Origin of the sequence: Algoriphagus vanfongensis DSM 17529 (genome assembly GCF_000429465.1) — a bacterium.
Classification (GTDB): domain Bacteria; phylum Bacteroidota; class Bacteroidia; order Cytophagales; family Cyclobacteriaceae; genus Algoriphagus; species Algoriphagus vanfongensis.
Window position 1 is genome coordinate 173,014 of sequence record NZ_AUBX01000009.1, and the last position, 57,671, is coordinate 230,684.

The following is a 57,671-nucleotide window of genomic DNA, read 5'->3' on the forward strand; positions in this document are numbered from 1 at the left end:
GAAGGTGAATTCGGGGAACAGGAAATACAAACCCGTCTATGTATCTTTCCATCATGTCTTTTTTTAAGTCTGTTTTAATTTTTCAGCTGTTATACGGTGATTAAATATACAAACTCAGTTTCGTGTATTTCTCCAATATTCCCAATCCAAACTTTCAAATTTCTAGGGGATGCTCTACAAAAAAGGCCTTCCCTGTCTAGGGAAAGCCTGATTCGCTGGTTGATTGATTGGTTATTTTTTGCCGTAATAGCTGTCATGGAAGTGATAGCGTGACTCTACTTCCGATTTGATTTCTTGAGGAGCTACATCGATGTTGAGATAGGGAGGATGAGAATCGCTTCCTTTCATCGCTGTCCATTTTACTAAGTTTTCTCCATTAGGATTGCCAGTTTTGATGAAGTTGGCAAAGTAGTTTTGCATGATTTCAGACACTTTGAAATCCTCCGCCGTCCAAGCATAATCATGAACTAAGTGAAGATTGCCCATGGCATATTCGATTTCGCATGCATGAGGTGCGCCTAGTGGTTTAGGTGCTTCCTGTCCATTTCTTTCCATCGTACCTCCAGCGAGTCCGGGCATCAGGTTTTGATCCTTCAGTGGAGGCCTGGTTTTGGAATATAGGTAGCGATATACGGGTTGATCAGAGTTTTTGGCATGAAGGTCCAGCCATTTCCAGGTTGAATACACGATAAATCTATCAGCGGCAAGATTGGTAGCTGCCCATTCAATCTCCTCGGGACTTTCATGCGGGTGAGCATCCAGTACCTCTTGCCATCTTTGTGGATAGGTTTCTTTTACTTTTTCTTCGAAAGCTTCTTTCGTGAAAGGTTTCCCCTGCATAAATGCTGCTCCGGGAATCTCTGCCGAATTCCAACCTGCCAATAAAGGGACCTGCGCCTGTTCTTTTGCTGCAAAGATCTCAGGTAAGGTTTTGGGAAGGAAATAGCCATCGATAGTCACGGGAAAACCAAATCGACCGGATTCTTGATAGATCTCATAAACCTCTCTGCTGGAAAGCGCTCTAAGCTCTGTCAAAGATGGATAACCTGCTTTTTCTGCAAATTCCTTTCCCACTGCTTCAGCTTCTTCCAAAGCCATCGGAGCTAAAGTCGGGTGAATCCCGGCCCCGCTTTCACCAATTGCTCCTGCGATCAAATCCTTGGAAAGGGGAGAGGCCATCTGATAACTGACAGAGATGGAACCCGCAGATTCTCCTGCGATGGTTACTTTTTTAGGATTTCCACCGAAAGCCTCAATATTGTCCTGAACCCATTTCAGGGCTAGATTTTGGTCCAAAAGCCCATAGTTTCCAGAGCCATTGTACTCACTTTCTTCGCTCAATTCGGGATGGGAAAAGAAACCAAAAATCCCCAATCTATAGTTGACTGTCACGACGACAATTCCTTTTTGGGCCATGCTTTCTCCGTCGTAGCGTGGTTCGGAACCGTCACCCGCCACAAATCCACCTCCATAGAAGTAGACCAATACGGGTAGGTTTTCGGTATTTCTTTTGGCCGGTGTCCAGACGTTCAGGTAAAGGCAATCTTCACTAATGCCATCAGATCTGAAATTCATATCACCGAATACAGGAGCTTGCATAGCTCTCGGACCAAAACTCTTCGTTTCCTTTAGACCGCTCCAGTTTTTGGCTGGCAGGGGAGCCTTCCATCTCAATTCTCCCACGGGAGCTTGTCCATACGGAATACCAAAGTATTTTTGCACCCCAGTCTTCGTGTCATAATATCCCTCTATCATGCCATTCTTGATTTGGGTCTGAACCTCAAAAGAATTGATGGCCTGAGCCAAAGAACCATTTTCAAAGGAGGAAATTAGAAGTATGAAGACAACTAAAGCTACTGAAGATTTCATATTTTGGGATTATTGTTTCAGGTGGAAACAATAGTAATTGCTATTCCCCTGAAATCCTATTTAATTGAAGAAAAATTGATAAAAATGCCCAAGCCCGATCCAGCTCTCTATCTCCCGCACATTGCTTATGATTCTGCCATTTTTGGTTTTTCAGGTGAAAAGCTGAAAATCCTATTGATGGAGTATCACAACACAGGTTGGTTTGCTTTGCCAGGTGGATTTGTCAAAACTGAGGAAACGCTGGACGAAGCTGTATCCCGTGGTCTCAAAGAGAGAACTGGACTGGAGGAAATCTATTTGGAGCAGTTTCACACGTTTGGTTCGCTGGAAAGGTGGAAGCCGGAAACGATGAAGACGATTCTAAAAGAGCAAAATGTGCAGGTTGATGCAGATTTTTGGTTGCTCGATCGGTTTATTTCCATCGGTTATTATGCCTTGATAGATTATGAAAAGGTGGAGCCTGCCAAGGATTTGCTATCCGATTCTATTGGCTGGTACAATGTCGAGGAAATACCAGAATTACTCTTTGATCACAATCACATCGTAGTCAAAGCCTTGGAACATCTCCGGACGCACTTGGATCAGAAATTACTCTCTTTTAATCTTTTGCCGGAGCGATTTACGATGAAAGAACTCCAGAATGTCTATGAGGCTATTTTGGGTGAAAATCTCAATAGGGCTAATTTTCAAAGGAAAATGCTCAGTTTGGGGATTTTGGAGAGACATGAAAAGCTATTCTCCGGAGGTTCGCACAAGGCTCCATATCTCTATAGTTTCAAAAAGTCAGGGATAGATTAAAAGTCATCTATCCCTATTTGTTTATTTTTTCTCTACCGGAACAGCATTCATAGGCTGGGTGAGAATACTGAGGATAGTTGTGATTCCCTCTTTATAATTGCCCAATCTGATGTTTTCATTGGGGCTGTGTTGGTTATTGTCAGCATTTACTGTAGGGATGGTCACAGCTGGTATACCGAGAGCATCTACAAACGGAGAAATCGGAATGCTTCCTCCAGAAATTCTGATCTGAATTGGATCTTGCTCAAAGGCTCTTTTCATCGCACTTCTCAACCAATCACCAATAGGAGAGTCCATGGGGGTACGGAAGGCTTGGTAAGAAATAGAATAATCCATTTTGACAATTTTCGGGAAACGCATCCTCTCTTCATCACTTGGGTCATGATCTACTATTTCGAACCCCTGTGATCGGATATGTTTTTTGATGAGATCAAACAATCTCTCAGGGTCAGACTCAGGGACCAATCTCATATCAAGTTCAGCCAATGCAGTTGCTGGTACGATCGTCCGTGCTTCAGCTCCCACCCAGGCAGATTGCATCCCTCGGATATTGAGAGAGGGATATTGAATACTTTCTTGGTAGGAATTTCCAACTTGATCTGTTCTCCCCAAGCCTAGGCGGCTTTGAATAGCTTTCTCATCATCCGGGACAGATCGCAGGATTTCCAATTCCTCGTCGGTAAGTGTAATCCCATCATAGAAACCTGAGATGATCACCATTCCGTCTTCATCTTTCATACTGGCAAGGAGCTGAGAAAGTAGCAATGCGGGATTGGGGGCATAGTTACCGTAGTGCCCGCTATGCTGGGGAGCCTTCGGACCATAGGTGGTCAATGTCATTCTAGAGATCCCCCTAGCTCCATAGCTAAGCGTAGGAAGGTTGGAGGTATGCCTCGGTCCATCCATGATCAGCATCAGGTCTGCTTGGAGCTTTTCTTGATGCTGAGCTACTGCTGTGGGTAAAAGTGGCGATCCTTTCTCTTCCTGAAAATCCAAGATGATTTTTATGTTATAGTCAGGGGATAGGTTTGCCGATGTCATGGCGTCCCATCCTGTCAGAAACATTGCAAAAGGTCCTTTGTCATCTGACGTGGATCTAGCGAATATTCTCCAATCTGGATCATAATTTTCTATCAAAGTGGAAATGGGCAATGAATCCCATGTTCCATTTTCAGCGGGTGATTTGAGGGATGGAATATATGGATCGGCCTGTTGCCATTTACTGGGATCCACAGCTTGACCATCTATGTGAAAATAGAAAAGTGCAGTCTTGCTGGCACCCGGTTGCTTTTTCTCGGCTAACAGCAAGGGAATCCCTCCCGTTTTCAGTCTTTCTGATTGCCAGCTTCTCTTAGCAAATTGATCTTCACACCATTGGATATTGATCTCAATCTGCTCTGGGTAAGTAGCGTCATTGGGCATAGACACGATTTCGGTCAGGAGATCAAGTCCATGGAGCCAGCTTTGATCGGTCAGTTGATCCAGCTGCTGTCTGCTTGGACTTTGCGCAAAGCCGAAAATTGGGAATAGGATGGTGGCAACTAGTATTGTTTTTTTCATTTGAGCGGATTAGGAAGTAATAATAGGTTTGAATTTAAAGCTCCTCATCAGGGATGGCCATTGTATGATTAGCTAAGAGTTGGCTGTTGCCGTCTTTCCAGACGTAGGTTCTCATAAAATGATACGTGGTAGGGCTTGGGCCTCTGTCTACTACAGTGATACCTGTCACTATTGCGGTGCTTCCAGATAAAATGACCGTAACTTCTCGAGATTCTCTTGACCGTGTAATAGAATTGGGGTTTGGGTTTTTATTTTGAAGGGCTTTTTGAGCTCGCTCTACTACCGTCGTCTTTGAGTCTGTCATGGAGTTGTGATTGTGAATCCATATAAAATCTTCTGCCAATAGTTGTTCTAAAAAGTCAGGGTTTGGATGCAGATTGGCCTCTTCCCAGGCCAAATCGAGTTGTCTGAGTGATTCTTTATCCCAAGTTTGCCCTGAGACCTTAAATGAAAAACAGGAAAAAGCGATGAAACACAGAATGTAGAAAGTATTCTTCATACAAGAGTTTTTTTCTTAAGTTCTAAAATTTCCCTGACTTTCGGTTGACTATTATTCAATAGCTCTTGGATTAATTGGTGCTGGTGTTATCGCTCCCCTTTTCAGTTCTAGGGATATCCTGCTCATTCAGGAGCTTGTTTGGGTCCGTACCTAGATTGAGGAGGTATTCGGAAATGGTTTCCGCATCGGGAGAAGTTTTAATAGGGTCGGGGTCACTACGCGAATTACAGGCCCTGAAAACATGAAGTGACAGAAAGCAGAAAAATGCTTGAAATGAAATAAGTCTTTTCATGGCGTATAGATTTTTGGTTATAGATCTATAGGCGACAAAAAGACTTGAAAGTGGTAATGAGAATTAAAACTTTTTGATTTTCTGAGATTTATATTGTCATCCGAAACACGTAGGATCTATAAATGAATTTCTGTCTATCCCGAAAGAATAGTATCAAGATGCTTACAAGCACCTACTATTTCAATTTGACCAGAGGGTAGTTGAGGCCATTGACTTCATTGCGAACCACTACATATTTGTCCAAACTCCGAAAGAGCTCAGTCAGATTTCTATAGCCATAAGATCGGGGATCAAAACTGGGATCTATTTTTCTCAAGGAGGCGCCGATTTTGGCGATATGGATTTCTTCTTCTTCATCAGAGGAGATTTCAAAAGCTCGGTCGATCAAGCGTAGATCCACTTGAGGCTGAGAACTCTTTTTGGGCGTTTCTGCTGGCAATACATTTTTCCTAGTAGAGCTTTTTTCAGGTTTTTTCTCCTCTTCCTCTTCTCCTAGATTTTCCGCAAATGTGAATATTTCGCATGATTGAACAAACGCCTGTGGGGTAATCCTACGGCCGATTCCCATCACAAACATTCCTTCTTCCCGTATTCTTTTGGCAAGTCCTGTGTAATCAGAATCCGAAGAAACAATGCAGAATCCATCTACCGAACTACTATGAAGAATATCCATAGCATCGATGATCAGGCTGCTGTCGGTAGAGTTTTTGCCAGTCGTATAAGCAAATTTTTGAATAGGATTAAAAGAATATTGATTGATGACATCTTTCCAGCTATTCATCTGGGGAGTGGTCCAGTCTCCATAAATTCTCCGAATGGTAGCTTTGCCGTATTTGGATACTTCTTCTAGGATTTCTTTGATCAGTTTGGCTTGCGCATTGTCTCCGTCAATCAAAACGGCAATGTTGAATTTTTTTTCTTGCATAAAAATGGGTGAGTTAAAAATTGATCTCTGCTCAGTATAAGCTTTCTCGCCTCCAAAAGGTTCGATGATTTGACAAAAGAAAAGGGCCAAACAGCCCTTTCTTCATATCATTTGATGGTTTTACTTTAGTTCTTCTTTGAAGAATGCGATAGTCCTATCCCAAGCCAAATTGGCTGCTGCTTCATCATATCGTGGCGTAGTATTGTTGTGAAAACCATGATTGACATCTGGATACATGTACATTTGATAGGCTACTCCATTGGCTTTCAAGACGGCTTCATAGTCAGGCCAGCCGGCATTGACTCGCTCATCCAGACCGGCATATTGGACCATCAGAGGAGCTTTGATCTGTGCGGCTTCTTCAGCGGAGGGTTGTCCTCCATAAAATGGGACCGAAGCTCCTAAATCTGGAAGTTTGACAGCCATCATATTGGAGATCCATCCTCCGAAACAAAATCCTACAACGCCGACATTTCCGTCGCAGTCAGGATGATTTTTAAGATAATGATAAGCAGCTATAAAATCCTCTAGCATCTCATCCCGATCTCTTTCCCGCTGCATTTCCCGCCCTTTATCATCATTGCCAGGATAGCCTCCCAGTGGCCATAGCGCATCTGGAGCGATGGAGATGAATCCCGCAACGGCACACCTTCTACCTACATCTTCGATGTATGGATTCAGGCCTCGGTTTTCGTGTACCACCACTATTCCAGGAGATTTGCCTCCTCCGGCAGGTTTGGATAAGAGTCCTCGGATTTCGCCGCCTCCTTTAGGTGAGTCATAAAACACATAGTCGGAACTTTGCATCCGCTCATCCTCTGGCAAAATAGTGGCAGTGGTCACATAGTCTGGCATCATGGTACTCATCAGGGTAGTGAGCGTGATGCCACCGACCGCATAAGCTGAAAGTTTCTCCATAAATACCCTTCGCTCCAGCTTATTGTGAGCATAGTAATCATACAGATCAAAAACCTCCTGAGGGATGTCTTTTTTATCTAATTTTTTCATGGGTTTAGTGATTGGTTGATTAGGGAATTTGATGAAAAATATACAAAATCCCATAGGATTAATGCCAAACCTATGAAAAGGATAGATTAATGGTAGTTTTCTACTGGCTTCTGAATTTTAGCTGGAGTCCCATGAGAAAATTCCTGAGAATCTGATCTTTACACTCCCGGTATTGGTGCTGGTCTGGTTTTCTGAAAAATGCGCTCAATTCATGTTTGCTGATGCGAAATTGCCTGAGTGCAAAAACATCCAACATGTCCGAGTCTTTCATCTCCAATGCTATTTTGAGTTTTCTCAAGACCTGATTGTTGTTGAGAGATTTCTCAGCAGGAGGGACTTGATTATCCTTCTTGCCTCTCTTGAGTATGATCAGACCATTAAGGAATGAAGCAAGCTCCTTGTCTACGAGTTTTTTGAATTCCGGATCTTCCTCGTTTTTTAGCCAGTTGCTGACCAGTTCCCGATTGACCTCCATTCCTCCTTCTTGAAAAAGATTGATCATTTCGAAATCATTGAAATCAAATGTGTAGCGGAGGGTTTTTAGGATGTCATTCGTGTTCATAGGAGTACAAAGGTACAAGGATTTTTAGGGGATCATTGCCGTATTTGCAGGGACTTGTAGCTGGTGAGCGGTTTTTATTCCTCTTTTTTAAGATCTTTGGGCAGCCATACCCCATGACCGTGACCAAAGTTCTCCTCATCACACCTCCATTTACACAGCTCAATACGCCTTATCCGGCGACAGCATACTTGAAAGGATTTCTAAATACGCTGGAAATTCCATCCTATCAAGCCGATTTGGGTTTGGAGTTGATATTGAAAATTTTCTCAAAACCCGGATTGGAAATCATTTTCAATACAGTAGGCGAGCAGATGGAGGATTTGTCTGAAAATGCTGCCAGAATTTACCGCTTGCGAAGGAATTATTTGCAGACGATCACCACGGTCATAGACTTTCTTCAGGACAAGAATCCAACTCTTGCCTACCGTATAGCTGAAGGTGACTATTTGCCGCAGGCTTCTAGATTTGATCAGCAAGATGATATGGAATGGGCTTTTGGCAGCTTGGGGATTAGAGACAAAGCGCGCTACCTGTCTACCTTGTATCTAGAGGATATCGGAGATTTGATTAGCGAAGCAGTGGATCCCAATTTTGGATTTAGTCGCTATGCAGAGCAACTTTCCATCTCTGCCAAGGTATTTGATGACTTATATGAGAAATTGCAAGAGCCAACTGGGCTTTTGGATCAATGGCTTTGTGAATTGCTAGAGGGTAAAATCAACTCTGCCCAGCCGCAAGTTGTGGCTTTTTCAGTGCCTTTTCCCGGCAATCTCTACGGCGCTCTCAAGTGCAGCCAATACCTCAAACAAGCACATCCTTCCTTGACTATCGTCATGGGAGGCGGCTATCCCAATACAGAATTGCGATCTCTGAAAGATCCTCGGGTGTTTGATTTCGTGGATTACATCACGTTGGATGATGGCGAAGCTCCATTCAAAGTTTTGCTCAGCCATCTGCAGGGACAAGCCGACAAGTCAGCGCTCAAACGAACTTTTTACAGAGAATCAGGAAAAGTAGTCTGGCAAAACAACTCTAGAGAACGGGACATAGCTCAGCGAGATACTGGGACACCGGATTATAGAGATTTGCGCTTGTTTGATTACTTATCTGTGATCGAAGTGGCTAATCCCATGCATCGACTTTGGAGTGATGGCCGCTGGAACAAACTTACCTTGGCGCATGGATGCTACTGGGGAAAATGTACTTTTTGTGATATCTCATTGGATTACATCCAGCGCTATGAGCCGATCAATGCCTCGATACTTTGTGATCGAATAGAGGAGATCATGAGCCAAACGGGGCAAAATGGATTTCATTTTGTCGATGAGGCTGCACCTCCTGCTTTGATGCGCGATTTGGCTATTGAGATTTTGAGAAGAGGACTATCAGTCACTTGGTGGACGAATATTCGGTTTGAAGCCAGTTTCACTGCTGACCTTTGCAGATTGCTCCGAGCATCAGGTTGTATAGCTGTCTCGGGAGGACTGGAGGTCGCTTCTGACCGTCTTTTGGATTTGATTCAAAAAGGAGTCACTGTCGCTCAGGTAGCTCAAGTGTGCAATCATTTTACCCAATCGGGAATCATGGTTCATGCTTATTTGATGTATGGTTTTCCCACCCAAACTGCCCAAGAATCAATTGATTCTCTGGAGATGGTCCGACAGCTATTCGAGACAGGCGTGCTGCAGTCTGGATTTTGGCACCGCTTTGCGATGACGGCTCATAGCCCGGTAGGTTTGCAGCCTTCCAAATTTGGTGTTTCAATTGCCGATCCAAGTTTGGGGAGTTTTGCAAATAATGAACTTAGTCATTTGGATCCTACTGGTGCCAACCATGATTTATTTGGTGAAGGGCTTCGCAAATCTCTCTTCAATTACATGCATGGCGTGGGCTTTGAAATTCCTGTTCAGAACTGGTTTGAAAGTAAACTTCCAGCCACATCAATCCCTGCAGATTACATTCAACAAAAGCTGAATGAAGAGTCCGGAGAGACTTACAAAGATTCCCGCAGGATACTTTGGATAGGGGAGCTACCTGAGCTTATCGAACTCGACGAAGACAACGTAGATTTGGTTTTTTCGGGGAAAAAAGAAGATTTCGCAATGGAATTACCAGCTGAGTTTGCAGCTTGGATCTATGAATTGCTGGAGCAGGTAAGCTATCATCAGCCTCTACAGCGACTGAAAAATAGTAAGCAGGCGTATGAAGAGGAATTTGGTGATTTTGAAGAATTGACCCAATCTGAAGTCTGGGAGATTTTGTGCGAACAGGGTTTGCTGATTTTTTAATTGGAACTGCTTCTCATTGATTTTGAAGCAATAATATTGTTATTTTCATGGGAAATAAGCGATTTCCATGGACGAACAATTAATCGGCAAAGTCTCAAAAGACAAGACATCGAGAGAAAGGCAGACTTTTTATCGGGTGACTTTCAACAACAATTCCCAGCTGCTAAAAATCGCTGACAACAAAGCCAACATTATCATCAGTATCAATGCTTTGGTGATTTCTTCCATGGCGGCTTTGATCGGGTATGGGTCTATCTCCAATCAGCTGGACAGCGCCAGTTTGATTGAGCATATCCCTCTTTTGCTGTTTGTTGTTTTCTCCTTGGCATCCACCATTTTCGCAATTCAGGCAGCCAAGCCAAAAATAGTGGGGAAACCGGGGCAAAGTTTGGATAATCCCTCCTTGATATTTTTCGGGTCCGTGTCTTACCTCCAAAAAGATCAATACATAGGATTGCTTAAAAAAACGATGGATTCAAGGGATGAAATAATGGAGCAAATGTCCACATCTCTGTATTATCAAAGCTTGGTATTAAATCAAAAATATAGACTCCTACGCTATGCCTATATGGCTTTTATGGCCGGATTTATTATCGGAGCGGTTACTTTTTTGCTCAAGCTGGTAGCTTAAAAAAAGCTGTCCCGAAAAGGTTATGCTTTTTCGGGACAGCCACTATGTTTTAATAGGTGAATTTGACAAAAACTCTTTTTCCAATTTTTTGATCATCAGGAGCAATGGTCATATTGGAGCTTTCAAATCTGGCATCAGCCATCATTTTTACCATAGGTTCTGGATAGCTAGGCTCTTGTAGTGATACATTATATACGCGAATATTACGAATTCCCAAGGTCTCAGCGATGAGGCTGGCTTGAGATTGTGCGTTTTTCAAAGCTTCAGTCAAGAGGGTGTTTTCCAGAGAAAGTCTCGTGGCCTCGGAGACCCTGAATTGCAGATTGAAACTCATATCTCCAGCTTCTTGAATAGCTTCTGATATTTTCTGCAAATCTTCATTTTTACTGTTGGTGATGACTTGAAGTGACTGTCGTGCCACATAGCCACTGTCCCGAGAGACTCCACTTCTGTAGATTCTGTTGAGATCTACAGAGTAATTGTCCGCTACAAGTTTGTAATCCTTGATTTTGGCTTTTTTTAGTTTATCTGCCAAGAGCTCTGTTTTGGTATTGAGCATTTTGGTGGCTTCGGCGACCTTCATTGCTTTTTCTTCTAGCTGAATATAAAATACAGCTTCATTGGGTGCTATGGACCGCTCTGCATAGCCATGTACTTCGATGAGTGGTACTTGCTGGACTTGCTGCGCCTGTAGTGCGACTACGAAGCCCATACTGAGGATGAATGTCAAAATAGCTTTCATATATCTATTGGTTTTTAGTGATTATACAGATTCAAAACGCAGTCCAAAAACAGAACGCTACCTGTAATTAAAGCCCTTTTTTATGGTTTTAAGGAATTTTAGGAAATCCTCTAATAAAGCTAATCAAATCTTTTTTCGCTTCAACCGGAGGCTATTTGCCACCACCGAAACGGAACTGAATGCCATCGCTGCGCCAGCTATCATCGGGTCCAGCAGGAATCCATTGATGGGATAGAGGAGGCCTGCAGCGAGCGGGATTCCGATCAGGTTGTAGATAAAAGCCCAAAAGAGATTTTGCTTGATCCCATTGACTGTCAGCTTGGAGAGTTGGATTGCCTGAGGGATTTTTTCAAGATCGGACGTGATCAAAGTGATCTTTGCCACATCCATTGCAATATCAGATCCATGTCCCATAGCGATGCTTACATCGGCTTGCGCCAGAGCTTCGGAATCATTGATGCCGTCTCCGACCATGGCTACGATCTTGCCTTCTTTCTGGAGTTTTTTGACAAAGTCGGATTTATCAGAAGGCATGACTTCCGCTTGGTAATTTTTGATCCCAACTTCTCTAGCCACAGATTGGGCAGTAGTTCGATTGTCTCCGGTGAGCATGTAGACCTCGATGCCCATCTTGTGGAGGTGGGAGATAGCCGATGCGGAACTTTCCTTGATCTGATCCTGAATACCGATGACTGCTAGGAGATCCTTTCTGCTGCCAAAGTAGACCACTGTCTGGGCTTCCGATTCCCATTCCTTGGCAAGTTCTTGACAGTTTGTTGGTATTTCTGTCTGAAAATCTTCGGCAAGCTTGCGATTACCAATGAAAAACTCTTCTCCTTCGAAACTAGCTTTGACACCTTGACCGGTAATGCTTTCTATCTGTTCGATCGCCTGTGCTTGTACCTTTTGGCCTTTTAGATGCGCCACCACTGCCAAAGCCAAAGGATGCTCTGATTGGTTTTCCATGGACAGGAGGATGGAAGCAAAACGTTCTTGAAGAGAGTCCTGAGACCATTTGATGGCTTTTACAGTTGGTTTTCCTTGAGTGATGGTACCTGTTTTATCTAAAATGACCGCATTTACTCGATGTCCCAATTCCAGACTTTCGGCATCCCGGATCAAAATATTGTTTTCAGCACCTTTTCCCATTCCTACCATGATAGCAGTCGGAGTAGCCAGACCCAAAGCACAAGGACATGCAATGACCAGTACCGCTATGGAGGTAAGTAGGGCATGGGTAAAAGCATTTTCGCCTCCCAAACTGATCCAGGCAATGAAAGTGACAAGCGCAATACCAATGACAGTTGGTACAAAAACAGATGCGATTTTGTCCACCAATTTCTGAACAGGTGCCTTGCTACCTTGGGCCTCCTGGACACGCTGGATGATCTGGGACAGCAGAGTGTCTTTTCCTACTTTTTCTGCGATGAACTGGAAACTTCCTTTTTGATTGATCGTCCCTGCAAATAGCATGTCTCCAGGTTTTTTCTCCACTGGAATAGGTTCTCCACTGATCATACTTTCGTCGACATAGGAGCTCCCCTGAGTCAATTTTCCATCGACCGGTATTTTTTCTCCAGGTTTCACGAGAATCTGATCACCTAGCTGGACCTGATCGATGGAGATTGTTTTTTCACCATCTTTCCCAAGTATCGTCAGTGTTTTTGCCTGTAGACCGATTAATTTCTTGAGTGCCGAACTGGTATTGGATTTGGCTTTTTCCTCCAGCATTTTTCCAAAAGAAATGAAGGTGATGATGACGGTGGCGGCTTCATAGTAGACATGAGGTTCCAGTCCTTTGGAAAGCCAAAATTCCGGGAAGAGGGTATTGAACAAACTGAATAAAAACGCAATGCCGGTACTCAAAGCAACCAAAGTATCCATGTTGGCCTTGCCGTGTTTGGCTTGCTTCCAAGCGTGGATATAAAAGTCCTTTCCGAAATAGAAAAGTACAGGAATCGTCAGCGTCAAGGAGATCCATTTTCCAGGTTCCCAATGCATAAAAAACATCCCGATGACAAATATGGGGAGAGTTAATATTGCGGCTCCAATCGTTTTGCGTTTGGTAGCTTCATATTTTTTATATTGCTCATCCTCAATAGTTTCATTGATGTCTTTCGAATCTATGATCAAGCCATATCCGATATCGGTCAGGGCTTGATTGAGTACATCAGGACTGGTGGATGAATCATATTCGATTTGGACTGTATTCGTGGCGAAATTGACTGAAGCTGCGTGAACTCCATCCGTATGAGAGAGAATAGTTTCGACACTGGAAGCGCAGCCTGCACAAGTCATCCCGGTGACAGGAAAAGTCCGGTTTTCAACTGGTTCATTTTTCATACCCAAATCTCCCTATTTTCTGGACGGAAAATCTTATAGAATTCCAGATGATCTTTGTAAGATTTTGACGGGAGGGGATTAGATCTCGTCCAGAGATTTTCGACTCGGATGCGATAGTTTTTTAAATTCACTCGGAGTCATTCCTGTTTCTTTTTTGAATTGGGAAGAAAGATAGGCGACGCTGCTGTATCCCATCTGATGGGATATTTCGGACAGGTTCAATTCACCATAGGAGAGGAGTTCTTTGATTTTTTCCACTCGTTGCTTGGTGATGAATCTTTCTATCGTGATCCCTTCTACTGTTGAAAACAAGCGACTCAGGTAGGAATAGTCGTGCTGGATGTTTTCGGAGATAATCTGTGAAAAATTAGAGTTTCTCTCTCGGTCAAGTTGCTGAATCTCCTGAATGATCAAGGCTTTGATCTGAGCGATATATCCAGCGCTTTTGTCCTCCAAAAGTTCAAATCCCGCAGCTTTTAAATCGGAAGCTAAGGTTTGCAATTTTTCCTCGTTCAACGGGTTTTCCAACTCGATGGCACCCAGTTGGACTTGAATGGCAGGAATCTCATGCTTTGCAAGCAAATCCTGCACAGCGGCGATGCATCGGGGGCAAACCATGTTTTTGATTCGAAGAAGCTGACTCATAGTTGTAAGTAAGGCTTTGGGCTAAAACTAATTGAAAGGAGGGAGAACTTCCCACAAATTTCTAAGGTAATAGAAACAAAAAACCTCAACGTTTCAGTTGAGGTTTTGTTTGTGTTTTAGTCTTGGATTATTTTGCTCCAGCAGCTGTCGGTGCGTTTGTCTTATTGACTTTGGTCCCATTTTCAAGCTCCTTGCTTACTACGAAGTAGGGTCCTGAGATTACCTCTTGACCGTCCTGGATGCCTTCTAGGATTTCGATGTTTTGGAAATCAGAAATACCGGTTTTCACAGTTACCATTTTGGCTTCACCATTTTCCAATACGTATACTAGTTCTTTCATTTTGGTCGTGCCATCAGATAGTGTATCGAGTTGATTCTCTCGGGTAGTCACTGCTGAAAGAGGAATAGAAAGCACATTGTCCTTCTGAGTCGTAATGATCTCCACGGAAGCGGTCATCCCAGGTCTGAAAGGATATTTGTTGCCTTCAGCGACCAAGTCTGCGTACGAGCTGTTGAGAATTCTGATTTTCACCTCAAACTCTGTAACAGCATCTGTCGACGCTTTTGCATTGGCTGTATTGGCGATGCTGGTGACGATTCCTTTGAATTTTTTCCCTGAGAACGTATAAGCATCCACATCGATGATCGTCGTGTCACCTTTGCTCAATCGCACAATATCATTCTCGTTTACATTGACACGTACTTCCATTTGAGACAGGTCAGCGATGGTCAGCATCTCGGTACCTGCCATCTGCTGTGTACCTACTACACGTTCGCCTTTTTCTACCAAAAGATTGGATACAATGCCATTGACAGGAGAATACACATTTGTCAATCGGAGGTTTTCTGCAGCCTCGTTGACAGATGCCTGCGAACTTTTCACGACGAATTCAGCTGCAACTACATTTTGTTTGGCAGCTTCCAAATCCTTCTGAGCAGTAATGTAGTCTGCCTGAGCTTGCTCATAATCAGATTCAGATATGGCCTTTTCTTCAAACAATTTTTGCTGTCTATTGTAGGTTAGTTCAGATCTGGTAAACTGTGCCTCGGCTCTTTGCAAGCTTGCTTTTGCTTGTGCCAAGTTAGCTTGCTGCTGGTTGAGGTTTGCATTGCTTCTGTCCAGTGCCGAGATGAAGTTATCAGGTCTGATTTTGACCAAAAGTTTTCCTACCGCCACAGAGTCACCTTCGGCGACGTTGAGTTCGATGATTTCACCTGCTACGTCAGGGCTGAGGTTGACTTCGATTTCCGGTTGGATTTCCCCAGATGCACTCACTTTTTCGATGATGGAGTTGCTGCTGGCTTTGGTGGTCTGGATATCGATGACATTTTCACCTCCGATCCATCCCATAGATCTGCCTATCACTGCGAAAATAATGATGACACCTACGGCACCTAAAAGATAATATAAGAGCTTGTTGGATTTTTTGTTTGCCATGGTTTAGTTGAGATTGAGGGGATTACCCAGATAGAAATCTAAAACTTTTACTCTGAAAATATAAGTGTACTTGTCATATGCCAACTGAGACTGAGCACTGAACAAGTTATTTTGAGCTACTTGGAAATCGGTGTAGTTGATAGCTCCCAAGTCAAATCGTTGCTTGGCAATTCGGAAGGACTCCTCCAAACTTTGGACTCTACTTAGGGATGCTTCGTAGGATTGCTCGGAAGCCATTGCATTATTATAAGCAGTTTCTATGTCCTGGCGTAGCTGGTTTCTAGTTTCCAACTCGGTGATTTCTGCCAGTTTCTGCTGCACACGAGCTCGCTGCACAGATGCTTTGTTGGCCAATCGTGAAAATAGAGGGATGTTCAGCTGGATTCCAGCAGACTGAGAAAAGTTGAAATCTATCTGATCCTTGAAAGGCTCATCGTAAATGTCTACATAGTTGGTGCTCAAGTTGGCCCCAACTCCCAAGGTAGGATAGAAGCCACTTTTTGCAATCTTCACACCTTGCTCAGCGCTTTCGATTCCGATTTGTGCGGCTTTGATTTCAGGCATGATTTCCAGCGCTGTGCCGTAGATGGAGGCTGAGTTTTCAGAAGTCATAAATGCATCATCGACTGAAAGGTCTGGATTGACGATCTGAAAATCAGAGGTGTACGGTATCTGAAGAGCCTGTGCTAGGCTGAGCAAGGAACCATTCAATGTCGCTTGCGCATTGATCAGATCTACCCGGTTGGTCGCTAGCTGAGATTCCAAATCGAGCTGATCGGCCAAGGGAAGAGAACCAGCATCTACCAAAACTTTGGTTCTTTGGAATTGCTCCTGAGTCGTATTGAGTTGGTTTTGGCTGATTTTGACCTGCTCTTGATTGAAGACCACATTGACATACAGGTTGATCACATTGAGAATGATCTGGTTTTTTGTAGCCTCAATATTAAACTGACCTTGCTCAAGATCCAATTTGGATTGCTTGATGGAATTATTGATTCTTCCGGCATTGTAAAGAGTCAAATTGGAACTACCGAACAAATTGATGTTTCCGATCCGTTGAGTTTCAAATAAGTTGGTGGCCGGGTTGATCGAACGACCCCAGTTGAAGTTGGTCGCGCCACCTACAGAAAGATTGGGGTATCGGGCTCCTTGGTTTTGGAGCAAAGTAGCTTCCAATGTTTCCTGATTCAGCTCGCTTCTTTTGAGAGTCAGGTTGTTCTGAATAGCCAAATTGACAGCCGATTCCAGATCTAAGGGGCCGATTGGATTTTCTTGAGAAATAGCGCAAGTCACTATTCCCAAAGAGAGTCCTAAGCTCAGTAAAAGTTTCTTCATTTTTATTGGTTTTGAGCCTTGTCGATTGACTATTATAAGTCAATATCAGGGATATAAATTAATTCTTTGATCCAGCTAAGAGATCGTAAATACTCCAAGGTAATCGTTTTGATGCCAGAATCCATTTCTATGACATGGCAAGCCAGGTCATGTTTGCCCTTTCTGGAGACAGACATCGTGGCAATATTGGCTTTTTCCTGAGCGATCACAGACGAAATAAAAGCAATAGCTCCAGACACATCATCGGCTTTGATGATGAGTGTATGCATTTGTGCGGAGAAATTTGCCACGAAGCCATCCACTTCAGCAATATTAATCAATCCTCCTCCCAAACTCTCGCCGACTACTTCTACGGATTTTTCTCCTTTTCTCAAGTTGAGCTTGATTGTATTCGGGTGGTGTACTGATGAATTTCCGATGGATTTAAATTTGTATTGAAATCCCTCTTCTTCCGCCAGCTGCAGTGAAAGTTTGATTCGCTCATCGTCGGTTTTGAAATCCATCAAGCCACCCACAATTGCCCGGTCACTTCCATGCCCTTCGTAGGTTCTAGCAAATGAATTGTAGAAGACGATGGAGGCCTCGTCAGGCTTGCCTCCCAGCACCCTGATCGCAGCCCGGGCGATACGCACCACGCCTGCTGTATGTGAGGATGATGGGCCGATCATCACAGGTCCTATCATGTCAAAAATGCTACTTTTTCCAGCCATCGCCCGTCTTGTCCAATTTTAATGCTAATCTTAGGTAAAGCAATTATTCCTGCATAAAAATGATAATTATTGTTTGATTAAGTGAAATATTCACACTTCAATTCTAGAAATTTAAGAGTTTTCTAAATAGACAGTTTTCTTAACTGTACGGTAACGAACAAGTAAATGAGCGATTTCGGAACAGTCCTTTTCAAATCCGGCCAATCATCCGAATGGCTACCCAATTCTTCCGGACTATATCCGAATAGAGGAATGTATTTTGGGGATGGGCTTTTTGAGACTATGGTATATGACGGGCAAGACATTCGTTTTTTTGAATACCATTTGGAGCGGATTCGAGAGGGGTGTCAGGTCTTAGGTTTGGACGAGGGCCAGCTAGATCCCCGACAATTGCAAGAGGTAGTAATCAAGAGATCCAAGCAAACTCAAAAGCGAATCCGGTGGACCGTCTACAGGTCAGGAATGGGTAGGTATACTCCAGCCACAGACCAGCTGGAGCAAGTACTGCAAATCGCTCCATTCGTACCTGCACCCCAGCTCAAAGAAAATGCTGTTTTTTGTTCAGCTGTACATCTAGCTTACTCCAGTTTTTCCAAACTCAAAACTATCTCTGCTCTACCTTATGTATTGGCTGGCAAAGAAAAACTGGAGCAGAAGGCGGATGAAATCATACTCTGTGATTCAGCAGGAAATATAGCTGAGGCCGGTGCATCCAATATATTCTGGATCACTGGAAAACAAGTTTTTACACCTGCTTTGGAGGCTGGCGGAATCGCCGGAGTGAGTAGAAGGCTCATTCTTGAACATCTGGCTAAACTTGGTGTCAATGTGCAGATTGGCTTATTTCCTAAAGAAACTTTACTGCAAGCAGATCAGGTATTTACCAGCAATGTGACAGGGATAAGTATGGTCAAAAGGCTGGAGGATGTGGAATTTGATTGTGAAAGGCCTGATTTCCTTACGAATCTTCTTTGAAAAACAGGAAATCATCACTTGAGATCGAGACCTTTCAGTGAAAGTTTTATATTTAACGCTTTATTATTTATCACCTAGTCTTTTAACCAAAAAATTAATTCATAACCCAACCTAACCTATGCTCTTAGAACCTTTAGACTTAGCAGTATTTATAGGATACTGCTTGTTGATTGTGGGGATGGGCCTTTTTGTTTCTCAGGAAAAAAAGGGCCATGTCAAAAACTCCTCAGATTATTTCTTGGCCTCCAAGGCGCTCCCTTGGTGGGCTGTAGGTGCCTCTCTGATTGCATCCAATATCTCTGCGGAGCAGTTTATCGGAATGTCAGGCTCCGGATTTGCCTTGGGGCTGGCGATCTCTACCTATGAGTGGATGGCTGCTGCTACCTTGCTGGTGGTGGCAATATTTTTCCTTCCGGTGTATATCAAGAAAGGAATTTACACGATGCCGGGCTTTTTGCTGGATCGTTATGATTCTCGGGTCCGAACTACCATGGCCGTGTTCTGGCTTTTGCTTTATGTATTTGTCAACTTGACCTCTGTGCTCTATTTGGGAGCTTTGAGTTTGAATACGATTTTGGATGTGCCGATGGTTTATGGGATCATAGGTTTGGCGGCTTTTGCTATGATTTATTCCATTTATGGAGGTTTGAAAGCGGTAGCATGGACTGATGTAGTTCAAGTGGTTTTCTTGATTTTGGGTGGTTTGGCGACTACCTATATTGCGCTGCAAATGGTCGGCGGAGGGGACGTTTGGGAAGGGATGAGCTTGCTTCGTAAAGAGGTTCCCGGGCACTTTTCTATGATTCTGTCCAAAGGTGAAATGATGATCCCAGATGGTCAGGGAGGAGAAAGAGATGCGTATCTGGATCTGCCGGGACTGAGTGTCTTGGTCGGAGGGATGTGGATCACAAACTTGAGTTATTGGGGTTTCAACCAATATATCACCCAAAGAGCGCTGGCGGCAAAAAGCCTGGATGAAGCTCAAAAAGGGATGATTTTCGCAGGCTTCTTGAAGTTGTTGATGCCATTGATCGTGGTCATTCCTGGCATTGCTGCCTTGGTTATTGTCAATAATGGGATGGATACGGGCTTTATCGATTCGATGAAAGATCCTGTGACAGGATTGGTCAAGTCTGACCGCGCCTATCCGACCTTGCTTCAATTGCTTCCAGTTGGTCTGAAAGGACTTGCTTTCGCAGCTTTGACTGCGGCCATCGTATCTTCGTTGGCTTCCATGGCTAATAGTACTTCGACTATTTTCACAATGGATATCTATACGAAGTATTTTGGAAAAAATGCCTCGGAAGTGAAGCAAGTGAGAGTGGGACGAATCACTGCTTTGGTTGCTTTCGTGATTGCGGCAATTGTAGCACCTGCTTTGGGACAGTTGGATCAGGCTTTCCAGTTTATCCAAGAATATACTGGCTTTATTAGCCCAGGTGTATTTGCCATTTTCTTCTTTGGGGTTTTCTGGAAAAAAACCACTTCCAATGCAGCGTTGGTAGGAGCGGCTTTGAGTATTCCTTTGTCAGTGGTTTTGAAAATAGCCTTTCCTGACCTACCGTTCATTGATAGAATGGGTGTCGTATTCTTGATTTTGGCTACTCTCATGATTGTGATTTCTCTGGTAGAAGGAAAAGGAAAAGATCATCCAAATAGCATCGAAATCAACAAGGAGCTATTCCGTACCAGTACTCAGTTTAAAATCGGTGCATTTTTGATTGCGGGCATCACGGCCGCATTGTATATAATCTTTTGGTAAGAATGAGAAAATTATTGTTGGGACTGGACATTGGAAGTTCGTCCGTCAAAGCATCTCTCTTAGATGCAGATAGTGGAAAGGCATTAGTTTCCAAAGCTTTTCCTGATCAGGAATTGGCTATCGATTCGCCTCAAAGCGGCTGGGCAGAGCAAGAGCCTGAAATGTGGTGGAAGTATGTGGCTGAAGCCAGCAAATACGTACATCAAAAAGCAGGTGTCAAGAAGGGAGAACTCAAAGGTATCGGTATAGCCTATCAGATGCACGGCTTGGTGATCGTGGACAAAGAGCAGCAGGTACTCCGACCTTCTATTATCTGGTGCGATAGCCGTGCTGTGGGGATTGGTGAGAAAGCATTTCAGGAGCTTGGCGAAGAATATTGCCTCAAAAACCTATTGAATTCACCGGGAAATTTCACTGCCTCCAAACTGAGATGGGTTATCGAAAATGAACCCGAGACAGCTGCCAAAATTCATAAAATGATGCTTCCGGGTGATTATATAGCGATGAAACTGACCGGAGAGATCCTGACGTCAGAGACAGGGCTTTCTGAGGGGATTTTCTGGGATTTTCAAAAAAACGGAATTAGTGAGCAGGTTTTGGAGAACTATGGAATCAACCGGGAGTGGATTCCTGAGGTCGTTCCATCCTATTCGATTCAGGGAAAAGTAACTGCTGCAGCCTCTCAACTCTGTGGAATAGAAGAAGGTGTTCCAGTCTCGTATAGAGCAGGGGACCAGCCTAATAATGCATTTTCGCTACAGGTTCTCAAGCCGGGCGAATTGGCAACTACTGCAGGTACATCAGGTACCGTCTATGGTGTATGTGATACGCCGTTGCACGATCCTCTTTCTCGTGTCAATACGTTTGTCCATGTCAATCACCAAGAAAAAAAGCCATCTTACGGAGTCCTCTTGTGTGTCAATGGAACGGGGATTCTCAATAGCTGGCTCAAACAATTGATGGGAGCTAACCACATCGATTATGAAGAGATGAATACTTTGGCTTCCTCTGTAGGAATCGGAGCGGATGGCCTATCATTTATTCCTTTTGGAAATGGCACCGAGCGAATCATGCAAAACAAGCACGTGGGAGCACATCTCATGGGATTGGATCTTCTGAAACATCAAAAAGGGCATGTACTCAGAGCTGCTCAAGAAGGGATTGTTTCAGCATTGACATTTGGTTTCCGGATCATGCAAGACATGGGCTTGGACCTGAAAACTGTCAAAGCAGGTAAGGCGAATATGTTTCTGAGTCCATTGTTTCGCAAAACCTTTATTCATATGAACCAGGTAAATCTGGAGCTTTATGATACAGATGGAGCTCAGGGAGCCGCAAGAGGGGCTGGGATAGGAGCAGGAGTTTTTGCTTCGGAAGACGAGGCATTTGCAGGATTGACTTTGCTGGAGACTTTTGAGCCAAATGAAAATTTCTACGAACCTTATGAAGAAGTTTACTCCCGCTGGAAAAACCAATTGGAAAGTATCCAAAAAATGAACTTATAATTGTAAGAAAATAATTAAACCTAAAAACCTATTATGGCTAAGACTTATTTCTCAGGTATTGACAAAATACCATTTGAAGGAAAAGAAAGCGACAATCCACTGGCGTTTCGATACTATGACGAAAACAGGGTGATTGGCGGAAAGACCATGAAGGAGCATTTCAAGTTTGCTATCGCATACTGGCATTCCTTCTGCGCTACTGGCGCTGACCCATTCGGACCGGGCACTATTACACATCCTTGGGATGCAGCTGCTGATCCTGTGCAGAGAGCCAAAGATAAGATGGACGCAGCTTTTGAGTTTATCTCCAAAATCGGTGCTCCTTATTACTGCTTCCACGATATAGATTTGGTAGATGAGGCTCCTTCTTTGGCAGAGTATGAAAAGAGGATGCAGCTCATCACGGATTACGCGCTTGAAAAGCAAAAAGAGACTGGAATCAAATTGCTTTGGGGAACTGCCAACGTATTTAGCAATCCACGCTACATGAATGGTGCTTCTACCAATCCTAATTTTGATGTGCTGGCCAGAGCCGGTGCTCAGGTCAAAAATTCTTTGGATGCGACGATCAAGCTCTCAGGAGAAAATTACGTTTTCTGGGGTGGTCGAGAAGGCTATATGTCCTTGTTGAATACGGACATGAAGCGTGAGACTGAGCATTTGGCGCAGTTCCTTACCGTCGCAAGAGACTATGGTAGAAAGAATGGTTTCAAAGGTACTTTCTTTATTGAGCCTAAACCTATGGAGCCTACCAAGCATCAGTATGACTATGATGCAGCTACAGTTGTTGGCTTCTTGAGACATTATGGTTTGGACAAGGATTTCAAATTGAATATCGAGGTCAATCACGCTACGCTAGCTGGGCATACCTTCCAGCATGAGTTGCAAGTAGCGGCAGATGCAGGGATGCTTGGAAGTATCGATGCCAACCGTGGTGATTATCAAAATGGATGGGATACTGACCAGTTTGCTTTGAACCTTCAAGAATTGGCAGAGGCTATGCTCGTCATCTTGACGTCTGGTGGCTTGCAAGGCGGTGGAGTCAATTTCGATGCGAAAATCAGAAGAAACTCCACAGACATGGACGATTTGTTCCTAGCTCATATCGGCAGTATGGATGCTTTTGCCAGATCCATGCTCATCGCTCAGGACATTTTGGATAAGTCTGACTACCTAGAAAGAAGAAAGCAGCGCTACGCCAGCTATGATTCTGGTAAAGGAAAAGACTTCGAATCAGGTAATTTGACATTGGAAGATTTGAGAAATTACGCTGCAGAAGCAGGTGAACCAACTCAGATCAGTGGCAAGCAAGAGTACTATGAGAATCTAGTTAACAGATTTATCTAAGCGCAAAACTTGTATAGAATTTAATCCCGGAGTGGCTTTCTGCTCCGGGATTTTTTGTTTTTGGAAATTAAAGAAAGGAATGGTTTAGGGAAGTTTTTCCCAGTTGATTAGAGGTGCTTGACCACTTGCGGGACGATGATGCATTGAATTGAGATCGGTCATTTCGTCAAAAAATCCGCCATTTTTCAGAAAGAACTGACCCTCTTGACTGCCTCCTGCAAAATCTAATCGATAGCCTCTTCTGGCTATATCATCTCCGGTAAATTTGGCTTCTGTCAATTCAGTCCAGTTATCATCGGAGTCGGCAGCCCATTGATTGCTATAGGTTCCTTTTCGACTCAGATGCCCAGCTGTGGGGATGAAGTTTTCCAAAAAGGAATGGGGTCTTTTGTACCACGTATCAGTCTGTGGTCTCAGAAAACTCGCGATCAAGATCCATTCACCGACTTCAGGATCTAGAAAATAGGCGGTATAAGCTGTATTTCCCATTCCGTCCGGCTCGACAGAATTGAGGAAAGAATAGGTGACTCCGGCTTTCCAATTGTATTTCAGATAAGATTGTCCGCCCGAGCCTTCATTGCCAAATTCACCAGTGTAGACATGTTCTCCTTTTTTGAGCAATTTAATTTGTTGCTCTTCAGGTATCTCGTCTGGATTGTCAGTTTTAAATGGGCTCCAGACAGAAAAGAGAATCCGTCTTTCGCTCGTTGAATTGACCTGAATACCAAAGTATCCTTCGGCAAATCCATTGGCCATGAAATAAGAACCGACAGGGTCATCTCCGGGTTGGACAGTGATTTCATTGTAAAACCATTTGAAATTCCTTTCGGCTGGAAATGTGTAAGACAAATGAACGGATGGACCGCGTCTTCCCCAATAGAATCTGTTGTTTTCATTGTCTCGAACGTAGGAAAGCGAAATGTTTGGTTGTGTCTTTAGTTTCACTTGAGAAATCAAGCTGAAATCAGTTCCGCTTTTTCAACTCCTTGAAAAAGAATCTGATTGTAGCCATGATGAAGTTGGAAATCTCCCAAGTTTACCCATCCTGATTGGCCTGCCTGAAGCTGGAGTTTTTTGGAACCATTGAGATCGACGGAAATGGTAGCATTGGCTGTTTGACTGGGAATATAGATCTCCAGATCTACTTGAGATGAAGCTGAGGAGTGGACATAGGTACTCCAAACGGTGTTTGTCTCAGACCATGATTCCCAACCTGATGCAGTTATTTTGATCGGCTTCTCACTTGGGGTTTGATAGGTGTTTCCGGCTATCGGGATGATAAATTCATTCTGTTGTAGTTCTAAGTTTTGCCAAAAAGCCATGGCGATCAAAAAGTATAAATTATAAATGGAGAGCATATCTTTATTGTAAGGGAGCAATAAAGATAGAAAGAATGCTGTGAGAAGAGCGGCTTCAATCAGGTCCTCCAAAATTTTGGATTAAAAAAGTGAAATTTGCATTTAGGGAAGTCTAGAATTAAGTTACTTTGAGACCAATTGAAAGAAAAGACTTTGAATAGTTGGAAGAAAATACTGGTTTTTAATTTGCTTTTGGTGCTGTGGACTACTGTGGCACCAAGTCAATCCCTAGATGAAAAGCTTGTATTCCGACAGCTGGACGGAGATTTAGGTCTTTCGAGCTCCAATGTCATGGCTATCCTCAGGGGGCCGGACGAGATGATGTGGTTTGGAACTGGCTTTGGACTGTATCGCTACGATGGGACTCGAGTCAAATCATTTTTTAGCTCTAGAGACAGTCTTTCACTAAGCCACAATAGCATCCAGAAACTATACAATGGTCCTTTTGGCTACCTCTGGATCGAAAATGTCAATGGGAAATTTGACCTTTATGACCCTGTCAAGCAGCGGGTTCATCGAGGATTAGATTTGGTCAAAAACCGGATTTCATTTTCCTCAGATTCTATTTCCAGTATTCTGAAAGATCGTCAGGGAAGGTATTGGTTTGCCCATCCGGAAAAAGGGATTACGATTTTTGATTCGGAAAATCAGCAATCGATTCACTTGACGACACAAGACAATCAAGGTGGATTGAGCTCCAATCAAATAGCAGCGATCCAGCAAAATCCTGATGGTTTGATCTGGGTGTTGAGTAGGGATGGCTACTTGGACTTGGTTGATCCTTTTCGCCTGATCACTTCCAGATCTGCGCATCTCAAAGAAACAGCGGATTTTGGAAGCTCCAATTTTGAAATGCTCGTGGACTCAGATGGAGATGCCTGGATTTTTGATCCGGATAGAGACTTGGGTTTGATTTGGGTGAAAAACCTCAGTCTTGATTCAAAAAAAATAGATAGCTCCACTTCTCCGCTAAGACTGAATAACAACATGGTCAAAGCCATAACAGAAGCCAAACCTGGCGAAATCTGGCTGGGGACGGACCATGGCGGTATCAATATTTTGGATAAGAAAACCCAACAGATCACGTATCTCAATCAGGAGTCCAAAGAAGCGGAAAACTACCCGCATCATGTGGTATATGCACTTTTTAAGGATTCTGAGGATATTTTATGGATAGGCACGCATAAGCAGGGAGTTTCTTATTATCATCCAGGCCTGCTTCGGTTTTCTCACGTTCAAAAAAATCTTTCGGACAAACAATCCTTACCCTTCAATGATGTCAATGCTTTCGTAGAAGATCAGCAGGGCAATTTGTATATCGGAACCAATGGCGGCGGCTTGCTCTATCAAAACCGAAAAACAGGAGCATATAGTCGCTATCTGCATGATCCCGATAATTCCAATAGTCTAGTAGGTGATGTCATCGTGGATATGGTGATGGATAAGAAAGGTGTGCTATGGATGGGGACTTATCTGAATGGCTTGGGGAGTTTTGATGGGAAAAATTTCAGATCCCATGAATTTTTGGGAAGTGGTGAAAACAGTATTCCCGGTCCGAATGTATGGAAACTCTTCGAAGACAGTCGCAATAGATTATGGATAGGAACATTGCGCTCCGGCTTGGCTGTTTTGGATTCTTCCCGTCAGCATTTTACAAGCTATCCGGCTGGAGCTGCGCCATATTATATTCATAATCAGTACATCACGGGCTTTGCTGAAGATACAGCTGGAAATATCTGGGTAGCTGGAGGAAGTGGTGTCAATGCAATCAATCTGGAGACAGGGCAGACTAGGTTTTACTCCGAAGATACCGACCATGGCTTATTGGCATCCAATATTACTGATCTCTTTGTCGATCGATCGGGAATGCTTTGGTTGACTTCTGTAAACGGACTGCACTATTTTGACAATCAGGATTCTACCTTTGTTCACTTTGGAACGGAAGATGGCTTGCCGACCAGCTACTTGGTGGATATTCTGGAGGATCAAAAGGGAAATCTATGGATCAGTAGTCAGGCGGGATTATCCTATGGTGAAGTGGATAGAAGTCGAGAGCCATTGAGTATTACGTTCCAAAACTTTGATCAAAAAGATGGTCTCCAGGCAGCTTTGTTCAATAAAAACTCCGCTCTAAAGACTCAAAACAATGAATTGATTTTCGGCGGGCCAAATGGCTACAATATCTTCAAGTCAGAGAACTTTGCCTTCGAGCAGAACTATCCTCAGGTAGTCTTTACGGACCTTTCATTGTTCAACAAGGAAGTGACGGTAGGAGAGATTGTTGGGAAAAGGGAAGTGCTTCAGAGTTCATTGCAAAACGCTGGGGAAGTTGTATTGAGACATGATGAAAACATGTTTTCCATTGGATTCAGCGCTTTGAATTTTCTTTATCCAGAGAAAAATAAGTACCGCTATAAATTACTGGGATTCAATGAGGATTGGATTTATCTAGATGAAAATTTGGCTCGGGTCAGTTTTACCAATTTGGATCCGGGGGATTACACACTCGTAGTACAGCCGGGGACTGTATTGGAAGGTTGGAGTCCGGAGGAGTTTACGTTGAAGATTAAGATTTTGGCTCCTTTTTGGAAAACGCCTTTGGCCTATTTCCTATACTTTTTGGTAATGATCGGTTCGGTAGTTTATTTCCGAAATCAGCTGATCAAGCGACAAAAAGAGCAATTCGAAAGAAAACAGGCTATTTTGGAAAGTAAGAGAATCCAAGAACTGGATAGATTGAAGACTAAGTTTTTTACCAATCTCAGTCATGAATTCCGTACGCCGCTTTCTTTGATTTTGACTCCCGCGGAGCATCTGCTATCCACTACTGAGGATAAATCTTTGAAGAACCACTACGAAATCATCCAGCGAAACGCCCGAAGACTGCTCAAACTCATCAACCAGCTTTTGGACATCAAGAATATTGAGAAAGGAGCGCTGGTCTTTCATCCTACGGAGGGAGATATTGTCAATTTTGTACGAGAGGTAGTTTCGGATTTTCAGGAGCTTTCCGAAAATCAGCATAAGCAATTGACATTTGAAAGCAATGTGGAGTCCCAGCAGGCGATATTTGATTCGGATAAGTTGGAGAAGATCATTTTCAATCTCCTCTCCAATGCCTTCAAGTTTACTTTTGAAGATGGCAAAATCCATGTCAAGCTTGAGCTGACTCAGACGCATGAGGAAAGAGCAAGGCTGGAGCTGACTGTTTCTGATACAGGAATTGGGATTTCTCCAGAGTCGCAAGAGCGGATTTTCGAACGGTTCTATTCCACGGATCCCCCTACCAACCAACTCAATCAGGGAAGTGGAATCGGCCTTTCCTTGGTTTGGGACTTTGTCAAAATCATGAATGGAGAGATTTTCATCCAGAGTGAATTGAATCAAGGAGCCAGCTTCATAGTGCAGATTCCGCTGGATTTGATCCACTTGGAAGAGATAGAAGAAAGAGAGCAGTTATTGGACGAACTCACCCGGAATCAGAAGGAGGTTGTATTGATAGCTGAAGATCATGTGGATTTCAGAAATTACCTGAAAGACTGTCTTTCGGATACCTATCAAGTACTCTTGGCTGCGAATGGAGCTGAGGCTTGGGAAATCGCCCAGGAACAGATTCCTGATCTGATCATTTCGGATCTGATGATGCCGACGATGGATGGCAACGAACTCTGTCAGCACGTCAAAGGGAATCTCAGTACTTCACATATTCCTGTGATCCTGCTCACGGCCAAAAAGTCAGAGGAACAAATGCTACAAAGTTTGGATAGCGGATGCAATCTCTACCTGACCAAACCTTTTAACCTAGAAGTTCTCAATCTGTCCATCAAAAACCTTCTAAAAGAAAGAAAAGCCTATCAGGAGCAGAATAGAAGGATGATTCAGGTTAAGCCTAATGGGGGAGAAGTAGCCAGCATGGATCAGGAGCTCATCCAAAAGGCAGCTGCATTGGTAGAGGAGCATATCGATGATTCTGATTTTTCTGTCGAGTATTTTGCCAGCCAACTTCATATGAGTAGAGTGCATCTGTATAAAAAGCTACAGTCTCTCACCGGCAAAAGTCCTATCGAATTTATCCGATTGATCCGGATGCAGCGAGCAGCAGAGCTCCTTGCTAAAGGACAGTGGAATGTAAATGAAGTGGCTTATATGGTGGGGTATAACAATGCCAAATACTTTGCGAAGCAATTCAAAAATGAATATGGCAAGCTCCCTTCAGAGTATTCGGCGCACTAGTTACGATTTGTCACCCTATTTCGAAACATTTGATACCCTTGTGTGAAAAAGGAAGTAGGTAGTATTGGATTGAAACTAATAAACCCAATCCATGAAGAACCTGATATTATTCCTCGGGATGATATTTTTCTCCTGTCAGGAAAAACAAGATCCACCAACAGTAGTGGAAGAAATCATCCCCCAGTCTTTTTATGGTGCATTACAAGTCTCCGGAACTCAGCTCCAAAATCAGCATGGCCAGCCAGTCATGCTTCGAGGGGTGAGCTTCGGTTGGCACAATTGGTGGCCGAGATTTTACACACCACGCACGGTCAGCTGGCTCAAAGAGGACTGGAAAGTCAATGTCGTCCGTGCATCTATGGGAGTAGATGTGGCTGGCGCTTATTTCGACAATCCCGATTTTGCGATTGAAAAAATAGAGGCCGTCATCGATGCTGCTCTCGCCAATGATTTATATGTGATCATTGACTGGCACAGCCATCATTTGTTTCAGGAGGAGGCTGTGGCATTTTTTGGAGAAGTGGCCAAAAAGTACGGCAATCATCCCCATGTGATTTATGAAATATTCAATGAACCGGTTGACGTGGAGTGGTCAGTATTGAAAGCGTATAGTGAAAATGTCATCCAGAAAATCCGGGAAGTAGATCCTGATAATTTGATTTTGGTCGGTACACCCAATTGGAGTCAGGATGTAGATATAGCTTCTCACAATCCCATCTTGGGTCATGAGAATATCATGTATGTATTGCACTTCTATGCAGGCACACATCAGGCAAGTCTACGTGCCAAAGCTGATAAAGCTCTCGAGAGAGGCTTGCCGATTTTCGTCTCTGAATGTGCCGGAATGAATGCAGATGGCAATGGTCCCATTGACGAAGTTTCTTGGGAAGCTTGGCAAACTTGGATGGAAAGCAAACAGATGAGCTGGATAGCCTGGTCGATCGCTGATAAGGATGAAACATGCTCCATGCTCTACCCAGAATCTGCCTCTTCAGGGAGTTGGGATCCAGCAAACCTCAAACCTTGGGGAGCCAAGGTGAGAAGCTTGGTCAGAAGTTTTGCAATCGATTGAACTCGCATTTAAGGTGGAAAATCGAAAAAAAGCAATGAAAAATATGCCGTTTTCATGCAATGGAGGGCGTTTTCACAGGGAGTTAACATTTGTTACCCCATTTGGAAACATTTGAATACCCTTCTTAACAATCAATTGAACTAGATTCCGAGAAAATTAGTAAACCCAGAATACCGTGAATTTCTTTTTGAAGAATACTTCTCTCCATTTGGATCATTCTGTAAGCTGGTGTTTGCCATTTTTGAATCGGAAAAACAACCTAAAACACCCATGAATGAAAATCCAACCAGCCCCAGATTAAGTATCACTTGGGACCTTTTCCCAACTCAAGCCTATTTTCAAAATTCTAACAATTAAACCCTTTATGATGAAAAAACTATTACCGATTTGGCTTTTCCTCCTGGTAGGGGTGGTGCATGCCCAAGTCACGGTGAAAGGTACCGTGACCTCCGGTGCAGACGGACTCTCTCTTCCGGGTGTGACAGTCTTAGTCAAAGGTACTACTACTGGTGTCGCTACAGATGCCGATGGTGCCTACAGTATTTCGGTGCCTTCATCCAATTCCGTTTTGGTGTACAGTTTCATTGGATTCAAAGCTCAAGAAGTCCAAGTAGGTAACCAAACTGTCATCGATGTAGTGCTGGCCGAAGACATGGCTTCTTTGGATGAAGTCGTGGTCGTAGGATATGGTACGATGAAAAAACGGGACATGTCCAGTGCCCAAGTATCGGTGTCTTCAGAAGATATCGAGCGAACAGTCAATACGACGATCGAGCAGGCTCTCCAAGGTAGAGCAGCAGGTGTCTATGTGACTCAGAATACCGGTGCCCCAGGCGGTGGTATTTCAGTGAATATCCGTGGGATCAACTCGATTGGTGGTACCAACGAGCCGCTGTATGTGATCGACGGGGTGCAGATCCAGCCACAGACAGTGTCTTATGGCAATACTTCCTCCACTAATCCTCTCGCGGGACTCAATCCAAGTGATATCGAGTCTATGGAGGTGCTACAGGGGCCATCTGCTACGGCGATCTATGGCTCTAGAGGTACCAATGGTGTCATTATGATCACTACCAAAAGAGGTAAATCTGGCGATACCAAAATCAGCTACAACTACCTTTTTTCGCTTCAAGATAAGCCTCAGCCTTTGGAAGTGATGACTTTGCAGCAGTATGCAATCATGACCAATGAGATCAATGAGATCTCGGGCGGTGACTCTCCTGCAGCATTCTTGGACCCTTCACTTTTGGGAGATGGGACAGATTGGCAAGAGGCTTTGTTTAAAACTGCGGCTTTGAACAAGCACTCCTTGAACCTCAATGGAGGAAATGACAAGACGCAATTTTATATCTCTGGTGAATATTTCGATCAGGAAGGTGTAGCTATTGGCTCTGCCTTTGAAAGATATTCCTTGAGAATGAATGTAGACAATCAGACCAGAAAATGGTTGAAACTAGGCGTCAACCTTCAGCTGTTCCATACAGATGAGCAATTGGCAACTGGGAGCTCTGATGTGATCAGCAATGCAATCCAAATGGCTCCAAATATTCCGGTAACTAATCCAGATGGTTCTTGGGGTGGTGCGGATCCTATCAATGGATCCAGCTTACAGTTTACACCACTTAACCCAATCGCTATGGCCAATCTATTGGACAGAAGCTATAAAAGAAGAGGTGCTTTGGGTGGATTCAATGTAGAAGTAGATATCATCGAAGGCTTGAAGTTCCGCACGATGATCAATGGGAATGTCAATTATAACAATGGTCATTTCTTTACGCCTACTTACACTTTGGGTGTGATTTCCAATGATGTGAATCAGTTGCAAAAAAACTCTGATAACAGTTTCTATTGGAACTGGAGTCAGATTGTTTCTTACAATAAGTCGTTTGGAAAGCATACAATTAACGCAATGATCAGCCACGAAGCTCAAGCTTCTCAATATGAATTTATGAACGCTGGTCGGGTTAATTTCCCTTCAAACGATCTTCCGGAACTTGGTTTGGGATCTGCACAAGGAGCTACCAATAGTGGTGGAGCAGGACATTGGGCAATGGAGTCTTACTTTGGTAGAGTCAACTATACCTTCAATGAGAAATATATCATTCTAGGAGCATTTAGAGCGGATGGATCCGCCAATTTTGGTCCGGAAAATCGATGGGGATATTTCCCATCTGTGTCTGCTGCTTGGAGAGTTTCTGAAGAAAGCTTCTTGGACGACGTAGATTGGATGGACGAGTTGAAATTGAGATTTGAGACTGGACTTACTGGTAATCAGGGGAATGCCAATGCGATTTTCGCGCCATTGAGCTCGCCTAGTATTCCTACTCCTTGGGGAGGTGGTTTCTTGGTGTCACGATTTGGTAATCCATCCCTGAAGTGGGAAGAGACTCAGACAGTCAATGTGGGTTTCAACTTGAATATGTTCAACAACCGCGTGCAATTGGAAGCTGATTTCTATATGAAGAAAACAGACAACCTCCTGCTTCCAAACCCACTTCCTTGGTATATGGGGACTTCCGCGGAAGGAAGTATCGGTACTCCAACTGTGAACATCGGTTCTTTGGAAAACAAAGGCTATGCGATCACTTTGAATACCATCAATATTGACAATAGAGCAAGTGGTTTTAGCTGGACTTCCAACTTCAATTTCTCAGGTTTCAAAACCGAAGTGACCAAGTTTTTCTCCGAAACAGCTTTCATCGATCGTACTGCATGGTACATGAATGATTTCACACAGAGAGCAGCGATTGGACAGGCTCCTTGGTTATTCTACGGTTATGTTTCAGATGGTCTTTTCCAGTCTTTGGAAGATGTGGAGTCTAGTGCCAGACCAGTAGACAATTCTGGAAATCCATTGCCAGTGGGTGAAGACGGCATCTATGTCGGCGATATCAAGTACAAGGATCTCAATGGTGATGGTGTGATCGATGAAAGAGATCAGACTTTTATCGGTAACCCTTGGCCGAAATTCACTTTCGGTACTACGCAGACATTCAGCTTCAAGAATTTCACTTTGGACATGTTGTTCACAGGTTCTGTAGGTAATGATATCTACAACTACAACCGCTTCAACAACATCGCACCTAACAACATCTATTTGGGAAGAAACATGCTAGCTGAGACCTACGACTACGCTCGCATCGGAATGGATGATGCGGGTGATCCGTACATCGTCAATTCTGAAACAGAAATTCCAAGAATTACATTGACTGACTTGAATGGCAATAGCAGCCGAATCTCGGATCAGTATGTAGAGGATGGGACTTTTGTGAGATTGAAAAATGTGCAGTTGACCTATAATGTGCCTACATCTCTGCTTGGAAATCAAAATGTCATCCGAGGCGGAAGAATCATGGTAGGGGTACAAAATGCACTTACTTGGACCAAGTACAAAGGCTATGACCCGGAAGTGGGCGCGTATGTGGGTAACAATGTGTCTGCTGAAAACCAGCTCATCGGAGTTGATTTTGCAAGGTATCCGCAGACCAGAATGTACACTGTCAGCGTAGGAATTGACTTTTAACCCAAAAGAACGAATCAAATGAAAAGATTTATAAAAAGCACGAATTTCCTGGCGGGAGCTGCAGCCTTGGTTTTGGGACTATCGTCATGCTCTGATGAGTTTTTGGACAGGCCTCCATTAGATGCAATTGTAGATGCTAACTTCTACAAAAACGATGACCAAATCCTGGCTGCTTCTGCGCCGCTTTATAACATTGTCTGGTTTGCATACAATGACAAAGCAAGTCATGGTATAGGGGATGCCAGAGGTGGAATTTTGACTTCAGGATCCTATCAGCTGGAAAATGTCCGTTTCAATACGACAGGTGAAACCGCCGAAAATGGGGCCGCTTGGAGAGCATTCTACAATGTGGTAGCTCAGTCCAACTCTTTGATTAATAATATCAACAGCTTTGCCGGTGAAGACGTGACCGAAAGGATCAAAAATCACGGGATCGCTGAAGGTCGATTTATGAGAGGTTTGGCATACTCTTACCTGGTTCAAAACTGGGGGGCTGTGCCTATCATTACGAATAATACTACCTTGCTACAGGATACGACTTTGACCAGACATACCGAAGAGTCTGTTTGGCAGTTTATCATCAAAGACTTGAGGTATGCGGCAGAAAATCTGCCTGATGCAAGTGTGCAGCCAGGTAGACTCAATCAGTGGAGTGCAGAAGGCGTTTTGGCTAAGATGTACCTGATCAAAGCGGGGATTTCTGGAACCAGAAATCAGTCTGATCTAGACTCAGCAGCCTATTTTGCCAAGCGTGTGATCGACTATAGTGGAGCCAGTTTGATGGAGGACTATGAGGATCTATTCAAGACGGCAAACAACAACAACTCTGAAACGCTAGCTGCACTGCAGTGGACCTACAATGCCGGTCAGGCCGGTGCTTGGGGAGCTCAAAATTCCGTTCAGGCATTTTTGGCCTTTGGATCTGAGATCACAGGTTTCGGTGATGGATGGGGTGGAGATATCGGAGCTTCCAAGTGGATGTTGGATCTCTACGATGATTTCACTTTCGATACTAGGAGAAAAGGAAGCTTTATGTTTCCAGGCGATCATTATACCTATATCACGCAAGTACCTCCAGGTGGATCTGCACAGCAGTTGAGAGTGCCGGCAAGAAGCACTGACGGCGCGAGAGATTACAATGGAAGAGCTTGGGTGAAAAAGTATGTGGTAGGGAGACCTGAAGATAATGATGGTAAGGTAGTGCAGCAGGGAACTGAAATCAACACCTACATCCTTCGACTTTCAGATGTGTACTTGACCTATGCGGAAGCTATTTTAGATAAAAACCCAGACGAAGCACTCATGTATGTCAATTTGGTAAGAGAGCGAGCAGGAGTCAATCCATTAAGCTCAATCACTTGGCAGGACATCTTCGAAGAGAGAATCATTGAGTTTGCGATGGAAGGACAGGCTTGGTATGAATTTACCAAACTGCACTACTATGATCCTCAGAAAGCCTACGAGATCCTTTCTAATCAGGACCGAGGTACTTTCAGAGTTTATCCTGACAAATTGCCGGATCCTACGCTATGGGAAGTGATCATTCCTGAGGATGATACTACTCCGAGATTTTTCACAGTGAATAGCTCTAATTTCTTAATTCCGATCCCGTCATCTGAATTGTCCAGAGCTCCAAACTTGAGAAAACCACCGGTCGCTTACGATTTCAGTTCCGGAGAATGATGTCTAAAGTTTAACAATGATCAAGACTATGAAACTTATAAAATATCCAAAATACCTTTCTCATTCTCTGGTGGTAGCATCTCTATTGACTTTGGTCATGGCATTGGGCTCCTGTCAGGAGGAAGATGAGAATGATATCAATGTGGGTCCACCACAGATTGAGCGTGTCAGGACTACAGATCCCACGACGACAGATAGCGCTTTGACTTCTGCTACATTGGGAACTACGCTGGCTATCATGGGAAATAATTTTCTCGGCACTCAGCAAGTATACCTGAATGATTATCCGCTAGGAGTGAATACTGCTTATGTAACCAATAATTCAGTGATCGTGACTGTCACAGACAGTGTCCCTACTGTGGCTACAAATCCAGATGTGCCAAACACATTGAGAATTGTGACCAAATCAGGTGAGTCCGTGATCGATTTCCAGACCTTGCCGCCGGCTCCTCAGATCCTGCAGGTGAAAAACCAATATGTGAAGCCAGGAGATGAGCTGGAGATCTATGGTCGTTATTTCTACTTTGTGGATACGGTCTATTTCCCTGGAGAAGATGTCTATGTGACTTCAGGGTTTCAGACCAATAGCGCTGGAAATACTCTTAAAGTAACAGTACCGGAAGGACTGGACTTTTCCGAAAGTCAATCAATAGGAATCATCACCAAGAGTGGTGGCTCAGTGGCAGGACGTACTTCTCAGATCTATGCCGGCAAAGGCATGGTGGCCGACTTTGATACCAATGGAGCATTGGAGTGGCCTTGGAATTGGGGATGGGGACTCTCCGGTGAGATGATCAAACCGTCTCAGCCTGGCATAGAAAGTTTGGAAGGAAGCTTTGCAGGCATGAATCAGGCTTTCCCGGCTAATTACGGTTGGAATAACGACAAAGTGCTTAACCTGACCAATTGGGATGGTGTACAAATATTCCCTACTGAGCCTGGAACTGATTATGCGCCAAGTACTCCAGCTAACAAGTTTGATATCCGTCTGGAGATGGCAGTCAGTTCGACAGCTTCCATTGACGGTTTGGAATTGCAATTCTGGTTCCCTGACAAAAACGGAAACGAACTCAGCTACAATCTACCTATTACAGATGTGATCAGGCAGACAGATGGTTCTTGGTACACCGTTTCAGTCAACTTGAGCCTATTGACCAATGGTACCACGCGTCTAAACACCTATCAGGATCTGCTGGATGGTGATGGATGGGCCAAGCAGTTGAGGCTAGTTGTGATCAATCCTACTGCCAATGATATCTCTGCGGTCATGGGCTTTGATAATATCAGAATAATTCGCGCAGTTAATTAATTGAGGTTTACATACTGATTTCTCCGGGAGGATGTTTCTCCCGGAGATTTTTCCATGTGTACCAAATTCACCCTTCCTTGATCTCCATCGCTCGATTTCAGCTATTTTCTACAGTCACAGGGATACTGGGATGCTTGGTTTTATTTGCCTGTGGCAAAAAAAACTCTGAAGAGAGCAAAAGCCAAAGCTTATTCGAAGTAGTACCACTAGATTCTTCAGGGCTGACTTTTACCAATCAGATTGCCGAAAGCGGCTTGGCTAACGTCCTTAGCTACCAGTATTTTTACAATGGAGGAGGAGTGGCCGTGGGAGATCTTAATAATGATGGCTTGGAAGATGTTTTTTTTACAGCCAATCAGAAGCCAAATGCACTTTTTCTCAACAAAGGCAATCTCAAATTTAGAGACATCACCTTAGCTACAGGCACAGGAGGTAAAGCCAATTCCTGGGCGACTGGAGCTGCCATCGTTGATATCAATTCCGATGGACTCAAAGATATTTATGTTTGCTATTCCGGCGATTTGGATGAAAACTCCAGAAGAAATGAGCTTTTCGTCAATCAGGGTCTGGATAGCGACGGTATTCCGTTTTTTAAAGAAATGGCCAGCGGATTTGGTTTGGATGATCCTGCTTATTCTATGGCTGCGTATTTTTCTGATTTGGATCAGGATGGGGATCTAGATATGCTTCTGCTCAATCACAATCCAAGTCTTTTTACCAATCTCAATGAGCAGATTTTTAAATCAATGCTGGCAGCTACTGATCCGATGAGCATGTCAAAAATCTACAGGAATGAAGGGGGTAAGTATATCGATGTGACATTGGAGTCAGGATTGTCAGGCAGTCCTTTAAGTTACGGACTCGGTGCAGTCATTGCGGATTTCAATATGGATGGTTTTCCGGATATCTATCTCGGCAATGATTATTCTGCTCCTGACTATTTCTATATCAATCAGGGCGATGGTACTTTCCAAAATCAACTTGCGCAGGCCTTTTCCCTGACCAGCCAGTATACGATGGGAATCGATGCAGCTGATTTTGATCAAGATGGCTGGCTGGATCTGATCAGCCTAGACATGCTGCCAGAAGACAACAAAAGACAAAAACTTCTCCACAGTCCTGAGAATTACGAGCATTATCAACTTTTTGTAAAATCTGGTCTTCATCATCAGCACATGCGAAACATGCTGCAGGTCAATAATCAGGATGGAACATTTTCAGAAGTAGGGACACTCGCTGGCATAGAAGCCACAGACTGGAGTTGGGCCCCATTGGCGGCGGATTTTGACAATGATTCTTGGACAGATTTGTTTGTGTCCAATGGCTTTTTGAAAGATTTTACCAACCTGGATTTTATCAATTATCGCAATTCCCAGCTGTCCCAGGGAAAGGTAACACCTGAATCCCTGATGGATTTGATCCAAAAAATGCCCGCTACCAAAATTGGCAACTACATGTATCGCAATCAAGGCGGTCTACAATTTGAAAATGTGTCTCAGCAATGGGGGCTAGATCAGCCTGGAAATAGCAATGGTGCTATCTATGCGGATCTGGATCTAGATGGAGATTTGGACTTGCTGATCAACAATCTCAATGAACCTGCACAGCTAATTGAAAATAAGACGGAAGGCTCTAAAGCAAATTATTTGCAAGTAGAGCTGAAAGGTCAAGCTAGTAATCGAGATGGTATTGGGGCGAAGGTCTGGCTCTATAGTGATACTAAGACACAGTTTCAGGAGCAGGTTGTCTACAAAGGCTATCAGGGAAATGTAAGTGCCATTTTGCACTTTGGGCTGGGTGCGGCTACTCCGGACTCCTTACGTATTCTATGGCCTGACGGAAAGACGGAAGTGATTTCATCCATGCAGTCTAACCAGAGAACCATTTTGGAGCATGGAAATGCCCAATCTCCCACGCAAGCAAGATCTCAAAAGGCAACAGGATGGTCTAAAAAGAACGAGTGGAAAATTGCAGATCTGAAAGAACCCGTTCAAGATTTCAAGGCACAAGGACAATTGCTGTATTCATCGGCTAATCGACTGATTCATCTGGCGGCAGGAAACTGGGGGCAGGAAGCTTCTCAAACTTTATTCTTTTCTGATGCTGATGGTACTATCTGGGCGATTGACGAAAGCAAGCAAGATTTTCAGCAGAAAAAAAAGGTGCTTGAGAGTGTTGGTCTAGCTGTCAATGAACTCAATGTTGCAGACTTAGATGGAGATGGTTTAGATGATATTTGGGTGAGCTATCGGGATTCTTCTGAAGGGACCTTGTCACGAATTGGCTTTCAGGAGAAAACTGGAGAATTTACTTTAATTGACATTTCTAATATTATTGAAAATAAGTGGTTTATAAATTTATTGACTCCTTGGGATTTTGATCAGGATGGTGACTTGGATCTCCTGCTTGGAGGTGGGTATAAGCTAGGAAGATGGCCGGAATCTAGCGAATCAATGGTTTATGAAAATCTTGGAAATCGTCAGTTTCAACTCAAGGAAAGCTCTGTTCTGAAGGACATACAACGTGTCAATGACATGAAAGTACTGGACCTGACAGGCAATGGAGCTTCACAGGTTTTAATTGCTTCTGAGTTTGCTCAGCCTTTACTCTTATCATTCGATGGCACTGACTTTTTATTGGATACTATTCCAGGATTGCTGAAGGACAGAGGGCTATGGCAAAGTGTATTTTATGAGAAAAAATCAGATCAGTCGGAGGTATTGATTCTTGGCAATTGGGGCCTCAATAGTCGATTACAAGCTGATAAATCTCACCCCTTAAAACTTTATTTTGCTGATTTTGATAAAAATGGTTCTGTCGATCCGCTGATGGAAATGAAAATCGGGGAGGGTGTTTATCCTTTCTTTTCTAGGGATGAATTGGCGGCGCAGTTGTATAAGAAAAAGGCCTCTTTCCCGGATCATACCGGATATTCTGAAGCGACAATGTCTTCTATTCTCACTGATAGTGAAATGAAAGAAGCTGAGATCCTTCAGGTAGATACTTTGGCGACAATCGCCTATCACAGAGTAGATGGTCAATGGAAATCAATCCAGCTTCCTCTTGAGCTACAATATGCCCCGCTAGACCAGTTGCTCTCACTTGGTTCTGATCAGATTTTGGCCTTAGGCAATAAAGAAAGTACCCGTTTGAAACTCGGGAAACTAACTGCCAATCCTGGATTTATTCTGGAATTTGATGAATCAGGGTTGCTACAGAAGCCACAAGCAAATCTGGGTATGAGAGGGGAAGTAGTCGATGGAGTTTTGCTGGGTAAAACCCTTTGGGTTTCTGATACGCATGGCAAACTTTATCAATTTGTTTACAGTAAAAATGATAGCCTAAATTGAACTTACTGAATTCATATAAAAAACTGTTATTAAGTGTAATAGGTTGCTTTATGTTTCGTATTACTTTAGTATTGGCTAGTCTGGGGCTGACCGTTGCTTGCAAGTCTGAAATTCCTGTAGAGCACTATGAAGTCCTCGAATCTATCCGGCTCAATCAGGTAGGCTTTTTAGAAAACCAAAAGAAGCTGGCCGTGTGGATTTCTTCCGAACCAGAACAGGAGTTTTGGATCAGAAATCGCATCACTCAAGAGCGCGTGTTTGAGGGGAGGTCTGAGGTACAGGCTTCTCAAACTTTCTCCGGAAAAGATGTCCAGCTTTTGGATTTCTCTGCCTTAGAAGCTCCCGGGAGCTACGAGCTTATCCTTACCGGATTGGGGAAGTCTTATCCATTTGAGATAGCTAATACGATACTTTCTTCCTTGGGCAAAGCTTCCTTGAAAGCGTTCTACTACCAGCGTGCTTCCACGGAGTTAAGTCCTCAATTTGCTGGGGAATGGGCTAGGCCATTTGCCCATGCAGATGATCAGGTACGGGTGCATGCATCTGCTGTGGGACCTAAGCGGACGGAAAGCTCAATTCTCAATCTTCCCAAAGGCTGGTATGACGCTGGGGATTACAATAAGTACATAGTCAATAGTGGGATTTCCACAGCTACTTTACTTTCCATGTATGAGGAATTTCCAGACTATTTTGATCAGTTCAAATTGGAAATTCCAGAATCAACGGATCAAATTCCCGATATTCTGAATGAGATACAATGGAATCTTGATTGGATGATGGGTATGCAGGATCCTGCTGATGGTGGAGTATATCACAAGCTGACGACTGATACATTCGAAGGAATGGTACAGCCGCAGGATGCAAAAAAACAGCGCTATGTAGTGCAAAAGAGTACGGCGGCCAGTCTGGATTTTGCAGCTGTGATGGCTCAGGCCTACCGGGTTTTTAAGCCTTTTTCGCCAGAAAATAGTGAGTGGTATCTCAAGGCAGCCGAGAAAGCTTATAAATGGGCGCAGCAAAACCCCAACGCTATTTACGATCAAAATCATTTGAATGAGCAATTTAGTCCTCAGATACGCACAGGAGCCTATGGTGACAGATTTCTTCAGGATGAATGGATTTGGGCGGCATCAGAGCTTTTTATAGCTACGCACAATTTGGATTACTGGAAGATGATCGAGTCGGAGCCGGTAGAGTTTGAATTGCCTACCTGGTATCAGGTCAAATGGCTGGGCTATTACTCGTTGCTCCGTCATGAATCAAATCTGAAAAGCATCGATCCTGCTTGGTTTGAATTGGTCAAATCTCAACTCCTACATGCTGCTGAAAAGTACACATCAATGAGTCAATCCGCCGCATTTCGAAGTCCTATGGAGTCATCTCCTTCATACTTTGTATGGGGAAGTAATGCTGTAGCTGCAAATCAGGGAATTGCTCTAATTCAAGCCTTTAAGTTGTCTTCTGATGTCGAATATTTGGAGGCAGCTCATGACAATCTTGATTATTTGCTTGGAAGGAATGCTACTGGATATTCTTATGTCACTGGTTTTGGAGAAAAATCACCCATACATCCCCATCACCGTTTATTGGCAGGGAAAGAAGATCGCAATCCGATTCCCGGTTTTTTGGTAGGAGGACCTAACCCTGGACAGCAAGATAGAGTGGGCTACCAAAGCAAGTTTGCCGATGAGTCTTATCTGGATGTGACGGATAGTTATGCCAGTAATGAAATCGCCATCAATTGGAATGCTGCTTTGGCATATTTGGCCAATTCGCTTCAAATTCTACAAAAGGACTAAAACTCAGGCTTTAAATTTTGCGAAATACCCATAGTTTCGGATATTTTTCTCAAATTTCCAGAGAACCCAATCACCCATGAAAAAGTTAATCCCTCTGTTGCTGTTGATCTATATCCTTGTGAGCAGTTGTCAAGAGAAGTTTGAATCGCCTGTTTTTTTGCCAAAAATCATTTCTGAAGGAATGGTTTTGCAGCGGGATCAACCCATCAAGGTTTGGGGAAAGGGAATACCAGGAGAAAAGGTTCGGGTCTCGGTGGCTGGTCTGATGTCGAGCACGGAAGTACTTGAGGACAGCACATGGGTCATCGGCTTGGCGGCTACCAAAGCTGGCGGTCCCCACCTGATGAAAGTCAATCAGGTACAGATTCAAGATGTCTACTTTGGTGATGTATGGCTTGCTGGTGGTCAATCTAATATGGAATGGCCTCTTAAGTCTGGAGTCATAGGTGCCGAAGCTGAATTCGAATCGGGTGGAAATCCGGAAATCCGTTTTTTTAAGGTTCCCAGAGTTTATGCAGCGCTGAAGCAAGACGACATTCCCGAGGGAAGTTGGAAAGTCGCTGATTCTACGAATTTGCCCGATTTTTCTGCGGTAGCCTGGTTTTTTGCAAAGCAAAACCATCATCAGAAAAAAGTTCCTGTGGGGATCATCGAGTCCAATTGGGGTGGAACTCCGGCTGAAGGTTGGACAGATGCGGAAATTTTGGCTGAAATGGAAGGGATGTCATTTCAGGAAGAGGCTGATGACATGATTGCCAATCAGGATAAATGGAACAAGGAGTTTTTGGAAAATGATAAGCGTAGGGAAATGCGGGATTTGATGGTTCAACGACCGGATTCTGCGTTGGCTAGAGAGGTTTCTTCTGTTTCTTATTCAGATGCCGCTTGGAAAAGAGTTCAGCTACCCTCACAAAATCCATTCAGCGATATTGCTTGGTTTCGTAAAGAATTTACGTTGAGCTCGACAGATAGTTTGAGCTTAATCTTGCCTTACATGGATCAGATGGCATATGTCTATATCAATGGTCAGCAGGTTCACTACAAAGATTGGGGGACTGCCATGCCGGAATTGCAGATAGATTCGGATTTACTTTTTGAAGGAAAAAATGTACTCAGTGTCCGTGTGATCAATACATGGAATAATCGCCCTTCCCTCGGAGCCAAAGATGAGATGTATTTTCTCCAGCGAGGTAGAAAAATTAATTTGGAAGGTACATGGGCGTATTCCAATCAGATCGTGGAGCCTTTGCTTCCAGAAGTAACCTGGCAAAACTGGAAACCCGGAGCCATGTACAATGCGATGATTTATCCTTTGAAAAACTATGAAGTCAAAGGGACCATCTGGTATCAGGGTGAAAGCAATGCGGGAAGAGCAGCGGAGTACAAAGACTTATTTTCGACGATGATCACCAATTGGAGATCGATCTGGGAGCTGGAAGACATGCCTTTTTTGTTTGTGCAGCTGGCCAATTACATGGAGCGAAAGGAAGTGCAACCTGAAAGCAATTGGGCAGCATTGAGGGAAGCGCAACGAGCTACTCTGGAACTACCACAAACCGGAATGGCTGTGATCATTGATATCGGAGAGGAAGGAGATATTCACCCACGAAACAAGAAAGATGTCGGAGAGCGTCTATGGAGATTGGCTCAAAATGTTGCTTTTGGAGAAAATGTCATTGCTTCAGGCCCACAAATCAAAGAAGTTGCCCAAAATGGAGCAAGCCTTCAACTGACTTTTGACTCTGTTGGAGATGGGCTGGAACTGGTCGTAGGAGGAGAAGCTTTGGCTTTTACAGTGAAAAACCAAAGCGGAAGATGGATAGCAGTGAAGGGTGAATTGGAAGGAAAAGATCAGATTAAGATTAAGTGCCCAGATGGATTTGAGCCAGTTGAGGTCCGCTATGCTTGGGCTGATAACCCCGAAGTCAACCTGATCAATTCCGAAGGACTACCGGCTCAGCCGTTTCAATGGGAATTGAAATAATCACAGCTTTTCTTGGGAAGCTTTCATCTCTTGTACTTCCATCATCTCATTGATTTTCTCTAGGAATTCAGGTCTGGGAGCGATTCCTACGACGTTTTCCAGAAAGTCAATCGTTTCAAACAGAACTCCTTCCCAATCCCCTGACGTGATGGAACTCGCTATTACATGATCTCCTGATTGTGGAAATGCTTTTTCCACCTTGAGATTGGAGGGAGTAGAGATTTGCTGAAACATTTCCAACATGGCAGGGACGGAGACGACATGGTCTTGTTCTTCGTCACTTTTGTAATAATAACCCAAGAAAAGGGGCTGGTTGATTTTGGAATAAGTCTCCTGATTCATATTGCCATAAAGCAAGACAGCCAGACTTTCGTAGGCATTGATATGGTAATCTTCCGACCAGTAGGCTGCTTTTTCCCCTTCTCTATCCTGATGGATCACCTTATTCTCCATCATGGTTTTTTCCATTAGAGTTTTTGACCATGGAGAAAAGAAAGCTTCCAGTTTAGTTCCATAGTCTCGCATAGCAGGGGAATAGAGCACAACTGCTTTGATGTCAGGCTGCTGACTAGCTAGTAGTGTTGTGAGGGCACCACCCATGGAAGTACCGACTACAATGACCTCGTCTCCCAGACTTTTGCCGATCTGATAAGCTTCACCTGCAGCATCGGCTAGCTGCTGAGCGGATAGGTATTCCAGTCCATTGGGTCGCTTGACACCATGATCTGGTAGGCGTGTCACAAATAAATTGGCACCAAAATGCTCCGCTAAAAATCTGTGAACAGGATCTCCCTCCATGGGACTGGCTCCGAAGCCATGAATGTAGACGATGGAATAGGGTGTTTTTCGCTTGTTGGCCGAATCAGCCCATACGATGTAGGCTTCATTGCCAGCCTTGAGTCCTTGGACCGTATCTTCACGTGTATGGAGGTAAGTTTCCAGATCGTGAATTCGAGATGGGACTTCTGGGAAATTGATTTCAATCTGTTCCCGTTCGACTTTTGGGCCAAGCATGTAAACTATCACTGCTACCATGGCCGTGGCAAAAAGTCCTAAGAAGATTTTTCGAAGCATATCAGTCTGTTTTCAGTTTAGGAGAAACCGAATTTACGACGATTTGGCTACCATTTTTCAAAAAGACAACAGTTCTGATATTCATTTGGGAATAATTGGCTGCATCTCCTACGTAGTTTAATTCAAGATATTGGTAGAATTTGGTGAAATCATTGATATCCGAAAGTGCGACTTCCTCATAATTTTCAAACAAATCAGAAATATTTTGATCCTTGGAAAGAGTTCCAAAATCCTCGTTGAGAAAAATGGATATCTGGGAGACGTTGAGCAGATTGTAGGCGACTGCGCAGGATAGAGCATAGACATTGCCCGGCAAAAAAGAACTGTTTCTAACTTCTGAAACAAATTCTGCTTCTGCATTGAGATTGACCCGGAAGTTTTCAATGGAGACTGTGTCATCTTCGGTAGCAAAGCTCTCCGTGATATATGGGCTGAAGTAGATCTCCAGATCTGTTAAGTTGGCATCAACAGGCCCGGGACATGGCCCCCAAATGTTTGGGTCTGTCTCATCTACACAAGAACTCGCCACCAAAGCGATAAGGTATGCAAAGCAAAAAAATAGTGTGGATTTGAGGCCTTTGTGAGTCATAATAGCAAAATTGGTCAAAATTTCAGTAGGTGAAAATGGAAGCCTTACCAATTTGCTTCCGCTTGCTTGTATCAAATTCTGAAGAAAAGACGTATCTAGCTAGAAATACGATACACGATGAAGAAATTTTTAATTTTCACTTTGGCCTCTCTCTTGTTTTGCCAAATTTCTTTTGCTCAAGAAGTAGAAAAGCTACCGACTCAGTCTTTTTATCTGGAAATCGGTGGTGCCGGTTTGCCGTATAGCTTCAATTATGATTTCCGATTTGATAAGGAAAAAATGGATTCTTGGGGCATGCGGATCGGAGTAGGTGGCTATACTGTATCCGGAGGCGAATCTTTTTTCTCAGCTCCGATCATGGTCAATCGCCTGTACGGAAAGGGGCCTCACTATTTCGAATTTGGCGTGGGAGCTACCTTCCTGGCTTTTAGCAATGATGATTATACCTACTGCTCCAATTGGTATTATGATCAGGATGGGAATTATGTCTGCAATAGCTATGAAAGTGATCCTTACAGTTTCATTTTGGATATTGATGGCTCTCCCAGCGTGATGGGTACCTTGAATTTTGGCTATCGCAAAGTTCCGGTAGATGGAGGCTTCACTTGGAAAATCAACATTAATCCAATTTTCAATAACAATGGTTTTTGGCCGCTGTATGGTGGAGTTGGATTGGGTTATTCTTTTTGATCTGCTTCAAAGCCATAGTCTCTCTCTACCCGGCAAATTCTTGTCTTGTAAGATGTATACCACTGGTCTCTGCCCATTTGTTGTGCTAGCTGGTGGTCAGATTGGGATTTCCAGAGACGGATGGATTCCAGGTCTTTCCAATAGCTGATGGTGATTCCCAGTCCATCTCTGACACTTTCATGTCCCAGATATCCAGGTTGTTGCTCTGCGAGCTCCAGCATCAATTGAGCAGTCTCTGCATATCCCTTCTCTACATCAGATCTGATATTGGAGAAAATCACTGCATAATAGGGAGGAGATGGAGTGGATGCGATCATTTTTTTTTGAGAAGGTGTAGGGGGGGATTGAATCTCGGTTGTCTTAAAATAAAAGTCTGGAAAAAATCGGAATACTCCGAATCCAGAGATACTTGAGAAGACATTTAAATTTATTTGAAAACTAAACCAACATGAAAAATAAAATGAAATTAAGAACGGCGGCCAATATGGGATTACTTCTTTGCAGCACAGCATTCTTGACTTCCTGTGGTGATGGCACCATGGAAGTAGTGCAAACTATCAGTGAAGAATATGCAGGAATCAAGGAAATCCAGATTGAATCAGGATTTTTGGAAGTGATCTATGAAGGGATAGAAGGGCAAGATGAAGTCTTGATGACTGGTACGCTGGAGTCTACCCGTCCTGGATCTTATCGTTTGGAGTATTATGTGGAAGGGGATGTATTAGAAATCGAGCTGGATCAGAAAAATCTAATAGGGTCTGGTAGGCATCAAGGAGTGTTGTATATCACAGGGCCGACTGCTATGGAACTGGATGTCGAGTCCGGTTCGGGGATAGTCCGTATCAGCAATGTGCAAGGAGATGAATTGGACTTCGATGCGGGCTCAGGAGTGATTGAACTTTATCGAGTCTCTGCCAATGAAATAGATGCAGAAGTAGGTTCGGGGACTATCAAAGGTTTTGATCTAGAAGGAAAGTTGCTTGCAAATGCCGGGTCAGGTCGCTTGGAATTTGACGATGTGCTAGGTGATGCGGAGCTGAATGTGTCCAGTGGTGTGATTCGTCTGAAGAATCTCAGCGGAGCTTTAAACTCTCAAATCAGTTCTGGAAATCTACACATGGAGCGGGTCAATGAAATTCAAAATCTTCGAGTAAGTTCTGGTAGTATTGAGGGAACAGAAATTGGGATCGGCGGAGCCAATACTGTTTTGACTTGTTCCTCTGGACGTATTAGACTGCAAACCTATTCAGATTTTGCAGAGTACAACTTTAGTTTTCAGGCAGGAAGTGGGCGTGTACGGGTAGGAGATAGTTCCTCATCAGGTAGCCTGGAAATCAATAATGGATCGGCTGTAACAGTGAAAGGATCTGTAAGCAGTGGTTCTATCGAAATCTACAATTAATTTCGTTTTAGTAGAAATCATTTACTATTCATAAAATAGAGCGTCTTTTAAGCGCTCTATTTTTTTTATCCTTCATAGTCTTGATGTTCAGATATTTGATGAATGTCAATTAATCTTAAAGAATGTAACTGCTTCTGGAAAAGCGCCGTATATTTGTATGCATAACGAGTAATAATTATCTGAAATCAGAATTTTATTTCGTTTCGAGTGCCTGAGAATTTACTTTAGAGTAAAGGGTTTCATAAGGTTGTTAGGTTGGTGAACACAGGCACTCAAAAAAACGGTTATCCTTCCGAGTTCTAAAAAAGGAATAGTGAAAAGTTGTTTAAATCACGCCCAACCCCGGCTCCCCGCCGGGGTTTTGTTTTTTACTGTGGTAAGCTATCCAAAATCAGATGCACTAGTTCTGCTTTGTCGCTATTTGGGATCCAGCGTGCTACCACCACCAAATCATTTTCTGGATCTACATAGATCATATTGGTTCCGGCTCCGATATGCAAAAAAGCAGATTTGGGACCATTGGGAACCTGTTTTTGATCTTCATTCAGAAAATAATTCATGAAACCATAGCCAGGATTGGCTGGAGTGGGAATCTTGGATTTCGCTATCCATTCCTTTGCGATTAATTGAGCTCCGTTCCAATTGCCTTCATTGAGTGTCAGATAGCCAAAGCGCGCCTGATCCCATGCAGATAGCATCATACCGCCTCCCCAATGGGAGCCTCCGCTCACAGATTGGATGATTTGACCGTCCAAGATGACGAAGGAGTTTTCGTAGCCAGTCCATCTCCACGTGTCACTAGCGGCAATAGGATCCATGATTTTCTCCTTGAGAACAGTCGGAAGTGGTTTTCTCCAAACATTGAGAAGTGCCAATGCAAGTACATTGACTCGGGTATCATTGTATTCGTATATACTGCCGGGAGCATTTTGGGGACGGGCTCGTTTGGCACCGACTCCTTCTGCAGGTCTATCGGCCCAGTCAGGTTTGCCCCATAGACTCCCTTCCCAGTCTGAAGTTTGCCTGAGTAGATGATCCCAAGTGATGGTGCGGTTGTGCTCGGTATCAAAGAGCTCAAACACATCATCTTCCATCAGATGTTCTGATTTGTTGACGATCAGTTTGGCAGGATCATACGGGTATATCGGCGCCATATAGGGATGGACTAGGTCTTGCTCGCTTTGGATCAGGCCTTCTTGTACGGCCAGTCCAGCTGTAGTAGACAGGAAGCTTTTGGCTACCGAAAAAGTCAAATCCACTCTACCGGGATCTCCCCATTGGCCTACTACATAGCCTTTGTAGATGATCAGTCCGGTGGCTGCACCACGAGTTTTCATCGGTCCTACAGGATAGCCAAAAGGCTCCCTTCCAAAAGCCGATTCATAGTGTGCAATCTTCAAGTTGGGGTTGGCTTCGCTTTCATGAGCGATGGCATAGTCAACAGCCTCTTTGATTTTTTGTGCATCAAGACCTAATTCCGCCGGGCTTTTTTGTTCCCAGTTTCCTTTGGTAGGGAAATATCTCTGAGCAAAAGAATGAGAGCAAATCAGAAGCAATGCCAAAAGAAGTGGAGTGATTTTTTTCATAGTCAGGTGATTTAGTGCGATTTTACAAAATCTAATTTGGAATGCTGAACCGCTTGTGGATTTGAAATTTTCAATATCCTTCAAACTCTTTCCTGTCTTTCTAGTTAAGTTTTGGAATAAGTTTTTGCATTCGCATCCTTTTACCCAGCTAGTGTATTTTCTATGGAAGATCAAAAAATATATATCATCGGCGCAGGTTTGGCCGGTCTCGTGGCAGCATTGGAACTTGAGAAAGCAGGTTTCTCGCCCATCATTTTAGAAAAATCTCATCGGGTCGGAGGGAGGATCAAGACGGATCAACACGACGGCTTTCTGCTGGATCATGGTTTTCAGGTATTAAATACTGCCTATCCAGAAGTGAAAAAGTATTTGGATTTGGATGCACTCAATTTGAAAACATTTGATCCGGGAGCAGTGATTTTGGACGGTTCAGAATCTTACATTATCACCGATCCGATCAGAAACCCTCTCAAAATACTTGGGATGGCATTTTCAAAAGTCGGAACCATGCTTGACAAGATCAAAATGTTTTCATTGACTCGAGAACTCAAGCAAAAAAGTTTTGAGGAGATATTCAATTCAGCTTCTCTTCCTACCCATCAATATTTGAAAAAGTATGGTTTTTCCGATCAGATTATAGCCAACTTTTTCAAGCCTTTTTTCAGGGGTGTATTTTTGGAAATGCATCTGAATACATCATCTAGGATGTTTGAATATGTGTTTAAAATGTTTGCCATGGGGCATGCTGCCGTGCCAGCAAAAGGCATGGGTGAGGTACCTGAAATGTTGAGAAGGCAGTTGAGCAAAACACAGATTTACTTTGATTCTGGGGTCAAAGAAATTATTGGAAACCAAATAAATCTTGAAAATGGATCTGTGATCACAGCAGATAGAATCATCGTAGCGGTACAGCCAGACCGAATTATGCCTCAGATGCAAGGGCAGTTTGGTCAGGCTAGATCCGTACTCAATCTTTATTTTTCTACACAAAAGTCGTTTTTGGCGAGACCGATGATTGGGCTTTTGACCCGTAGTCAGGTTGTGAATAATTTGGTGTTCATGGACGATGTATCTCAGGAATATAGCGGCAATGGAAGATCTTTACTTTCGGTTACAGTTTTGGAAAATGTTCTAGAAGAGAAAGAGTTGATTCCCATCGTACAGCGCGAATTGGAGGAAGTATCGGGAATCAAGGCAGAGTTTTTCAAGTTTGTCAAAAGTTACTCTATTTACCACGCCCTACCTGTGGTGGAAGATTTGAGATATGAAATCCCATTTACAGAATGTCAAGTTACAGATAGTGTTTATCTGGCTGGAGATTACTTACTCAATGGATCCATCAATGCTGCAATGAGGTCAGGTAGGACGGCAGCAGAGGCGATTGTGTATTCTTATGTACCCACCCATTGAGCCGAGCTCCCGGTAGAATTGTGTAAATTGCAGGTATGAATATACCTCCTTGCCCAGCTTGCAGCTCTCCTTATGCATATGAACTTGATGATAAACTTGTTTGCCCTGAATGTTCCTTTGAATGGACTCCCGAAGATGAAGTAGAAGAGCAGGGGATTCAGGTAAAAGATTCGAATGGAAATGTGCTTCAGGATGGAGATGCGGTAGTGATCATTAAAGATTTGCCTGTCAAAGGTGCCCCGAAACCGATCAAAGCCGGTACCAAGGTGAAAAGTATCCGTCTGGTAGAGGGAGATCATAATATAGATTGCAAAATCGATGGATTTGGATCGATGGCTCTGAAAAGTGAATTTGTAAGAAAAGCATAAAAAAAGCTGCCAACTGGCAGCTTTTTTTGGTTTTGGCTTATTTCCCGATTGGAGTTTCGTCACATTCTACGTCACCCACCACATACTGCAAGCCATCCAAGAAAAACTGGAGTAAGTCCGGGTTTTGGTAACTTTGTGCGTTGTGAGAAGGTGATGAGTACATTACTTTTCCTTTGCCCTCTGGACGAATCCAGGCTACGTATGTTTTACCATCCGTTTTTTCTGAGCCCTTTCGCTGACTTTCGATTTCAGAATTGTTGAAGTACAATAGGGGAGTGAAATCGCCTTCTTCGTAAGCATTTTTATAAAAGTATGGTTCGTCTTTATGCGTAAAGCCATCTGCTGGAAACGCCTGAACCAAAGGATGTGAAGGATTTTCGATTCGTACATGAATATCTTGTTGCTTAGGATGATAGTCAAAGCTACCTCCCAACAATCTGCTGAAATCCCATGAATTATTCAACATCGTATTTCCGCCATGTAGGACCATCAGACCACCGCCTTTTTTGACATAATTGATCAAGTTAGATTCCAGTGACTTGGCTTCTTTCATCAGAGATGCTGAGTCTTTTTCGGTGTTGGCTTTCAGGACGTCCCAGAAGAGATTTCTGTGATCGCCGATTGAGCAGGTATTATTAAGTACTACAGCATCATACTTCGCAAGATTTTTCTTCTCAAACTCTTTGATGTCTTTGCTACCGATGACCTCAAAGGCGCCACTTTTTTCACCAATGATTCGAATCATTTCTTCAGAATGGGGGATGACCCAGTGATTGAAACCAGTGTGAAGCGAGAATACGAGTACTTTTTTCTTTTTTTCGAAAGGAAAAGAGGTTTTATCTGGGGCTATTTCTGTGATTTTTTGAGTCCAATCTTCATTCAATTCGACATTAGGTAGACTTTGGCTGCAAGCAAAATGGGAGGATAAAAGGAAAACGATTCCGTAAAAAAGGGTTTTCTTCATAGGGTAATAAATTAGATAATAAGGCTTTTGTGTCGAGATTTTTTATCTTCGATTTGAAAGCCCAATAACCCCAATTTTGCATGAGTATCAAAAGAAAATTATTTCTAGGCCTCATTTTTATTCTGATTTCTACGGTATCGTTTTCGCAAAAAGTTTCTTTAAAAGAAACTGCCACTGCAGTAGATTTCCAGATAGATGATCAGGTCGTCTTGACTTACCAAAAGGCTAAAGTTCCTGTGCCAGAAGGTGTAAAAGAAGCATATAGTAAGTCTGGATTTATACATCCGATGGCTTCTCCCAGTGGTCAGGTCTTGACGAGGATTCAGCCAAAGGATCACTATCATCATTATGGGATTTGGGGTCCTTGGACTCGGGCTACGATCAGCGGGCGTGAGGTGGATTTTTGGAATTTGGCTGATGAAAAAGGCAGGGTTGATTTTGACCATGTCATTTCCAAAAAGCAAGCAGGTGGTGCGGCAGAACTGAATGTTCGCCAAAATCACTATGATCTTAAAGCCCCGGAGTCTGAGCGAATTGCCATCGAGGAGGATCTGCGGATCAAAGTAAAGCCTGCCGATAAGGGGAGATATCTAGTGGACTATACCAGCACGATTTCCACTAAGATTGATGGGGGGATTTTGTTGGATGATTATCGCTATGGAGGAGGCCTTGGGCTCAGAGCTACCGAAGTCTGGGGTTCTGATAACAGTACGATTTTGACTTCCAATGGAGATCAGCGCATGACCGCAGATGGGACCGAAGCAAAATGGGTATTGATCACTGGACAGACTGATGCTCCAGAAGGGAAAAGTGGCATTTTGATTCTCAGTCATAATACCAACAAGGCTCACCCAGAGCCACTGCGCGTTTGGCCCGAGGACAACTATGATAGAAAGGGAAATGTCTTTGTGGAGTTTACTCCGATTAGACATGAGTCTTGGGAGATTCTTCCCAAGAAAAAATATACGCTTAAATATAGAATGATCGTCTTCGATGGAGAGTTGAGTGCCGAAGAAGCTGAAAACTATTGGAGAGCTTTTGTCAAATAATACACCACCCTGTTATATAAATAAAGACGAATGAAAAGAAGAGATTTCATCAAAAAATCAACTGTTGCCGGAGCAGCGTTAGGTTTTCCTACGATAGTACCGGCATCTGTTTTTGGAAAAAATGCACCTAGTAATAAGATCAATATTGGTCAGATTGGTTGTGGAAGAATAGCAAGAGATCATGACATGCCTGGCACCTGGCGGCATGATGTGGCACGCATCATAGCAGTGTCTGACTTGGATAGCAAGCGGATGGCTGATGGTAAAAAGTATGTGGAAGCCTACTATACCAAAAAAATGGGCAGTCCTTATCTCGATGTGAAGGAGTATGGCGACTATCGCGAGATGCTACTCAATCCAGATATTGATGCGGTAGTGATTTCTACACCAGATCACTGGCATTCGCAGCCTGCTATGGAAGCAGCGCTTGCAGGTAAGCATATTTATGTGCAGAAGCCAACCTCCCTGACTATCAAAGAAGGCCGTCAATTAGTAGATGTGGTAAATAAAACTGGGGTTGTGCTACAGCTAGGTACTCAGCAGCGATCCAGTGAGCAATTCCGAATTGCAGCCGAACTGGTGAGAAATGGAAGAATCGGAAAGTTGCATACCGTTCGCATCGGTCTTCCAGGCGATCCATCAGGTCCAGACGCTCCTGCGATGCCGGTTCCAAGCAATCTAAATTTTGATATGTGGTTAGGTTCTACGCCTGAAGTACATTATACTGAAATCGGTGTTCATCCACAGCATGACTATAGCCGACCAGGCTGGTTGAGATTGGAAAATTATGGTGCTGGGATGATTACTGGTTGGGGACAACACCATTACGATTCTGCTGCTTGGGGTATGGATACCGAATTGACGGGACCTAGTTATATCGAAGCAGTTGCCGAATTCCCAAGAACTGGACTCTGGAATGTCCATGGGGATTTCATGGTAAAACAAGAATATGACAATGGAGTGAATGTATTTACATCTGGAGGCTATCCGAATGGCATCCGTTATGAAGGGACCGAAGGTTGGATTTGGGTTTCTAGAGGAAACTATCAAGCTTCTTCCTCAGATCCAGTAGCTCAAAATAATAATGCCAAAGCACTGGATGCTTCTGATCCTAAGATTCTAACTTCTGTGATTGGTCCAGACGAAATTCACCTGACCAAAAGTACCGAGCATCATGGCAATTGGCTGGGAGCTATTCAAGGTGAGACAGAATTGCTTTCTCCTGTAGAAATTGGCCATAGAGCATGTTCGGTTTGTTTGGTCAGTCATATCGCGATGAAGCTAGGCCGAAAATTGAATTGGGATCCAGTGAAGGAAGAGTTTATCAATGATCCAGAAGCGAATACCTACTTGAGCAGAACGCAACGCAGACCTTGGGGTACTGATTATGTCAAAGTTTAAGACAAATTGATTTTATGAAATATACTTATTTAGGGCTCGTAGGAGCCCTTCTTTTCTTTTCTTGTGATTCATCAGAGATGAAAGAAACTAAAGCAGACGATTCACAATTGAAAATCATGACCTTGGATCCAGGGCATTTTCATGCAGGCTTGATTCATAAGTCCATGTATCCTCAGGTCGATTCCACCATCCATGTTTTTGCACCAGATGGGGAAGAACTGAAAGAATATCTCACTCGAATCGAAGGCTACAATACCCGCTCTGAAGACCCGACTTCTTGGGACCTTGAGATTTACAAAGGGCAGGATTATCTGCAGAAGATGATTGATCAAAAGCCCGGAAATGTAATGGTGGTGGCTGGTAAAAATGATCGCAAAATCGACTATATCAGTGCAGCTATCGAAAACGGAATCCATGTTTATGCTGATAAGCCTTTGGTGATTGATCGGTCTGGTTTTCAGAAACTGGTGAAAGCTTTTGGTACTGCTGAGGAGCAAGACTTGTTGCTTTTTGATATCATGACGGAGCGATTTGAGATCACGACCATGCTACAAAGAGAATTGTCGATGATACCGGAGGTTTTTGGAACAATAGAAAAAGGAAGTTTGGAAGATCCTGCCATTTCCAAAGAGTCTGTTCATCACTTTTTCAAGTATGTTTCTGGAAAACCTTTGGTCAGACCAGAGTGGTTTTTTGATACTCAAATCGAAGGTTCTGGCTTGGTGGATGTGACCACACACTTGGTTGATTTGATTCAGTGGGAGCTTTTTCCAGAGCAAAAATTGGATACCACGGATGTAGCCATGCTTAAAGCTGAGTTGCTATCTACGTCTCTTGATGCTGCTCAATATGAAAAAGTAACAGGTAAGAAAGCTCCTTTTGATCCAAATGGTCAATTGGATGTACCTGCCAATGGATTGATGAATTATACCTTGAAAGGGATTCACGCCAAGGTTTCCGTGCTTTGGAATTTTGAAGCACCAGAGGGAACGGCTGATACGCACTACAGTAAAATGCGTGGAACGAAAGCCAACTTGATCATTCGTCAAGGAGCCGAGGAAAATTATCGTCCTGCTTTGTATGTGGAGCTTTTGGGAGAAAACCAAGGTGATTTGGAACAGGCTATCACACAAACTCTACAGGATAAATATCCAGGAATAGCATTGGAAAAAAAGGAGTCTGGAGAATATGAAGTCTTAATTCCTGATCATTACCACAATGGGCATGAGGCGCATTTTGCGCAAGTGACAGAGCAGTTTTTGAACTACTATGAGCAGAAGAAAATGGCCGATTGGGAGGTGCCATTCATGATTACCAAGTATTACACCACGACTCAGGCGTTTCAAATGGCCCAGGCAAACAGTCAGTGATTTCTAAAACAAGCTATGCGCTGATGAGGTAAGTACTAGCATGGAATCGATATAAACTGTTCAATGAGACCAAAGTTCTCGTGAAAGATGCTGAATTGTTCATCTATTCTTAGCAATTTGTTCGTAGATAGTAGTTAGAGAAATCCGATATTTAATGCTATGAAGAATTTGAAATTCCGAAATGGAGACCTCCTTCCGATCTTAGGATTGGGAACATGGAAAAGTGGCCCCGGCGAAGTACAGAAAGCTGTTTTTTGGGCTATAGAAGCAGGCTACAGGCATATTGATTGTGCTGCAGTCTATGGCAATGAGAAAGAAGTGGGAAAGGGGATTGCGGAAGCCATTGAAGCCGGATTGGTGAAGAGACAAGATTTGTTTATCACTTCCAAACTATGGAATGATTCTCATCGACATGAGGATGTAGGACCAGCGATAGACCGTTCTCTGGACTTGCTAAATTTGGATTATTTGGATCTATATCTCATCCATTGGCCGATTTCCTTCAAGCATGGGATTGGTTTTGCGCAGCATAGAGAGGAATACTACACTTATAAAGATGTTCCCTTGACCCAGACATGGGAAGCGATGCAGGAGCAAAAGTCTTTGGGGAAGACCAAGCATATCGGGGTTTCCAATTTCAACCAAAGCAAGCTCAAAGAACTGATCAAAATGAAAGAGGAAGTGCCTGAAATGAATCAGGTAGAAATGCATCCATTTCTTCCTCAAGAGGCTCTAGTTCAGTTTTGTAAAGAACATGAAATCCTGATGACAGCTTATTCTCCTCTGGGCTCACCAGATAGTCGGGGAGAGAAACATATCAATGATCCCAAATTGCTTCAAAACCCTGTGGTGAAAGAAATTGCCAACAGACAGGGAATCTCCACCGGTCAAGTATTGATTGCTTGGTCAATTAATCGGGATGTTGCGGTGATTCCTAAATCAGTAAATAAGAATCGAATCATTGAAAATTTGGAATCAGCTCAAGTCAAATTGACGGATCATGATCTGATGGAGCTCAAGGATATCGGTGTTTCTCATCGTTTTGTGGACGGCTCTTTCTTCACCGGATCTCAAAGCCCCTATAAGACTTCTGATCTCTTTGATCAGTAAATGAAAGAGAATTGGATTTGAGGCTCTAGAGGGGCCGAAACAAAAGAAGCCTGACAAATTCATTTGTCAGGCTTCTTTTTTGTCTTTCAGCATATGAGATTTTGTGAATTTAGCTTAATCTTCTAGCTCCAATTCTTCCAAAATTTCAGCCAATTGATCGAAGTCTTTCAATCCTGGCTTGATTTCTTCTCCACCTTCCAAGGCAATGCCATGGAGTTTCAGTTTTTCTTTTAGTGCGTTGACATTGAAAGCTGTAATCCCGGATCCCAAAAGAACAGATGCTTTATCTGAAATTTTCAAAATAGATTCTTCTTCATCTTCTTCCAGCTTTTCGTGAGGTGATCTCAGGAGGATAAAAATATCCAGATTTGCCAAACGATCTGAAATTTCAGCTTCGAGATGTTTGATTTCATTGATATTGACCTCGTAGATCAAGTTTTTACCGGAATCGATGAGCTCTGTCAATACTTCTAAACTACGATGCTGAATCCATGAAACAGTCGGATATTTCTCAAGTTTTTGGAGAATGTATTCTGCAGTTTCGGTTTGGAACTCTGCGGCAAACTCCACTCCGGATACCCAGCCTGTAATCTCTTCAAATTGGGTAGGATTGACGAATTTTTCGGAGTGATCTTCCATATCAAATCCCAATACGTCTACATACATGCCGGCGCAGTAGCGGGCATCGCTGAGATTGGTGACTCCTCCTATTTTTACGAATGTACTTAAGGCCATGATTTAGTATTAAACTGCTAAGGTAAAAACTATGAAGTTTTTCTCATCCTAATTTTGCACCGATATGCGGGTGTGCAGGTTTTTTGACTTATTCATTCTATTTTTAGTCTATGAATAGAGGCTTTTTGCTAAAAGCATGGATTGGTTTGACACTCTTGGGGGGAATGGCTTCCTGTGATCGGGAAATAGAAGAGCCGACCCTGGAGTTGGCTCAGGATTACATGCCACTTACCATTGGTAAATATTGGGAATATGATGTTCTGGAGACCATTTACTATGGAGAAAATGACTCAGAGCAAAGTCGCTATCAACTCCGAGATAAGATCAGGTCGGTCTACATCAATGACGCTAGCGAACAAGTCTTTGTAGTAGCAAGAA

At 43.4% G+C, this 57,671-nt stretch carries 46 protein-coding genes (2 of these 46 only partly in view); 24 read left to right on the top strand and 22 right to left on the bottom strand.

What is annotated here, in order from left to right; translation table 11 throughout:
- Both G460_RS0101940 and G460_RS0101945 read right to left on the bottom strand, forming a co-directional pair.
- Positions 1-55, bottom strand: partial view of a DUF1428 domain-containing protein gene (locus tag G460_RS0101940; RefSeq protein ID WP_051315875.1) — the beginning only. It extends 341 nt beyond the left edge of the window; the window shows 55 of its 396 coding nt (coding positions 1-55); the start codon lies at positions 53-55; its stop codon lies beyond the left edge, outside the window.
- Between the two features lie 176 nt (positions 56-231).
- Positions 232-1,869: a carboxylesterase/lipase family protein gene (locus tag G460_RS0101945; protein WP_026953790.1), complete on the bottom strand. Its 1,638-nt coding sequence runs from the start codon at positions 1,867-1,869 to the stop codon at positions 232-234.
- 84 nt (positions 1,870-1,953) lie between these two features.
- Between G460_RS0101945 and G460_RS0101950 the strand changes: the two genes are divergently transcribed.
- Positions 1,954-2,667, top strand: coding sequence for an NUDIX hydrolase (locus tag G460_RS0101950; RefSeq protein ID WP_035463887.1), 714 nt, complete (start codon positions 1,954-1,956; stop codon positions 2,665-2,667).
- A gap of 21 nt (positions 2,668-2,688) precedes the next feature.
- Here the strand turns inward: G460_RS0101950 and G460_RS21255 are convergent, their stop codons facing one another.
- From G460_RS21255 to G460_RS0101980, 6 genes are all read right to left on the bottom strand, one after another.
- Positions 2,689-4,227: a M20/M25/M40 family metallo-hydrolase gene (locus G460_RS21255; RefSeq protein ID WP_035463747.1), complete on the bottom strand. Its 1,539-nt coding sequence runs from the start codon at positions 4,225-4,227 to the stop codon at positions 2,689-2,691.
- 34 nt (positions 4,228-4,261) lie between these two features.
- On the bottom strand, positions 4,262-4,726 hold the full coding sequence (locus tag G460_RS0101960; RefSeq protein ID WP_026953792.1) for a nuclear transport factor 2 family protein: 465 nt from the start codon (positions 4,724-4,726) through the stop codon (positions 4,262-4,264).
- 70 nt (positions 4,727-4,796) lie between these two features.
- Positions 4,797-5,018, bottom strand: coding sequence for a hypothetical protein (locus G460_RS23140; protein ID WP_026953793.1), 222 nt, complete (start codon positions 5,016-5,018; stop codon positions 4,797-4,799).
- A gap of 175 nt (positions 5,019-5,193) precedes the next feature.
- The gene (locus G460_RS0101970) at positions 5,194-5,943 is read right to left on the bottom strand and encodes an NYN domain-containing protein (RefSeq protein WP_026953794.1); all 750 of its coding nucleotides are present in this window, start codon (positions 5,941-5,943) and stop codon (positions 5,194-5,196) included.
- Between the two features lie 120 nt (positions 5,944-6,063).
- Positions 6,064-6,951: a dienelactone hydrolase family protein gene (locus G460_RS0101975; RefSeq protein ID WP_026953795.1), complete on the bottom strand. Its 888-nt coding sequence runs from the start codon at positions 6,949-6,951 to the stop codon at positions 6,064-6,066.
- A 100-nt stretch (positions 6,952-7,051) separates the two neighbouring features.
- Complete coding sequence (locus G460_RS0101980; RefSeq protein ID WP_026953796.1) at positions 7,052-7,513, bottom strand: YehS family protein; 462 nt, start codon at positions 7,511-7,513, stop codon at positions 7,052-7,054.
- Between the two features lie 113 nt (positions 7,514-7,626).
- Between G460_RS0101980 and G460_RS0101985 the strand changes: the two genes are divergently transcribed.
- Together G460_RS0101985 and G460_RS0101990 are read left to right on the top strand one after the other, a co-directional pair.
- Positions 7,627-9,801, top strand: coding sequence for a B12-binding domain-containing radical SAM protein (locus G460_RS0101985; protein ID WP_026953797.1), 2,175 nt, complete (start codon positions 7,627-7,629; stop codon positions 9,799-9,801).
- A 67-nt stretch (positions 9,802-9,868) separates the two neighbouring features.
- Positions 9,869-10,432 (top strand): Pycsar system effector family protein, encoded by a 564-nt coding sequence (locus tag G460_RS0101990; RefSeq protein WP_026953798.1) that lies wholly within the window; start codon positions 9,869-9,871, stop codon positions 10,430-10,432.
- Positions 10,433-10,481: 49 nt separating this feature from the next.
- On the opposite strand, the gene G460_RS0101995 is transcribed toward G460_RS0101990, so the two are convergent.
- From G460_RS0101995 to sdaAB, 6 genes are all read right to left on the bottom strand, one after another.
- Positions 10,482-11,174 carry an SIMPL domain-containing protein gene (locus G460_RS0101995; RefSeq protein ID WP_026953799.1) on the bottom strand — a complete coding sequence of 231 codons (693 nt, stop codon included), beginning with the start codon at positions 11,172-11,174 and terminating at the stop codon, positions 10,482-10,484.
- A 123-nt stretch (positions 11,175-11,297) separates the two neighbouring features.
- Entirely contained in the window at positions 11,298-13,517 is a 2,220-nt protein-coding gene (locus G460_RS0102000; RefSeq protein ID WP_026953800.1) for a heavy metal translocating P-type ATPase, read from the bottom strand.
- A gap of 78 nt (positions 13,518-13,595) precedes the next feature.
- Positions 13,596-14,162, bottom strand: coding sequence for an AraC family transcriptional regulator (locus G460_RS0102005; RefSeq protein WP_026953801.1), 567 nt, complete (start codon positions 14,160-14,162; stop codon positions 13,596-13,598).
- A gap of 127 nt (positions 14,163-14,289) precedes the next feature.
- On the bottom strand, positions 14,290-15,600 hold the full coding sequence (locus G460_RS0102010) for an efflux RND transporter periplasmic adaptor subunit (RefSeq protein WP_026953802.1): 1,311 nt from the start codon (positions 15,598-15,600) through the stop codon (positions 14,290-14,292).
- 3 nt (positions 15,601-15,603) lie between these two features.
- Entirely contained in the window at positions 15,604-16,935 is a 1,332-nt protein-coding gene (locus G460_RS0102015; RefSeq protein WP_026953803.1) for a TolC family protein, read from the bottom strand.
- 32 nt (positions 16,936-16,967) lie between these two features.
- On the bottom strand, positions 16,968-17,645 hold the full coding sequence (sdaAB, locus tag G460_RS0102020) for an L-serine ammonia-lyase, iron-sulfur-dependent subunit beta (protein ID WP_026953804.1): 678 nt from the start codon (positions 17,643-17,645) through the stop codon (positions 16,968-16,970).
- Between the two features lie 165 nt (positions 17,646-17,810).
- Here sdaAB and G460_RS0102025 point away from each other — a divergent pair, with 165 nt between their 5' ends.
- The 4 genes from G460_RS0102025 to xylA all read left to right on the top strand — a co-directional run bounded on the left by G460_RS0102025 (position 17,811) and on the right by xylA (position 23,234).
- Positions 17,811-18,620, top strand: coding sequence for an aminotransferase class IV (locus G460_RS0102025; RefSeq protein ID WP_026953805.1), 810 nt, complete (start codon positions 17,811-17,813; stop codon positions 18,618-18,620).
- 118 nt (positions 18,621-18,738) lie between these two features.
- Complete coding sequence (locus tag G460_RS0102030; protein WP_026953806.1) at positions 18,739-20,382, top strand: sodium/sugar symporter; 1,644 nt, start codon at positions 18,739-18,741, stop codon at positions 20,380-20,382.
- Between the two features lie 2 nt (positions 20,383-20,384).
- Positions 20,385-21,887 (top strand): xylulokinase, encoded by a 1,503-nt coding sequence (locus G460_RS0102035; protein ID WP_026953807.1) that lies wholly within the window; start codon positions 20,385-20,387, stop codon positions 21,885-21,887.
- Between the two features lie 33 nt (positions 21,888-21,920).
- Complete coding sequence (gene xylA / locus G460_RS0102040) at positions 21,921-23,234, top strand: xylose isomerase (protein ID WP_026953808.1); 1,314 nt, start codon at positions 21,921-21,923, stop codon at positions 23,232-23,234.
- An 84-nt stretch (positions 23,235-23,318) separates the two neighbouring features.
- Here the strand turns inward: xylA and G460_RS21260 are convergent, their stop codons facing one another.
- Positions 23,319-24,179: a DUF3472 domain-containing protein gene (locus G460_RS21260; protein WP_342667601.1), complete on the bottom strand. Its 861-nt coding sequence runs from the start codon at positions 24,177-24,179 to the stop codon at positions 23,319-23,321.
- 8 nt (positions 24,180-24,187) lie between these two features.
- Entirely contained in the window at positions 24,188-24,664 is a 477-nt protein-coding gene (locus G460_RS23145; RefSeq protein WP_051315877.1) for a DUF5077 domain-containing protein, read from the bottom strand.
- 81 nt (positions 24,665-24,745) lie between these two features.
- Between G460_RS23145 and G460_RS0102050 the strand changes: the two genes are divergently transcribed.
- From G460_RS0102050 to G460_RS0102085, 8 genes are all read left to right on the top strand, one after another.
- A complete protein-coding gene (locus G460_RS0102050; protein ID WP_211226730.1) occupies positions 24,746-28,825 on the top strand; it encodes a hybrid sensor histidine kinase/response regulator transcription factor in 4,080 nt (1,359 codons plus the stop codon).
- Positions 28,826-28,916: 91 nt separating this feature from the next.
- Positions 28,917-29,897: a glycoside hydrolase family 5 protein gene (locus G460_RS21265; RefSeq protein ID WP_051315879.1), complete on the top strand. Its 981-nt coding sequence runs from the start codon at positions 28,917-28,919 to the stop codon at positions 29,895-29,897.
- A 367-nt stretch (positions 29,898-30,264) separates the two neighbouring features.
- Positions 30,265-33,420, top strand: coding sequence for a SusC/RagA family TonB-linked outer membrane protein (locus G460_RS0102060; protein WP_245578685.1), 3,156 nt, complete (start codon positions 30,265-30,267; stop codon positions 33,418-33,420).
- 18 nt (positions 33,421-33,438) lie between these two features.
- On the top strand, positions 33,439-35,103 hold the full coding sequence (locus G460_RS0102065) for a RagB/SusD family nutrient uptake outer membrane protein (RefSeq protein ID WP_026953811.1): 1,665 nt from the start codon (positions 33,439-33,441) through the stop codon (positions 35,101-35,103).
- Positions 35,104-35,131: 28 nt separating this feature from the next.
- Positions 35,132-36,412 carry a glycan-binding surface protein gene (locus G460_RS0102070; RefSeq protein WP_026953812.1) on the top strand — a complete coding sequence of 427 codons (1,281 nt, stop codon included), beginning with the start codon at positions 35,132-35,134 and terminating at the stop codon, positions 36,410-36,412.
- 56 nt (positions 36,413-36,468) lie between these two features.
- Positions 36,469-39,762, top strand: a complete 3,294-nt coding sequence (locus G460_RS21270; RefSeq protein ID WP_051315880.1) for a CRTAC1 family protein — start codon at positions 36,469-36,471, stop codon at positions 39,760-39,762.
- Positions 39,763-39,812: 50 nt separating this feature from the next.
- Positions 39,813-41,561, top strand: a complete 1,749-nt coding sequence (locus G460_RS0102080) for a glycoside hydrolase family 9 protein (RefSeq protein WP_035463751.1) — start codon at positions 39,813-39,815, stop codon at positions 41,559-41,561.
- Positions 41,562-41,637: 76 nt separating this feature from the next.
- Positions 41,638-43,545, top strand: coding sequence for a sialate O-acetylesterase (locus G460_RS0102085; protein WP_026953814.1), 1,908 nt, complete (start codon positions 41,638-41,640; stop codon positions 43,543-43,545).
- On the opposite strand, the gene G460_RS0102090 is transcribed toward G460_RS0102085, so the two are convergent.
- Positions 43,546-44,619, bottom strand: coding sequence for an alpha/beta hydrolase (locus G460_RS0102090; protein WP_026953815.1), 1,074 nt, complete (start codon positions 44,617-44,619; stop codon positions 43,546-43,548).
- Position 44,620: 1 nt separating this feature from the next.
- The gene (locus G460_RS0102095; RefSeq protein WP_157366848.1) at positions 44,621-45,208 is read right to left on the bottom strand and encodes a hypothetical protein; all 588 of its coding nucleotides are present in this window, start codon (positions 45,206-45,208) and stop codon (positions 44,621-44,623) included.
- Between the two features lie 117 nt (positions 45,209-45,325).
- Here G460_RS0102095 and G460_RS0102100 point away from each other — a divergent pair, with 117 nt between their 5' ends.
- The gene (locus tag G460_RS0102100) at positions 45,326-45,898 is read left to right on the top strand and encodes a hypothetical protein (RefSeq protein ID WP_026953817.1); all 573 of its coding nucleotides are present in this window, start codon (positions 45,326-45,328) and stop codon (positions 45,896-45,898) included.
- Here G460_RS0102100 and G460_RS0102105 read toward each other — a convergent pair.
- On the bottom strand, positions 45,886-46,215 hold the full coding sequence (locus G460_RS0102105; protein ID WP_026953818.1) for an antibiotic biosynthesis monooxygenase family protein: 330 nt from the start codon (positions 46,213-46,215) through the stop codon (positions 45,886-45,888). The two genes, G460_RS0102100 and G460_RS0102105, sit on opposite strands and share 13 nt — an antisense overlap.
- 131 nt (positions 46,216-46,346) lie before the next feature.
- Between G460_RS0102105 and G460_RS0102115 the strand changes: the two genes are divergently transcribed.
- Entirely contained in the window at positions 46,347-47,300 is a 954-nt protein-coding gene (locus G460_RS0102115; RefSeq protein WP_026953819.1) for a DUF4097 family beta strand repeat-containing protein, read from the top strand.
- A 368-nt stretch (positions 47,301-47,668) separates the two neighbouring features.
- On the opposite strand, the gene G460_RS0102120 is transcribed toward G460_RS0102115, so the two are convergent.
- Positions 47,669-48,886 carry a serine hydrolase domain-containing protein gene (locus G460_RS0102120; protein WP_026953820.1) on the bottom strand — a complete coding sequence of 406 codons (1,218 nt, stop codon included), beginning with the start codon at positions 48,884-48,886 and terminating at the stop codon, positions 47,669-47,671.
- Between the two features lie 162 nt (positions 48,887-49,048).
- Between G460_RS0102120 and G460_RS0102125 the strand changes: the two genes are divergently transcribed.
- Entirely contained in the window at positions 49,049-50,296 is a 1,248-nt protein-coding gene (locus G460_RS0102125; protein ID WP_026953821.1) for an NAD(P)/FAD-dependent oxidoreductase, read from the top strand.
- A 35-nt stretch (positions 50,297-50,331) separates the two neighbouring features.
- Positions 50,332-50,664, top strand: a complete 333-nt coding sequence (locus tag G460_RS0102130; protein ID WP_026953822.1) for a zinc ribbon domain-containing protein YjdM — start codon at positions 50,332-50,334, stop codon at positions 50,662-50,664.
- 37 nt (positions 50,665-50,701) lie between these two features.
- Here G460_RS0102130 and G460_RS0102135 read toward each other — a convergent pair whose 3' ends face one another.
- Entirely contained in the window at positions 50,702-51,628 is a 927-nt protein-coding gene (locus G460_RS0102135) for a ThuA domain-containing protein (protein ID WP_026953823.1), read from the bottom strand.
- Positions 51,629-51,708: 80 nt separating this feature from the next.
- On the opposite strand from G460_RS0102135, the gene G460_RS0102140 reads away from it, so the two are divergent.
- The 4 genes from G460_RS0102140 to G460_RS0102155 all read left to right on the top strand — a co-directional run bounded on the left by G460_RS0102140 (position 51,709) and on the right by G460_RS0102155 (position 56,558).
- Positions 51,709-52,677, top strand: coding sequence for a DUF6807 domain-containing protein (locus tag G460_RS0102140; RefSeq protein ID WP_026953824.1), 969 nt, complete (start codon positions 51,709-51,711; stop codon positions 52,675-52,677).
- 30 nt (positions 52,678-52,707) lie between these two features.
- Complete coding sequence (locus G460_RS0102145; protein WP_026953825.1) at positions 52,708-54,078, top strand: Gfo/Idh/MocA family protein; 1,371 nt, start codon at positions 52,708-52,710, stop codon at positions 54,076-54,078.
- A gap of 14 nt (positions 54,079-54,092) precedes the next feature.
- A complete protein-coding gene (locus G460_RS0102150; RefSeq protein WP_026953826.1) occupies positions 54,093-55,448 on the top strand; it encodes a putative oxidoreductase C-terminal domain-containing protein in 1,356 nt (451 codons plus the stop codon).
- A 159-nt stretch (positions 55,449-55,607) separates the two neighbouring features.
- Entirely contained in the window at positions 55,608-56,558 is a 951-nt protein-coding gene (locus G460_RS0102155) for an aldo/keto reductase (RefSeq protein ID WP_026953827.1), read from the top strand.
- A 114-nt stretch (positions 56,559-56,672) separates the two neighbouring features.
- Here G460_RS0102155 and trpF read toward each other — a convergent pair whose 3' ends face one another.
- On the bottom strand, positions 56,673-57,293 hold the full coding sequence (gene trpF, locus G460_RS0102160) for a phosphoribosylanthranilate isomerase (protein ID WP_026953828.1): 621 nt from the start codon (positions 57,291-57,293) through the stop codon (positions 56,673-56,675).
- 110 nt (positions 57,294-57,403) lie between these two features.
- On the opposite strand from trpF, the gene G460_RS0102165 reads away from it, so the two are divergent.
- A protein-coding gene (locus tag G460_RS0102165) for a hypothetical protein (protein ID WP_051315881.1) crosses the window boundary here: on the top strand, positions 57,404-57,671 show its 5' portion. Its footprint extends 404 nt past the window's final position; the window shows 268 of its 672 coding nt (coding positions 1-268); the start codon lies at positions 57,404-57,406; its stop codon lies beyond the right edge, outside the window.

Bases quoted from the DNA above. Each gene is read 5' to 3' on its own strand.
- G460_RS0101945 (WP_026953790.1), bottom strand. From the start codon at position 1,869: ATGAAATCTTCAGTAGCTTTAGTTGTCTTCATACTTCTAATTTCCTCC.
- G460_RS0101950 (WP_035463887.1), top strand. From the start codon at position 1,954: ATGCCCAAGCCCGATCCAGCTCTCTATCTCCCGCACATTGCTTATGAT.
- G460_RS21255 (WP_035463747.1), bottom strand. From the start codon at position 4,227: ATGAAAAAAACAATACTAGTTGCCACCATCCTATTCCCAATTTTCGGC.
- G460_RS0101960 (WP_026953792.1), bottom strand. From the start codon at position 4,726: ATGAAGAATACTTTCTACATTCTGTGTTTCATCGCTTTTTCCTGTTTT.
- G460_RS23140 (WP_026953793.1), bottom strand. From the start codon at position 5,018: ATGAAAAGACTTATTTCATTTCAAGCATTTTTCTGCTTTCTGTCACTT.
- G460_RS0101970 (WP_026953794.1), bottom strand. From the start codon at position 5,943: ATGCAAGAAAAAAAATTCAACATTGCCGTTTTGATTGACGGAGACAAT.
- G460_RS0101975 (WP_026953795.1), bottom strand. From the start codon at position 6,951: ATGAAAAAATTAGATAAAAAAGACATCCCTCAGGAGGTTTTTGATCTG.
- G460_RS0101980 (WP_026953796.1), bottom strand. From the start codon at position 7,513: ATGAACACGAATGACATCCTAAAAACCCTCCGCTACACATTTGATTTC.
- G460_RS0101985 (WP_026953797.1), top strand. From the start codon at position 7,627: ATGACCGTGACCAAAGTTCTCCTCATCACACCTCCATTTACACAGCTC.
- G460_RS0101990 (WP_026953798.1), top strand. From the start codon at position 9,869: ATGGACGAACAATTAATCGGCAAAGTCTCAAAAGACAAGACATCGAGA.
- G460_RS0101995 (WP_026953799.1), bottom strand. From the start codon at position 11,174: ATGAAAGCTATTTTGACATTCATCCTCAGTATGGGCTTCGTAGTCGCA.
- G460_RS0102000 (WP_026953800.1), bottom strand. From the start codon at position 13,517: ATGAAAAATGAACCAGTTGAAAACCGGACTTTTCCTGTCACCGGGATG.
- G460_RS0102005 (WP_026953801.1), bottom strand. From the start codon at position 14,162: ATGAGTCAGCTTCTTCGAATCAAAAACATGGTTTGCCCCCGATGCATC.
- G460_RS0102010 (WP_026953802.1), bottom strand. From the start codon at position 15,600: ATGGCAAACAAAAAATCCAACAAGCTCTTATATTATCTTTTAGGTGCC.
- G460_RS0102015 (WP_026953803.1), bottom strand. From the start codon at position 16,935: ATGAAGAAACTTTTACTGAGCTTAGGACTCTCTTTGGGAATAGTGACT.
- sdaAB (WP_026953804.1), bottom strand. From the start codon at position 17,645: ATGGCTGGAAAAAGTAGCATTTTTGACATGATAGGACCTGTGATGATC.
- G460_RS0102025 (WP_026953805.1), top strand. From the start codon at position 17,811: ATGAGCGATTTCGGAACAGTCCTTTTCAAATCCGGCCAATCATCCGAA.
- G460_RS0102030 (WP_026953806.1), top strand. From the start codon at position 18,739: ATGCTCTTAGAACCTTTAGACTTAGCAGTATTTATAGGATACTGCTTG.
- G460_RS0102035 (WP_026953807.1), top strand. From the start codon at position 20,385: ATGAGAAAATTATTGTTGGGACTGGACATTGGAAGTTCGTCCGTCAAA.
- xylA (WP_026953808.1), top strand. From the start codon at position 21,921: ATGGCTAAGACTTATTTCTCAGGTATTGACAAAATACCATTTGAAGGA.
- G460_RS21265 (WP_051315879.1), top strand. From the start codon at position 28,917: ATGAAGAACCTGATATTATTCCTCGGGATGATATTTTTCTCCTGTCAG.
- G460_RS0102060 (WP_245578685.1), top strand. From the start codon at position 30,265: ATGAAAAAACTATTACCGATTTGGCTTTTCCTCCTGGTAGGGGTGGTG.
- G460_RS0102065 (WP_026953811.1), top strand. From the start codon at position 33,439: ATGAAAAGATTTATAAAAAGCACGAATTTCCTGGCGGGAGCTGCAGCC.
- G460_RS0102070 (WP_026953812.1), top strand. From the start codon at position 35,132: ATGAAACTTATAAAATATCCAAAATACCTTTCTCATTCTCTGGTGGTA.
- G460_RS0102080 (WP_035463751.1), top strand. From the start codon at position 39,813: ATGTTTCGTATTACTTTAGTATTGGCTAGTCTGGGGCTGACCGTTGCT.
- G460_RS0102085 (WP_026953814.1), top strand. From the start codon at position 41,638: ATGAAAAAGTTAATCCCTCTGTTGCTGTTGATCTATATCCTTGTGAGC.
- G460_RS0102090 (WP_026953815.1), bottom strand. From the start codon at position 44,619: ATGCTTCGAAAAATCTTCTTAGGACTTTTTGCCACGGCCATGGTAGCA.
- G460_RS0102095 (WP_157366848.1), bottom strand. From the start codon at position 45,208: ATGACTCACAAAGGCCTCAAATCCACACTATTTTTTTGCTTTGCATAC.
- G460_RS0102100 (WP_026953817.1), top strand. From the start codon at position 45,326: ATGAAGAAATTTTTAATTTTCACTTTGGCCTCTCTCTTGTTTTGCCAA.
- G460_RS0102105 (WP_026953818.1), bottom strand. From the start codon at position 46,215: ATGATCGCATCCACTCCATCTCCTCCCTATTATGCAGTGATTTTCTCC.
- G460_RS0102115 (WP_026953819.1), top strand. From the start codon at position 46,347: ATGAAAAATAAAATGAAATTAAGAACGGCGGCCAATATGGGATTACTT.
- G460_RS0102120 (WP_026953820.1), bottom strand. From the start codon at position 48,886: ATGAAAAAAATCACTCCACTTCTTTTGGCATTGCTTCTGATTTGCTCT.
- G460_RS0102125 (WP_026953821.1), top strand. From the start codon at position 49,049: ATGGAAGATCAAAAAATATATATCATCGGCGCAGGTTTGGCCGGTCTC.
- G460_RS0102130 (WP_026953822.1), top strand. From the start codon at position 50,332: ATGAATATACCTCCTTGCCCAGCTTGCAGCTCTCCTTATGCATATGAA.
- G460_RS0102135 (WP_026953823.1), bottom strand. From the start codon at position 51,628: ATGAAGAAAACCCTTTTTTACGGAATCGTTTTCCTTTTATCCTCCCAT.
- G460_RS0102140 (WP_026953824.1), top strand. From the start codon at position 51,709: ATGAGTATCAAAAGAAAATTATTTCTAGGCCTCATTTTTATTCTGATT.
- G460_RS0102145 (WP_026953825.1), top strand. From the start codon at position 52,708: ATGAAAAGAAGAGATTTCATCAAAAAATCAACTGTTGCCGGAGCAGCG.
- G460_RS0102150 (WP_026953826.1), top strand. From the start codon at position 54,093: ATGAAATATACTTATTTAGGGCTCGTAGGAGCCCTTCTTTTCTTTTCT.
- G460_RS0102155 (WP_026953827.1), top strand. From the start codon at position 55,608: ATGAAGAATTTGAAATTCCGAAATGGAGACCTCCTTCCGATCTTAGGA.
- trpF (WP_026953828.1), bottom strand. From the start codon at position 57,293: ATGGCCTTAAGTACATTCGTAAAAATAGGAGGAGTCACCAATCTCAGC.